General features: G+C 38.1%; 47 protein-coding genes and 1 pseudogene (2 of these 48 running past the window's edge). 39 read left to right on the top strand and 9 right to left on the bottom strand.

From position 1 onward, the window contains the following. Positions 1-538: the 3' portion of a DUF554 domain-containing protein gene (locus tag D9780_RS18230; protein WP_121641113.1), read on the top strand. It extends 170 nt beyond the left edge of the window; 538 of the gene's 708 nt are visible here — the last part of the coding sequence; the start codon falls outside the window, past its left edge; the stop codon is at positions 536-538. A 219-nt stretch (positions 539-757) separates the two neighbouring features. On the opposite strand, the gene yyaC is transcribed toward D9780_RS18230, so the two are convergent. Then, positions 758-1,378 (bottom strand): spore protease YyaC, encoded by a 621-nt coding sequence (gene yyaC / locus D9780_RS18225; RefSeq protein WP_121641112.1) that lies wholly within the window; start codon positions 1,376-1,378, stop codon positions 758-760. Between the two features lie 88 nt (positions 1,379-1,466). On the opposite strand from yyaC, the gene D9780_RS18220 reads away from it, so the two are divergent. The 7 genes from D9780_RS18220 to rpsR all read left to right on the top strand — a co-directional run bounded on the left by D9780_RS18220 (position 1,467) and on the right by rpsR (position 6,549). Continuing rightward, entirely contained in the window at positions 1,467-2,492 is a 1,026-nt protein-coding gene (locus D9780_RS18220; protein WP_121641111.1) for a YkvI family membrane protein, read from the top strand. Positions 2,493-2,519: 27 nt separating this feature from the next. After that, a complete protein-coding gene (locus D9780_RS18215) occupies positions 2,520-3,548 on the top strand; it encodes a mechanosensitive ion channel family protein (RefSeq protein ID WP_121641110.1) in 1,029 nt (342 codons plus the stop codon). 241 nt (positions 3,549-3,789) lie between these two features. After that, positions 3,790-3,987, top strand: a complete 198-nt coding sequence (locus D9780_RS18210; RefSeq protein WP_121641109.1) for a DUF951 domain-containing protein — start codon at positions 3,790-3,792, stop codon at positions 3,985-3,987. A 243-nt stretch (positions 3,988-4,230) separates the two neighbouring features. Beyond that, on the top strand, positions 4,231-5,331 hold the full coding sequence (ychF, locus tag D9780_RS18205) for a redox-regulated ATPase YchF (protein ID WP_073010526.1): 1,101 nt from the start codon (positions 4,231-4,233) through the stop codon (positions 5,329-5,331). A 161-nt stretch (positions 5,332-5,492) separates the two neighbouring features. After that, positions 5,493-5,783 (top strand): 30S ribosomal protein S6, encoded by a 291-nt coding sequence (rpsF, locus tag D9780_RS18200; protein ID WP_121641108.1) that lies wholly within the window; start codon positions 5,493-5,495, stop codon positions 5,781-5,783. Positions 5,784-5,798: 15 nt separating this feature from the next. Continuing rightward, positions 5,799-6,299 (top strand): single-stranded DNA-binding protein, encoded by a 501-nt coding sequence (ssb, locus tag D9780_RS18195; protein WP_073010520.1) that lies wholly within the window; start codon positions 5,799-5,801, stop codon positions 6,297-6,299. Positions 6,300-6,318: 19 nt separating this feature from the next. Then, the gene (gene rpsR / locus D9780_RS18190) at positions 6,319-6,549 is read left to right on the top strand and encodes a 30S ribosomal protein S18 (protein ID WP_050350602.1); all 231 of its coding nucleotides are present in this window, start codon (positions 6,319-6,321) and stop codon (positions 6,547-6,549) included. Between the two features lie 314 nt (positions 6,550-6,863). Here the strand turns inward: rpsR and modA are convergent, their stop codons facing one another. Both modA and D9780_RS18180 read right to left on the bottom strand, forming a co-directional pair. Then, complete coding sequence (gene modA / locus D9780_RS18185; RefSeq protein WP_162985934.1) at positions 6,864-7,652, bottom strand: molybdate ABC transporter substrate-binding protein; 789 nt, start codon at positions 7,650-7,652, stop codon at positions 6,864-6,866. 76 nt (positions 7,653-7,728) lie between these two features. Beyond that, complete coding sequence (locus D9780_RS18180) at positions 7,729-8,118, bottom strand: DUF1189 family protein (protein ID WP_240458840.1); 390 nt, start codon at positions 8,116-8,118, stop codon at positions 7,729-7,731. 876 nt (positions 8,119-8,994) lie between these two features. On the opposite strand from D9780_RS18180, the gene D9780_RS18175 reads away from it, so the two are divergent. From D9780_RS18175 to D9780_RS18120, 12 genes are all read left to right on the top strand, one after another. Continuing rightward, entirely contained in the window at positions 8,995-9,936 is a 942-nt protein-coding gene (locus D9780_RS18175; RefSeq protein ID WP_162985933.1) for a YybS family protein, read from the top strand. 334 nt (positions 9,937-10,270) lie between these two features. Further along, positions 10,271-12,241, top strand: a complete 1,971-nt coding sequence (locus D9780_RS18170; protein WP_116278071.1) for a DHH family phosphoesterase — start codon at positions 10,271-10,273, stop codon at positions 12,239-12,241. Next, positions 12,238-12,684 carry a 50S ribosomal protein L9 gene (rplI, locus tag D9780_RS18165; protein WP_073010506.1) on the top strand — a complete coding sequence of 149 codons (447 nt, stop codon included), beginning with the start codon at positions 12,238-12,240 and terminating at the stop codon, positions 12,682-12,684. Before D9780_RS18170 ends, rplI begins: the two co-directional genes overlap by 4 nt. A gap of 344 nt (positions 12,685-13,028) precedes the next feature. Further along, entirely contained in the window at positions 13,029-14,387 is a 1,359-nt protein-coding gene (gene dnaB / locus D9780_RS18160) for a replicative DNA helicase (RefSeq protein WP_121641105.1), read from the top strand. A gap of 578 nt (positions 14,388-14,965) precedes the next feature. After that, the gene (gene ltrA / locus D9780_RS18155) at positions 14,966-16,228 is read left to right on the top strand and encodes a group II intron reverse transcriptase/maturase (protein ID WP_121638889.1); all 1,263 of its coding nucleotides are present in this window, start codon (positions 14,966-14,968) and stop codon (positions 16,226-16,228) included. A gap of 502 nt (positions 16,229-16,730) precedes the next feature. Next, complete coding sequence (locus D9780_RS18150; protein WP_121641104.1) at positions 16,731-18,017, top strand: adenylosuccinate synthase; 1,287 nt, start codon at positions 16,731-16,733, stop codon at positions 18,015-18,017. Positions 18,018-18,648: 631 nt separating this feature from the next. Continuing rightward, positions 18,649-19,353: a response regulator YycF gene (gene yycF, locus D9780_RS18145; RefSeq protein WP_073010498.1), complete on the top strand. Its 705-nt coding sequence runs from the start codon at positions 18,649-18,651 to the stop codon at positions 19,351-19,353. 9 nt (positions 19,354-19,362) lie between these two features. Next, the gene (walK, locus tag D9780_RS18140) at positions 19,363-21,195 is read left to right on the top strand and encodes a cell wall metabolism sensor histidine kinase WalK (protein WP_073010495.1); all 1,833 of its coding nucleotides are present in this window, start codon (positions 19,363-19,365) and stop codon (positions 21,193-21,195) included. Continuing rightward, positions 21,195-22,511, top strand: a complete 1,317-nt coding sequence (locus D9780_RS18135; RefSeq protein WP_121641103.1) for a YycH family regulatory protein — start codon at positions 21,195-21,197, stop codon at positions 22,509-22,511. Before walK ends, D9780_RS18135 begins: the two co-directional genes overlap by 1 nt. 3 nt (positions 22,512-22,514) lie before the next feature. Next, the gene (locus D9780_RS18130) at positions 22,515-23,459 is read left to right on the top strand and encodes a two-component system regulatory protein YycI (RefSeq protein WP_121641102.1); all 945 of its coding nucleotides are present in this window, start codon (positions 22,515-22,517) and stop codon (positions 23,457-23,459) included. Continuing rightward, positions 23,456-24,238: an MBL fold metallo-hydrolase gene (locus tag D9780_RS18125; protein ID WP_073010487.1), complete on the top strand. Its 783-nt coding sequence runs from the start codon at positions 23,456-23,458 to the stop codon at positions 24,236-24,238. Before D9780_RS18130 ends, D9780_RS18125 begins: the two co-directional genes overlap by 4 nt. Positions 24,239-24,398: 160 nt before the next feature. Next, complete coding sequence (locus tag D9780_RS18120) at positions 24,399-25,616, top strand: S1C family serine protease (RefSeq protein ID WP_121641101.1); 1,218 nt, start codon at positions 24,399-24,401, stop codon at positions 25,614-25,616. A 1,020-nt stretch (positions 25,617-26,636) separates the two neighbouring features. On the opposite strand, the gene D9780_RS18115 is transcribed toward D9780_RS18120, so the two are convergent. Beyond that, positions 26,637-27,008 (bottom strand): DoxX family protein, encoded by a 372-nt coding sequence (locus D9780_RS18115; RefSeq protein ID WP_121641100.1) that lies wholly within the window; start codon positions 27,006-27,008, stop codon positions 26,637-26,639. Between the two features lie 227 nt (positions 27,009-27,235). Between D9780_RS18115 and D9780_RS18110 the strand changes: the two genes are divergently transcribed. The 3 genes from D9780_RS18110 (at position 27,236) to D9780_RS18100 (ending at position 31,419) form a co-directional block, all read left to right on the top strand. Further along, positions 27,236-28,951, top strand: a complete 1,716-nt coding sequence (locus D9780_RS18110) for an ABC transporter ATP-binding protein (RefSeq protein ID WP_121641099.1) — start codon at positions 27,236-27,238, stop codon at positions 28,949-28,951. Positions 28,952-29,229: 278 nt separating this feature from the next. Further along, positions 29,230-29,892 carry a peroxiredoxin gene (locus D9780_RS18105; protein ID WP_162985932.1) on the top strand — a complete coding sequence of 221 codons (663 nt, stop codon included), beginning with the start codon at positions 29,230-29,232 and terminating at the stop codon, positions 29,890-29,892. Between the two features lie 99 nt (positions 29,893-29,991). Next, positions 29,992-31,419 (top strand): MBL fold metallo-hydrolase, encoded by a 1,428-nt coding sequence (locus D9780_RS18100; RefSeq protein WP_116278061.1) that lies wholly within the window; start codon positions 29,992-29,994, stop codon positions 31,417-31,419. 264 nt (positions 31,420-31,683) lie between these two features. On the opposite strand, the gene D9780_RS18095 is transcribed toward D9780_RS18100, so the two are convergent. Together D9780_RS18095 and D9780_RS18090 are read right to left on the bottom strand one after the other, a co-directional pair. Then, the gene (locus tag D9780_RS18095) at positions 31,684-32,115 is read right to left on the bottom strand and encodes a hypothetical protein (RefSeq protein WP_121641098.1); all 432 of its coding nucleotides are present in this window, start codon (positions 32,113-32,115) and stop codon (positions 31,684-31,686) included. Further along, positions 32,112-32,290: pseudogene (locus D9780_RS18090) on the bottom strand (helix-turn-helix transcriptional regulator). Before D9780_RS18090 ends, D9780_RS18095 begins: the two are co-directional and overlap by 4 nt. Before the next feature lie 158 nt (positions 32,291-32,448). Between D9780_RS18090 and D9780_RS18085 the strand changes: the two are divergent. The 13 genes from D9780_RS18085 to cysC all read left to right on the top strand — a co-directional run bounded on the left by D9780_RS18085 (position 32,449) and on the right by cysC (position 45,634). Beyond that, the gene (locus tag D9780_RS18085) at positions 32,449-33,021 is read left to right on the top strand and encodes a TetR family transcriptional regulator (protein WP_121641097.1); all 573 of its coding nucleotides are present in this window, start codon (positions 32,449-32,451) and stop codon (positions 33,019-33,021) included. A 181-nt stretch (positions 33,022-33,202) separates the two neighbouring features. Then, a complete protein-coding gene (locus D9780_RS18080; protein WP_121641546.1) occupies positions 33,203-33,550 on the top strand; it encodes a DMT family transporter in 348 nt (115 codons plus the stop codon). After that, positions 33,550-33,864: a DMT family transporter gene (locus D9780_RS18075; protein ID WP_121641096.1), complete on the top strand. Its 315-nt coding sequence runs from the start codon at positions 33,550-33,552 to the stop codon at positions 33,862-33,864. The genes D9780_RS18080 and D9780_RS18075 overlap by 1 nt, the downstream gene beginning before the upstream one ends. A gap of 389 nt (positions 33,865-34,253) precedes the next feature. Next, entirely contained in the window at positions 34,254-34,994 is a 741-nt protein-coding gene (locus D9780_RS18070; RefSeq protein WP_121641095.1) for a phosphoadenylyl-sulfate reductase, read from the top strand. A gap of 230 nt (positions 34,995-35,224) precedes the next feature. Next, positions 35,225-37,063 (top strand): assimilatory sulfite reductase (NADPH) flavoprotein subunit, encoded by a 1,839-nt coding sequence (locus D9780_RS18065; protein WP_121641094.1) that lies wholly within the window; start codon positions 35,225-35,227, stop codon positions 37,061-37,063. A gap of 70 nt (positions 37,064-37,133) precedes the next feature. Next, positions 37,134-38,849, top strand: a complete 1,716-nt coding sequence (gene cysI, locus D9780_RS18060) for an assimilatory sulfite reductase (NADPH) hemoprotein subunit (RefSeq protein ID WP_205601100.1) — start codon at positions 37,134-37,136, stop codon at positions 38,847-38,849. 39 nt (positions 38,850-38,888) lie between these two features. Continuing rightward, positions 38,889-39,668 (top strand): uroporphyrinogen-III C-methyltransferase, encoded by a 780-nt coding sequence (cobA, locus tag D9780_RS18055; RefSeq protein ID WP_121641544.1) that lies wholly within the window; start codon positions 38,889-38,891, stop codon positions 39,666-39,668. A gap of 18 nt (positions 39,669-39,686) precedes the next feature. After that, the gene (locus D9780_RS18050; protein ID WP_121641093.1) at positions 39,687-40,418 is read left to right on the top strand and encodes a sirohydrochlorin chelatase; all 732 of its coding nucleotides are present in this window, start codon (positions 39,687-39,689) and stop codon (positions 40,416-40,418) included. Between the two features lie 21 nt (positions 40,419-40,439). Beyond that, positions 40,440-41,090, top strand: a complete 651-nt coding sequence (locus D9780_RS18045; RefSeq protein ID WP_240458726.1) for an NAD(P)-binding protein — start codon at positions 40,440-40,442, stop codon at positions 41,088-41,090. Continuing rightward, positions 41,074-41,886: a uroporphyrinogen-III synthase gene (locus tag D9780_RS18040; RefSeq protein WP_121641092.1), complete on the top strand. Its 813-nt coding sequence runs from the start codon at positions 41,074-41,076 to the stop codon at positions 41,884-41,886. Before D9780_RS18045 ends, D9780_RS18040 begins: the two co-directional genes overlap by 17 nt. Positions 41,887-42,078: 192 nt before the next feature. Next, positions 42,079-43,221: a sulfate adenylyltransferase gene (gene sat, locus D9780_RS18035; RefSeq protein ID WP_121641542.1), complete on the top strand. Its 1,143-nt coding sequence runs from the start codon at positions 42,079-42,081 to the stop codon at positions 43,219-43,221. A gap of 18 nt (positions 43,222-43,239) precedes the next feature. Then, the gene (locus D9780_RS18030; RefSeq protein ID WP_121641091.1) at positions 43,240-45,018 is read left to right on the top strand and encodes an SLC13 family permease; all 1,779 of its coding nucleotides are present in this window, start codon (positions 43,240-43,242) and stop codon (positions 45,016-45,018) included. A 10-nt stretch (positions 45,019-45,028) separates the two neighbouring features. Then, positions 45,029-45,634 (top strand): adenylyl-sulfate kinase, encoded by a 606-nt coding sequence (gene cysC, locus D9780_RS18025; protein ID WP_121641090.1) that lies wholly within the window; start codon positions 45,029-45,031, stop codon positions 45,632-45,634. A 229-nt stretch (positions 45,635-45,863) separates the two neighbouring features. On the opposite strand, the gene D9780_RS18020 is transcribed toward cysC, so the two are convergent. Together D9780_RS18020 and D9780_RS18015 are read right to left on the bottom strand one after the other, a co-directional pair. Next, positions 45,864-46,211 (bottom strand): VOC family protein, encoded by a 348-nt coding sequence (locus D9780_RS18020; protein WP_121641089.1) that lies wholly within the window; start codon positions 46,209-46,211, stop codon positions 45,864-45,866. A gap of 154 nt (positions 46,212-46,365) precedes the next feature. Beyond that, the gene (locus tag D9780_RS18015; protein WP_121641088.1) at positions 46,366-46,935 is read right to left on the bottom strand and encodes a histidine phosphatase family protein; all 570 of its coding nucleotides are present in this window, start codon (positions 46,933-46,935) and stop codon (positions 46,366-46,368) included. A gap of 531 nt (positions 46,936-47,466) precedes the next feature. Between D9780_RS18015 and D9780_RS18005 the strand changes: the two genes are divergently transcribed. Together D9780_RS18005 and D9780_RS18000 are read left to right on the top strand one after the other, a co-directional pair. Further along, a complete protein-coding gene (locus D9780_RS18005; RefSeq protein WP_121641086.1) occupies positions 47,467-48,333 on the top strand; it encodes an SDR family oxidoreductase in 867 nt (288 codons plus the stop codon). Between the two features lie 1,647 nt (positions 48,334-49,980). After that, the gene (locus tag D9780_RS18000) at positions 49,981-56,001 is read left to right on the top strand and encodes a SpaA isopeptide-forming pilin-related protein (RefSeq protein WP_121641085.1); all 6,021 of its coding nucleotides are present in this window, start codon (positions 49,981-49,983) and stop codon (positions 55,999-56,001) included. A 275-nt stretch (positions 56,002-56,276) separates the two neighbouring features. Here the strand turns inward: D9780_RS18000 and D9780_RS17995 are convergent, their stop codons facing one another. Further along, positions 56,277-56,636: a Lin0512 family protein gene (locus D9780_RS17995; RefSeq protein ID WP_121641084.1), complete on the bottom strand. Its 360-nt coding sequence runs from the start codon at positions 56,634-56,636 to the stop codon at positions 56,277-56,279. A gap of 409 nt (positions 56,637-57,045) precedes the next feature. Between D9780_RS17995 and dacB the strand changes: the two genes are divergently transcribed. Beyond that, a protein-coding gene (gene dacB, locus D9780_RS17990) for a D-alanyl-D-alanine carboxypeptidase/D-alanyl-D-alanine endopeptidase (protein WP_121641083.1) crosses the window boundary here: on the top strand, positions 57,046-57,671 show its 5' portion. Its footprint extends 904 nt past the window's final position; only the first 626 of its 1,530 coding nucleotides appear in the window; it begins with the start codon at positions 57,046-57,048; the stop codon falls past the right edge of the window.

Here is a 57,671-nt window from a genome sequence, read left to right as displayed (position 1 = left end):
TGTGGTTTTACTAAGCTTACTGATGGGAGCTGTTCTAGGAGAATGGCTTCGCTTAGAAGACCGTTTAAATCAATTAGGAAAATGGGTTGGCAATCAATTAGGTTCTAAAGAAGATGATACACGAGTTTCGCAAGGTTTTGTTACAGCCTCTTTAATATTTGTCATTGGTGCAATGGCCATTATTGGAGCGTTAGATAGTGGATTGCGAGGAGATCATGAAGTTTTAATAACAAAAGGTATATTAGATGGCTTTGTCTCCTTAGTATTGACGACAACGTTAGGATTTGGGGTTATATTATCAGTTATTCCTGTACTATTATATCAAGGTTCTATTGCTCTATTAGCGACACAAATCGAGGGAATCATTCCTAAAGCATATTTGGATGGTTTCATCACGGAAGTAACAGCAGTAGGTGGCTTATTAATTGTAGCAATTGGACTAAATCTATTAAATATTACATCTATAAGAATAGGAAATCTATTACCAGCTGTTATAATGGTAGGCTTCGTTTACTCTGTATATCTACTATTTTTGTAACATAGTTAGATTCCTATAGCTGAAAAAGTCTTGTTTTCTAAATACTATAAACTAAAAAATCTTATACATTCCTATAGTGAACAAAAGGATTAGGTGTGCATAGCCTATCCCTTTTGTTCCATCTATAGTCCATATGTATGGGAGACGAGTACCATCGATTACGAGAAAAATTGCCCAATCAATGAATCTCTGACTCCTGCATCAGCGCTCGTCATGGCTTCATAAAGAAAACGATTTTGATATGGTCGTTGAAACCACAGCTGGCATTCTTTTTCTATATGTTAAACGTTGATCTACTTCATCTAAAAGGTCGGCAATTAATTTGGCCATTGCCATAACAATTTGCAGTCTCGTATTTTGTAAAACAGCGTACTCCATAAATCCACTCACATTAACAACACCAGTAAGATGAGCATCTCCTATAGCAGGAAGCGGTTTATTTAATGCTGCACCAGGTTTAATAGGTCCTTTTCCTGCAATGATTTTTCCTACAGAATGTTGCTTTCCTAAACAAGCATCAATGGCTATTATAAAAGGATGTCGGTATGATGTCTCAATTTGATGTAGATAATCTTGTAAATTGACAGCATGAACGGGGTTATCCAACGTGCCATAGACAGAAATATGCCTCGGTTTCTTCTCAGAAAACAAACTCCCAACAAGTGGTCCTAAAGCATCTCCTGTAGAACGGTCTGTCCCAATAGATACAACTACATATTCCCGTGGTGTCGGAGGGAGAAGTGCTAAAAAACGGTTTAGCATATTCAAATGGAATTCCGGATCTGTATAGTGCATACGGAATTGATCTTGATTATCCAATAATTTGTTTTTAAAAATCATAGCTTATCCTCCAAAGACATATTGGTATAGTATACGGATATTTTCCTGAATCTATACGTAGATGATTAAAATAAATGGAGGAAAAGAGATGATACGAGCAGGGATGCAATGGATGTTTTTAATTATTGGCACAACGATTGGAGCAGGGTATGCTTCAGGAAGAGAATTATGGCAATTTTTTGGGCATGAAAGTGGACTAGCTATTGTGTTATTTGCCTGTTTTTTTACTATTTGCTGTATAGGCATTATGAATGTAAGCTACACACGAAAGTCTACCCACTACTTACCAGTTCTGCGAGATATTGTAGGTGTGAAATTAACCAAAGTGTATGACGTGATGATTTTTATTTATTTGTTTACAACTACTGTTATTATGATTGCTGGTAGTGGTGCAACATCGCAAGCGTTTAATTACCCTTACTGGTGGGGAATAAGTATAATAATTGTTGCGCTTATACTACTATTTTTAAAAGGAGTGAACGGCCTCCTATCTATCAACCAATTTATATTACCAATATTATTAACAGGGCTTGTGTTTGTTCTATTATGGTTTACAGTCGATCAAAAATTGGATCTTTTTTCACATTGGCATGAACAACGAAATTGGATGGCCGCATTCCCTTTTACGGCATTAAATATTCTTCCGCTAATTGCTGTCTTGGGAGCCATCGGACATAAAGTACAATCAAAACAAGAAATATGGATTGCTTCTATTGGCAGTGGGCTTACACTTGGAGTTATTTCGTTTATTTACAATAATAGTTTAATTCAAATTGCTGATGAAGTACTAGTATATGAGATTCCATTATTTGCTATTATGAAGAACTATCCATTACAAATGCTCGTTTTTATGAGTATATTATTATGGTTTGCTATTTTTACCACAGCTGCTTCAGGAATACTTGGCATTGTGAGCCGTATACAAGACTATGTCAAGCAGCCATTATGGTTGATTGTTTGCTTGACCTTGGTTACAATGATTCCATTAACAGCTCTCGGTTTTTCAACTTTAATTCAATATTTATACCCCATTTACGGTATATTAAATTTATACGTATTAACGCGATTATTATTTCTCCCTTTTTGGGATAAATTGGAAAAACTAAAAATATAGATTTTGATAAGGCATGGGAGGCTTAGGATGAATTTAACGCAAAGTACAGTAGAAGAAAATGTAGAAAAAGAAGTAGATAATTTTCATAAACTGATGAATGATGCATGGGATTATTTAACAGGTGCTGATTTATGGTTTTCAGTTGGAAAAGGTATGCTGCAAATTATACTTATTCTCGTATTATCTCTAATGGTCATTCGTATTTCTCGGAAAGTAGTGGACCGGTTATTTAAGAAGCGGGATAAAGGCCCCCTTCGCATTACGGAACGTCGGGAAAACACATTAAAAAAATTAATTAAAAATGTAATTGCATATGTGGTTTATTTTATCGCACTCCTTATGATTTTAGATGGTGTGTTTGGTCTGCAAGTAGGGGCATTAATTGCTGGTGCAGGTGTCGCTGGTTTAGCAATTGGTTTTGGTGCGCAAAATTTAGTCAGAGACATTATCTCAGGATTTTTCATTATTTTTGAAGACCAATTTTCTGTAGGCGATTATGTTGGTGTCGCAGGTATTGAAGGAACGGTGGAAGAAATCGGTTTAAGAACAACGAAAGTATTAAGCTGGACAGGTGAAATGCATATTTTACCAAATGGTAATGTCACCCAAGTTATCAATTATTCCGTTCATAATGGGTTAGCAATCGTAGATATTAATGTACCTTATGAGAGTAGTGTCGATGACGCAGAGCGCTTAATAAATGAAGTTGCTGTTACACTACCAGATAAATATGATTTTGTTGTAGGAACCCCAGAAATTATTGGTGTGCAAAATTTAGAAGCGTCTCATTTTGTAATTCGTGTCATTGCAGAAACATTACCTGGTTTTCAATGGGCTGCAGAAAGAAATATTCGCCGTGATATGCAACATTACCTTTATCGATCAGGAATTGAAATACCTTCTCCAAGAATCGTGATGTATTCTCGGGACCAGAAGCAAGAATTATTGGATTATAGCCAAAGGAAACAGTTTCATGATAGCTCGAGTAATCGAACAGGATATCCGGATCTTGAATCGCATGGCGAACAGTCCCCACAAAGGGAAGGCGATGAATAAGCAAAATAATTATAAATAGAAAAACCGATGGGGAGGCACAGATTTTCTATTAAGGAACGAGCCAATAAGAAATATTGATCTGTTACTGTCGTGTATTCTTATTATCTTCATAAACACTAATTTACCGATTAAAAAGAGTAAAATTTTGAATCGCTAATCCTAGCGTAGCATTTGCTTATTATACATGTTAAGGTTTAGATAGTTCATCTTACAATGATAAATAATGAAGGAGAACAGGGTAATGGAAGGAAAAGAATTTGCACTACATGATGTCGTACAAATGAAAAAGCCACATCCATGTGGCGACAACCGTTGGCGAATTATACGGATGGGAATGGATATCCGTATTAAATGTTTGGGCTGTAATCATAGTGTTATGATCCCGCGTAAACAATTTGAGAAAAAAATGAAAAAAATACTGAAAAAAGCAGAGGAATAAGTACGGATATAAAAGGAAAAAGAAATTTTTTCATGTGTAAAGAAATAGCGATGACCGTGTTAAAATGGTATAATTAAGATTAAAGATAAAGAGAAAATGAAATTTAATAGGGTAAAGTGTAAAAGTAGGCAGCTATTTCTGTCTACTTTTACTTTTAGTTAGCTTGTCATTTGATTGGCTTGTATCTATAATGAAAAGGACAAACGCGTCATATGAATGGAATCCTTAAGGAGTGAAATAGGCATGTCTTTAACAGCAGGAATTGTCGGTCTTCCAAACGTCGGTAAGTCCACGTTATTTAATGCAATTACCCAAGCTGGAGCAGAAGCAGCAAACTATCCGTTTGCGACCATAGATCCAAACGTAGGAATTGTAGAAGTACCAGACAAACGCTTAAATAAATTAACAGAATTAGTAAAACCAAAAAAGACAGTACCGACAACATTTGAGTTTACAGATATTGCAGGTATTGTAAAAGGCGCAAGTAAAGGGGAGGGATTAGGTAACCAGTTTTTATCTCATATTCGTCAAGTAGATGCTATTTGCCAAGTCGTCCGTTGCTTTGATGATGAGAATATTACGCATGTATCTGGAAAAGTCGACCCAGTTGAAGATATGGATATTATTAATTTGGAATTAATTCTTGCAGATTTGGAAACGGTGAACAAACGATTCCAACGTGTGGAGAAATTAGCTAGGCAAAAGGAAAAATCTGCTGTTGCAGAATTTGACGTATTAAGTAAATTGAAGACAGGATTAGAAGAAGAACAACCAGTTAGAGCAATGGAGTTTAATGAAGAACAATGGAAAATTGTTAAAGGGCTACATTTGCTTACAAGTAAGCCAACGCTTTATGTAGCTAATGTAAGTGAAGAAGAAGTAGCAGATACAGATGCCAATGAGCATGTTCAAAAAGTAAAAGCATATGCAGAAAAAGAAAATGCAGAAGTGATTGTCGTTTGTGCAAAAATAGAAGAAGAGATTTCCGAATTAGATGAAGAAGAAAAAGCCATGTTCTTGGACGATTTAGGTATTACAGAATCGGGTCTGGACAAGCTGATTAAAGCCTCTTATCATTTATTAGGATTGGCGACATATTTTACAGCGGGAGAACAAGAAGTTCGTGCTTGGACGTTCCGTAAAGGGATGAAAGCACCGCAAGCTGCTGGAATCATTCATACTGATTTTGAACGTGGTTTTATCCGTGCTGAAACGGTGTCCTACGATGATTTAGTAGCAGCTGGATCTATGACAAAAGCGCGGGAAAATGGAAAGGTACGGTTAGAAGGGAAAGATTACATCGTTCAAGATGGCGATGTTATCCACTTCCGATTTAATGTGTAAACGTAAAACAGGATCTCTCGAAAAACTTGTCATTTGTAAGATGATTTGGTATAATACACTATCGTGAGTAATTAAATTTTATGAATTACTCCTTGCTCTCATGACGACATTATTTACCGTCGAATATTGGGAGCCGCTAAGTCCAAAAGGAGGTGCTACGGATGAGAAAATACGAAATCATGTACATCATCCGCCCAGACATGGAAGAAGAAGCGCAGACATCTTTAATAGAGCGTTTCAATGGTATTCTTACTGATAATGGTGCGGAGATTGAAAAAGTTGATGAAAAAGGCAAAAAACGCCTAGCTTATGAAATCAATGACTATCGTGATGGGTATTATGTAATCATTAACTTCAGCAGTGATGATCAAGCTATTAACGAGTTTGACCGTCTAGCAAAGTTTTCTGATGATATTATTCGTCATATTGTCGTTCGAGAAGATGATCAATAATAAGGAGTGGTTCGGATGTTAAATCGTGTCGTACTTGTCGGCAGGTTAACGAAGGATCCTGATTTACGTTACACCCCAAGTGGCGTAGCAGTTGCCAATTTCACACTTGCGGTAAACCGTCCATTTTCCAATCAACAGGGGAACCGTGAAGCAGATTTTATTAACTGTGTCGTTTGGCGTAGAGCAGCGGAAAACCTGGCGAATTATATGAATAAAGGTAGCATGGTTGGTGTGGATGGACGAGTGCAAACACGCCGATTTGAAGGCCAAGATGGAAAAACAGTATTTGTTACTGAAATAGTGGCAGAAAGTGTTCAATTTTTGGAAACAAAAGGTTCTTCTCAGGGCGGGGGACAAGGTGCATCAGGATTTCAACCAAACAGAAACCAAGGTCAATTCGAACCGCAATCCAACCCATATGAACAAAGTCAAAGTCAAAATCAAAATAACAAGGAAAATCCATTTCAAAATAATGGAGAACCTATTGAAATATCAGATGATGATTTACCATTTTAATTAAAAGGAGGTCATATTGATGGCAGCTCGTCGCGGTCGTGCAAAACGTCGTAAAGTGTGTTATTTTACAGCGAACGGAATTACACACATTGACTATAAAGATGTTGACTTGCTAAGACGTTTTATTTCTGAACGTGGAAAAATTCTTCCTCGTCGTGTAACTGGAACTTCTGCAAAATATCAACGTAAACTAACGAAAGCAATCAAACGTGCTCGTACAATGGCTTTATTGCCATATGTGGCTGAGTAATCATAAAAAACCATCTTTTGCTACTTGCAGAAGATGGTTTTTTTAACAGCCTAAATTGTAAAATTATTATTGATTATAGTATAAGAAAAACGAAGGCTATCGCTAGGAGACTTGGCGGCAAGCCTTCGTTTTTCTACACATTATAAAATGTTTTTAAACCGTAAATTATCGCTCTATTTATTTGCTGATAACTGATTTATTTCTAGGCTTTAATAGTGAGTAGCGTATGCAAGAAAACAATACAGACCACAGTTTTATTTGACTTACATAAAAAAATGGAAGTAAATGAAGTCTTGTTCGTGTATGAGTTTGAACTATTCTCCAAACCCATATGCTGCAAAAGTTTCCGTTGCCTTTTTTGAACTGATAAAATCGGTTAACACCTTCGCATCATGATGATTTGTACTATAGGAAGTAATTCCCGTTTCATAAACGATGGGTGGATGGAGGTGCTCGTCAATTTCATAGATCACGTTTATGTCCTCGTTTTGCAACGCGTTGGAAGCATATACAACGCCAAGTGTTTGCGCATCCTCTTTCACCTTTTCCATAATGTCTGCTACATCTTTAACATAGACAGTTTTATTTTTAATGGTGTCCCATATATTTACTTCATTTGATTGGAAAGCTTTTTGTGCATAATCACCAGCTGTTACATTCACGGTATCACCTAGAACGAGTTCTTTAAAAGGAGCCCGTTTTAAATCACTTAAATTTTCTATTGATAGCTCTTTATCTGTATGTGATATTAATACGAGTTGATTGTGAGCAAATCTTTTTTGCGAACCATTTAGAATTAATCCTTCTTTTTTTAACGTATCCGTCCACTCTTTATTTGCAGATAAGAGCAGGTCGATGGGAGCCCCTTGTTGAATATTACCAGCTAATTGGCCAGAACTTGCAAAATTAACTTCTACTGCTATTGTCGGATGTTCTTTTTCAAATTTCGTGATTAGTTCTGGAAGTACATCTTTCAAACTGGAATCAGCAGCTACAAGTATTTTATTTTGTTCAGCAGGTTGCTCGAATAGTTGTTCTTCCTCAAACAGAGAGCACCCTGTTAGAAAAACGATGCTGATGCAAAGGATAAAAATATGCTTCATGTAAGTCCTCCTAGTGCTCATAATATTCTATCACTGTTCTAATAATCAAATGAACGGGGCTTTAAATAGTTTTTTTCTACTTTTTCCGCCGTTTTGGATATACGGTAATAATCAAAACGAGAAATAGTAATGAATAAGCACAGAATAGGAATAAGAAACTATCTTGCAGAGGAAAAAAGATTCCTACAATTGTGTAGAACAAAAAAGGGATGCTTGTGGTAAAAACAGACATTTTCCATAGTATAGAAAACTTTAATTTTCGATCCATAAATTTGGCTATAAGTGTTCCAATACCAGCTATAATAGATAAAAGAATAAATATTATGATTGATAAAGGCAAATAATGAAAAATAAAAAAGTAAATGATTTTGAAAAAACCATTTAACTGTGCTGCTACTCCATCCCCTGTGGTTAAAGTATATTGGAGAAATGAAGGAATAGATACAAGTAAGATAAGAATTAACATATAAATAACTGCAATATCCATCCCAATACGATTAAGCTGGAATATTGCGTTCTTTTTGGGGAGTTTGATACTATGTATGAACGCATGGAAGAATATCATTATTGTCACCCTTGTCTTTATTTCACTCTAAGAAAGTATAAAATGTACTATAGTATAAGAAAAACTGCAACATTCTTTTAAAACTTAGTGTTACGTTTTTCTAACTACTTCTATTATAGTAGAAATAAAGAATAAATTCCTTGTAAACGAATTGAAAAACAATTGATGAACCGAATTTAATGGATGATTGGCAACAATATCGATATCACTTCCAACTTCGACAAAAGAAAACGACAGTTTCTGCGATCAAGACTTGGTGATAGCCAAGTTTTTCTAATAAGATAAGAAAGTATAAAATTAGTCGCTTTGGGATATGAATTCAACGAAATAACCCCGTCTGGCTCCAGCGCCCAGTAACTAGGCGACTTCACTCCATTGCCCTAAGCTAAGTCATCATCGGTTAGTGATAAATAGCAAGGCTGACTAAAACGGACTTGCCTTAGTGCGTCGGAATAACCCTGTTTTAGTTAAAACTTTCGTTAATTCGTTCCACTCGGCTACGTTGCTAAACGGGCGCCCTGAGCCATTGTTCTACTATAGGAAAGTATACAAGTTTAAAGGTTTATAGTATAAGAAAAACGATGCCATTCGCCATAAGACTTGGCGACATGCCAAATTTTTCTAATCGAATTGCGAAATACTATATTATCAAAAGGTCTTTCTAAATAATATTACCCGGGAAATAATATTTCTATGCTTTTCGACAACTATTAGAGTAAAAAACATGTTATCATATTAGAATGGAATAGTAACAACTTAAGGTAGATGAGGTGCAAAATGAATCAAACTAAAAAACAAGTAGACGGTGCTTTGTTTACCGGTCTATTCATTATCATATTGTTAGCTGGTTTATTTATTCCAGTAATAACACCAATTGCTATCTTTGTATTGCCAATTCCTTTTGTAATGTATACAGCAAGACATAGCTGGAAACCGGCTTTAGTAATGGCTGTTGCAGCGATTATTTTATCTATATTGCTAGGAACAGTTCTTGCATTACCGCTTGCTGTACCTACAATTATTGGTGGTATAATGATTGGTGAGGCAATTCATAAAAAAATAACTGCTTATGAAACGTTAGCAAGAGGAACCTTTGGATATATCGTTGGAATGCTATTTATATTTTTATTTGTACAGCTTGTTTTGCAAGTAAATATGGTTGCAGAGTTCCAATCCCTAATGGACGAATCATTAGCAAGTTCAACACGTATGATGGAGCAGTTTGCAAGCCAAGAGCAAGCTGATGTCGTTAAGGAAACAATGGAGCAAGTAACGGAAGGGTTAATGAACCTACTTCCATTCTATTTTCTGTTCATAGCAATTATTCAAGCACTGATTAGTCAATGGCTCGCTTATAAGCTGATGAATCGGATTGAAAAACGACAATTACGTTTTCCGCCATTCCGTTCATTACGCTTTCCTTCAAGCGTTCTGTTTATTTATCTCTTTGTTCTACTTGCAGCTTTTATGGTAGCGGACGCTGATAGTGGCACAATGTCGATGGCTATTCAAAATTTATTAGTAATTGCACAACTTATTTTAACGATTCAAGGATTTTCGTTTTTATTTTTCTTTGCACATGATAAAAAGATGTCCAAGGCATTTCCAATTATTAGCATCATTTTAGTATTGCTCATGCCAACGTTTATGTTTATTATTCGATTTTTAGGAATCCTAGATATCGGAATGAACTTAAGAGAGCGGATGGGGAAGAAATAAGACGATAGAAGAATGGTATACTATAGGGAAGTATAAAGTTTAAAGGTTTATAGTATAAGAAAACTATGCCATTCGCCATAAGATTTGGCGACAAGCCAAGTTTTTCTAAAAAGGTAAGAAAGTATAAATTTAGTGGCTTGTGTGCATAACAACATAATTGAATAAGCCACGTCTGGCCCCAGCGCCCAGCAACCAGGCAATCACCCTCAGCTAAGTCACCATCGGTTTGCTACGTTGCTAACGGGGCGCCCCGAGCCTTTGTTCATACAATGGTGCCAGAGAAGGTTACCGATTAAGGAATAAAATAAGTGTTGCATAGTAGGAGCTGAATGTGATGCCCGATAAGCAAAAAAAGCCGACACTGAGAAACCATGTATGGTTTATTTACGCAATTTCCATCATTTTATTAGGATTTATTTGGTATTTTCAATGGGTGCTGGGAATGATTATGACAGTATTGTTAGTCGTTTCATTCTATTACAGTATGCGTTCGGAGCAAGCTCTGCAAGATGAAGCTGAAAAATATATAACGACATTGTCGTACCGTGTAAAAAAGGTCGGAGAAGAAGCGTTATTAGAAATGCCGTTTGGAATTATCTTATATAATGATGATTTTAAAATAGAATGGGCAAATCCATATATGAATCGTTTTGATGATGGAAGTTTGGTCGGCGATTCGCTTCATAAATTATCAGAGGATTTAATACCGATGATTAAAGAAAATAAAGAGAAGATCTGGTTTGAGTTGCAAGATTATGTGTTCGAAACGGTTGTAAAGAAAGAAGAACGACTCCTTTATTTATTTGATCGTACAGAACAATCGGAATTACAAATACAGTATCGAAATGAGCAGACGGTTCTTGGTTTTATTTTTCTAGACAACTATGAAGAAATTACGCAGAACATGGACGATACAAATAAAAGTCGATTAAACTCACAAGTGACATCGGTATTAAATAAATGGTCCAAACATCACGGTCTATATTTAAAACGAACTTCTCAGGAACGTTTTTTAGCCGTTGGAACAAAAGAAATCCTCACAAATCTAGAAAAATCGAAATTTGAAATCTTAGATGAAGTACGTGCATTAAGTGGAGAGCGCAATACACCGGTTACATTAAGTATTGGTATCGGCATGGGGGATGTTGACTTGCCTACACTTGGGGAATTAGCCCAATCGAGCTTAGACCTTGCATTAGGTCGAGGTGGCGATCAAGTAGCGATTAAGGACGAGACGGGAAAAGTTCGTTTTTACGGTGGGAAAACAAACCCAATGGAAAAGCGAACGCGCGTAAGAGCAAGGGTAATCTCCCATGCGTTAAAAGAGTTAATTCGAGCTAGTGATAATGTGATCATTATGGGGCATAAATCACCTGACATGGATTCAATCGGTGCTGCTATCGGCATCTTAAATATTGCGCTTGCCAATGACGTAGAAGGATATGTCGTGTTTGATCCAAATGATATTGATACAGGTGTTTATCGGTTAGTAGATAAAATTAAGGAAGATGAGGTGCTTTGGCAATACTTTGTAGATCCTGATGAAGCAAATTCACTTATCAACAACCGTAGTCTAGTCGTCGTCGTAGATACACATCGACCAGCAATGGTAGCAAGTGAAGCACTCTTACAAAAGTCCGATTACAAAGTAGTCATTGATCATCATCGTCGAGGGGAAGATTTTATTGACAACCCAACTTTAGTATATATGGAACCATATGCATCTTCTACGGCAGAATTGGTAACAGAACTCTTAGAGTACCAACCGAAAAAATTAAAATTACGTATGTTGGAGGCAACTGCTTTATTAGCAGGGATTATTGTCGATACGAAAAGTTTCACTTTACGAACAGGGTCAAGAACATTTGATGCTGCTTCATACTTACGATCCAAAGGCGCCGACACAGTACTTGTTCAGGAACTGTTAAAAGAGGACATCGATGTATATGTCGAGCGAAGTAAACTAATTGAACGAGCACAAATATACCGTAATAAAATTGCTATCGCAAAAGCGAAAGAAGGACAAATTCATGGTCCTGTATTAATCGCTCAAACGGCCGATATTTTATTAACGATGAGCGGGATAGCTGCTTCTTTTGTTATTTCGGAACGCAAGGACGGAAAGGTTGGCATTAGCGCTCGATCGTTGGGGGCTATTAATGTGCAAGTGATTATGGAAAAAATGAATGGTGGTGGACATTTAACAAATGCCGCCACGCAGATCGAAGATACTACAATTGATGAAGCCGAACAGTTGTTAAAAGATATCTTAGATGAATATTATGAGGGGAGCGAATCAGAATGAAAGTAATATTTCTTAAAGACGTAAAAGGTAAAGGAAAACAAGGTGAAGTAAAAAATGTCTCTGATGGTTATGCACGTAACTATCTATTAAAAAATAACTTAGCCCAAGAAGCAACACCAGGTAATTTAAAAGCATTAGAAGCGAAGAAGAAAAAACAAGACCAGTTAGAACAAAAAGAAAAAGATGAAGCTATTCAATTGAAAAATAAACTTGCAGACATAACTGTAGAATTAACGGCTAAATCAGGAGACAGTGGACGTTTGTTTGGTTCCATTACGAGCAAACAAATCTCTGAAGCGTTAGAAAAGAATTATGGCTATAAAATTGATAAGCGAAAAATAGAGTTAGATGCACCGATTCGATCTTTAGGGTATACAAATGTACCTGTAAAATTGCATCCTGAAGTAGATGGTTCCATTAAAGTGCGTGTAAGTGAAAAGTAAATGAGGCGGTTTAGCAATATTTTTATAAATTAGCAGCAACTTTAAAGATGAATAGTGACTATAATGAGCTCCGGAAAATACGTAGAATCTTTTAAGCTTGAAAGCATGTTGCAACTTCTCTGTTCAGTTAGAAAAATTTGGCTTACCTTCACATTCACGTCTGTAAGGTGTCATTAATTCTAAAAAAGAGGGTTGTCGTTTGCTGAAAAAGTGAAGTATATTTCCGGAGCAAATTATGGGGCTTAGAAGTAGCAATATTTCTTGCAATATGAAAGCATAAATTTTTTTCATCCCATAGTTCCAATTTCTTCATCTATAGTATCTGTTTTAAAGGGGGACTACACATGAATACCCAAATAGATCGCACCCCACCGCATAATATGGAAGCTGAACAGTCGATTATTGGAGCAATATTTATCGACCCAGAAGCCTTTATTACGGCTTCTGAGATATTAGTTGCAGAAGATTTTTATAAAGCAGCACACCAACGTATTTTTTCCAGTATGATGACTTTATCCGATCGCGGGGAACCTATTGATGTCGTAACTGTAACTGCTTATTTACACAATGCGAACCAGTTAAATGAAGTAGGTGGCGTGCAATATTTATCACAAGTAGCAGATAGTGTACCTACATCTGCCAATATAGGCTATTATTGTCGGATTGTTGAAGAAAAAGCGTTATTACGAAGATTGATTCGATCAGCCACAGATATAGTAACATCAAGCTTTGAGAGGCAAGATGAAGTAGAGGATGTTATAAACGAAGCCGAGAAAACCATTCTTGATGTATCTGGGAAAAAGAACTCTGGAGCGTTTAAAAATATTAAAGATGTGTTAATCGACGTCTACGATAATATTGAGCAACTGCATCATCAAAATGGTGATGTAACAGGAATTCCTACTGGTTTTCGTGATTTAGATCGAATCACTTCTGGCTTTCAACGGAATGATTTAATTATTATTGCTGCACGTCCTTCCGTAGGTAAAACAGCTTTTGCATTGAACGTAGCGCAAAATGTGGCTGTAAATACGGATGAGAATGTAGCTATTTTCAGTTTAGAAATGGGAGCAGACCAGTTAGTACAGCGTATGCTCTGTGCAGAAGGAAATATAGATGCTCAGCGTTTACGTAATGGACAATTGCAAGCTGAGGACTGGAGTAAATTAACGATGGCAATGGGTAGTTTATCCAATGCAGGTATTTATATTGATGATACGCCAGGCATACGGGTTGCAGACATAAGATCCAAATGTCGAAGATTAAAGCAAGAACATGGTTTAGGAATGATTCTAATCGATTATTTGCAACTTATTCAAGGAAGTGCCAATTCGAAAGAAAATAGGCAACAAGAGGTATCGGAAATATCCCGTTCTTTAAAAGGTTTAGCACGAGAATTGAATGTACCATTGATTTCCCTTTCTCAGCTATCTCGTGGCGTAGAATCGAGACAGGACAAACGCCCAATGATGTCTGATTTGCGGGAATCGGGGAGTATTGAACAAGATGCGGATATTGTAGGGTTTTTATATCGAGATGATTATTATGATTCGGAATCGGAAAAACAAAACATTATTGAAATTATCATTTCGAAGCAACGTAATGGCCCGGTAGGGACGGTCGATTTAGCGTTTGTAAAAGAATATAATAAATTCGTTGATTTGGATCATCGTTATTCGGATAGCGATATTCCTCCAGCATAAGTCAAGCAGCCTTTAGCGTATGAAGGCTGTTTTTTTTTGTGTGTGCCAGGCATGCACACATTCTCTAGGGTTCGAGTCCCGAACCACGAAGGCAGTAGTAGTGGTTAGCCTAAGACAAGGGTGTCTGGGGTGACCCAGAATCTGAAGGAAGTCGGCGGCAAATCTCCGCCCTTAGGAACACGAACTTCATAGAAGGCTAGGTGTACTTGGATGAGACTGCACAACAAGTCAAAGTCCTTACTGCCAAAGGGTACACAGAGTAAATGAAGTGGGGATATGGAGAGGAAGAATGTGTGCTTACCCCGGGAGATCTGACAGAAAAGCGGTGCGCACGCCGTAACCGAACATGTAAGTGTTCGCTGAACTGTCAGAAGTCAGCCGAAGCCGTAGTACTAGATATTTCTAGGAAGGGCTGAATCATTGAAGAAGAATGGTCGCTTCGGAGTACGCAATACTTGATGAAGCAGAAACAAGAAAACCTTCCTAGTGAAGGAAGCGGTGAATCCCGTGGGGGACACTAGAAGGGCTGAGAGAAATTGCCACACAAGAAGAAAGAGCCATTCACGTAGGAGTTAGATATCATGTTGGAAAGCATTCTATCACGAGAAAACTTAATATGTGCACTGAAACGTGTCGAACGTAACAAAGGAAGCCACGGTGTGGATGAAATGCCCGTACAAAACCTACGAGCGCATCTCATGGAACACTGGGCTTCCGTTCGAGAACAACTCGAATCAGGTACCTACTATCCTCAACCCGTTCGCCGTGTCGAAATCCCGAAACCAAACGGCGGAGTGAGGAAGCTAGGAATTCCTACCGTGCTAGACCGTTTCATCCAACAAGCAATCGCACAAGTTCTAACAACCATCTATGACGCAACATTTTCTGAACATAGTTATGGTTTTCGCCCAAACAGACGAGGACATGACGCGGTTAGGAAAGCGAGAAGCTATATGAAAGATGGCTATCGCTGGGTTATAGACATGGATTTAGAGAAATTCTTTGATAAAGTACATCACGACCGATTAATGAGGAAACTGAGCCAAAAGGTCAAAGATCCGAGAGTACTTAAACTTATACGTAGGTATCTCCAAGCTGGCATTATGGAGGACGGAATCGTTCAACCAAACACAGAAGGAGCCCCTCAAGGCGGACCATTAAGTCCGTTGCTATCCAACATCGTTTTAGATGAGCTAGATAAAGAATTAGAGCGAAGGGGGCTCCATTTCGTCCGTTATGCGGACGACTGTAACATATATGTTCAATCGAGGAGAGCGGGATCGCGAGTGATGAAAAGTATCACTACATTTATCGAAGGAAAACTCAAATTAAAAGTAAATGAACAGAAAAGTGCAGTAGACCGCCCATGGAAGCGTAAATTCCTAGGATTTTCTTTCACATTCCATAAAGAGAACCCAAAGATTCGGGTTTCTAAAGAAAGTATCAAACGCTTTAAACAGCGTGTCAGAGAACTAACCTCAAGAAAGAAGTCTATGAATATGCAGGATAGAATCGCAAAGCTAAATCGATACTTAGTAGGTTGGCTAGGCTACTATCAGCTAGCAGAGACGCCCTCTATATTTGAAGTTTTGGATAGCTGGATTCGAAGAAGGATGCGAATGATACGCTGGAAAGAATGGAAGAAAGTCAAAACAAAATACAAGAATTTAATAAAACTTGGAATTAGTAAAGGAAAAGCATGGGAGTGGGCAAACACGAGAAAGGCTTATTGGCGTATAGCTAAAAGTCCGATCTTACATAGAGCATTAGGTGATCGATACTGGTCAAACCTAGGCTTAAAGAGTCTACATAAACGATATCAAACGATGCGTTGGACTTAAATGAAACCGCCGTATACGGAACCGTACGTACGGTGGTGTGAGAGGTCGGGGGTTAGTCGCCCCCTCCTACTCGATGGTCTAGGAAATTATAAAATTAGCTGTGGAACAACTTACTAAGTTATTTAGCCACGTCCGGCTTCATCGTCCTGCAAATAGGCGTCTTTACGGAATCACTTTACGATAAGTCATCATCGGTTCGTTCCTCACCGTGGTTCCTAAAACTTCAGGTTCCACTCTCTACGTTGCTAAACGGGAGGCTCGAGCCTTTGTTCTACTATAGGAAAGTATTTCTGCAACGAACAAGGTATAAAATGTTACCTTATGGAGCAATTTTTAAATAGCCATATGTAATAGTAAGATCGTAGTTTAAACGAACAAACAATAAAAAAATAAAATGAACGTTCGCATTTAGCGTTGACTAAGTAAAAAATAATTGATAAAATAAGCAAGTAATTATGAAAAAGCAAATGAATAGAGCTTATAACTTAAGTGGAGGTGCATTATGTCCTCAGTAGTCGTAGTTGGAACGCAGTGGGGCGATGAAGGAAAAGGAAAAATTACCGATTTCTTATCGCAAAACGCTGAAGTTGTTGCACGTTATCAAGGTGGTAACAATGCGGGACACACAATAAAATTTGACAACATTACGTATAAATTACATTTAATTCCATCAGGCATATTTTTTAATGAGAAAACGTGTGTATTAGGAAATGGAATGGTAATTGACCCAAAAGCTTTCGTGGAGGAAATAGCTTATTTACATGAGCGTCATGTTTCGACTGATAATCTACGTATTAGCAATCGTGCACATGTCATTCTTCCCTATCATTTAAAGCTGGATATTTTACAAGAAGAAGAAAAAGGCGCTAACAAGATTGGCACAACTAAAAAGGGAATTGGGCCAGCTTATATGGACAAAGCTGCTCGTTGCGGTATTCGGATTGCCGATTTGATGAATAAAGATATATTTCGTAAAAAGTTAGAACAAAATTTACTAGAAAAAAATCGTTTGTTTGAAAAACTTTATGGCGTAGAGCCGATGAAGCTGGAAGACATTGTTGATGTCTATTATGATTATGGTCAGCAAATGGCTCCATATGTGTGCGATACATCTGTCGTATTGAATGATGCATTGGATCAAGGTCGTCGTGTGTTATTTGAAGGGGCGCAAGGGGTTATGCTCGATATCGACCAAGGTACCTATCCATTTGTGACCTCTTCCAATCCGACTGCTGGTGGTGTTACTATTGGATCAGGAGTTGGGCCAACCAAAATTGACCATGTTGTCGGTGTTTCTAAAGCATATACAACTCGTGTTGGTGATGGACCTTTTCCTACAGAACTACATGATGAGATAGGTGAGCAAATTCGAGAAGTAGGCCGGGAATATGGCACCACAACAGGTCGTCCTCGCCGTGTCGGCTGGTTTGATAGTGTTGTTGTTCGTCATGCTCGTCGAGTGAGTGGGATTACCGATTTATCTTTGAATTCGATTGATGTATTAACAGGCATTAAAACGTTGAAAATTTGTGTGGCATACCGATATCAAGGTGAAATCATACATGAGTTCCCTGCAACACTAGCAGAACTTGCTGCATGTGAACCCGTGTATGAGGAAATGCCAGGATGGACAGAAGATATTACAGGGGTAACAAGTTTGGGCGATTTGCCTGCAAATGCAAGGCACTACTTAGAGCGTGTGTCTCAACTAACAGGTATTCCACTTTCTATATTCTCTGTAGGACCAGATCGCTCGCAAACAAATGTAGTTCGAAGTGTTTACAGCTAAGCAATTTGTAATCTGTAGTGTATGGGAATTGCTTTTAGAGGATCTGATATCTCGTTACTACAGCGGCTAAACTTTTTCATAGAAACTGTGCGGTTTAAGATTTAATTGTCCCATGTCACAACACATGGTAGAGAAGAAAAAGGACTGATAAAAGAGGAAGTCTCTTGAATCAGTCCTTTTTCTAGTATAGAATTGAAGTGTTAGGCAGCACATCACTTTAAATACGAATTAATCATACCTCCTATCACTGCAGTAATGATTCTCCACGAAATACGAAAAGTTCCATTTCATTTATTTATAGAAAAGGCATTTGATCCACAGATAAGATAATGCCTTCCACTGTAAGCACGGTGGAAGACATGATTTTACACATATATAGATCGATTTGATGGGATAAAAATGCTTGATGTAGTAATAGGGATGTTATTTTTATTAACCGGTTTTTATTCATTTTCTTAGGAAACTAGACCAAAAATATAGTTTTAACTATAGGAAAGTATAGATTATTTAAACGTTATCCCTTCGAATGAAAAAACACAAGCTGTTGATAAATAGCCAATGAAGTTTTGAAAGTTTCACTGCATACAAAAGTACGATAAAATAAATATTAGAGTAGAAGGATGTGGCGAAAATGAGTCAAAAAATATTAGTTGTTGATGATGAACAGCCAATTGCAGATATATTGAAGTTTAATTTAGAAAAAGAAGGCTATGAAGTCGTTGTAGCGTATGATGGGGATGAAGCGATTAAGTTAGCAACAGAGGAAACCCCGGATTTAGTTCTATTGGATATTATGTTACCGAATAAAGATGGGAATGAAGTCTGTCGGGAAATACGAAAAACACAAACAATGCCAATTATTATGTTGACGGCAAAAGATTCGGAAATTGACAAAGTACTCGGATTGGAATTGGGAGCAGATGATTACGTGACGAAACCGTTCAGCAATCGGGAATTAATTGCTCGTGTAAAGGCGAACTTACGTAGGCAACAAGTGGTGCCTGAGGATACAACAAAAGCCTCTAAAGATATTCAAATTGGTTCGCTCGTTATTCACCCTGATGCTTATGTTGTCTCACGAGATGGCGAGCAAATTGAATTAACACATCGTGAATTTGAATTATTGCACTACCTCGCTCGACACATGGGACAAGTAATGACACGAGAACATTTATTAGAAACCGTATGGGGTTATGATTATTTTGGTGATGTTCGTACGGTAGATGTGACCGTGCGTAGGTTGCGAGAGAAAATTGAAGAGACTCCTAGTAACCCTATGTGGATCGTGACACGTAGAGGAGTAGGCTATTATTTACGAAATCCTGATCAGGAGTAGGTTTATTACATGAAAAAAGTGGGTTTTTTTCGTTCTATTCAATTAAAGTTTATCATTATATATATTCTTTTATTGCTGGTAGCTATTCAAGTTATCGGCTCCTTTTTTACTACGGAATTAGAAAATAATTTAGTAACTACCTTTGAAGATTCCATTGCTTCACGAGTAGAGCTGTTAAGTTACAATTTGGAGCAGGCATTTAACCGTGAACGTGATGAGGAAAACCCAGATCAACCCTCATTAAAAGAAGAAGTTCAAAGTATTGTTTCCGAAGTAGACACGCAAGATATTTCAAGTCTACAAGTTGTTGATAATCAGAGCCGAGTCATGGCAACAAATGATTACAATTCGCGTGATGAAATTAATAAAAAAACGACGAGAGGGATTATTCAGCGTACACTAACGACGAATTCAACAGAACATAGTAATAATGTAAGAGATAATGACCGTTTTTATGTACTAGCTCATCCTATTGTAGATGAAAAAAATAGAGATATTGTCTTAGGTGTTATTTATTTAGAGGCGTCTTTAGAACCCGTGTACGATCAATTAATGAGTATTAATGAAATATTCTTTCAAGGTTCTGTCTTAGCTATTACTGTATCTGCCTTTATCGGTATTTTAGTTGCACGAACGATTACGAAACCGATTATTGAAATGCGTCGTCAGGCTCAAAAAATGGCCAGGGGTGATTTCACCCAAAAAGTAAATGTATACGGTTGGGATGAAATTGGTCATTTGGCTGAAACATTTAACGATTTAAATAATCAGCTAAAACATTCTTATGCAACAATTGAAGAAGAACGAAGAAAGTTAAGCTCCGTTTTATCGAATATGTCGGATGGTGTTATTGCAACAGATAATTCGGGAGCAATAACTTTAATGAATGAGCCTGCTGGAAGATTAATTGGCCATAATCCAGATGATGTGATGGGATCCTACTTACTCGATATATTACATCTGGAAGATAAAATGGTGGATATTACCGAATTGCACAATAGTGGCTCGATGATTATTGATTTTGGAGAAAATGATGAGGATTTTATTATTCGGTCTAATTTTTCTACGGTTCTAGATGAAGAAGGGGAAATTACTGGATTTATTACGGTGATTAGTGATGTAACAGAGCAGGAAAAAGTAGAAGCAGAACGAAGAGAGTTTGTATCCAACGTTTCTCATGAACTTAGAACACCGCTTACTACGATGAGAAGCTATGTAGAAGCTTTAAATGATGGCGCATGGGAAGATAAAGAAATTGCCCCTAAGTTTCTCGGTGTCGTGCATAATGAGACGGAGCGGATGATTCGTATGGTCAATGATTTACTGCAACTCTCGAAAATGGATGCAAAAGAATATCCATTGCATAAGGAACGCGTTGAATTTGTAAGTTATTATCATCAAATTATTGACCGTTTTGAGATGCAGACGCCAAAAGGTATTCATTTACAACGGGAGTTACCTAACGGAAGCTACTATGTTTGGATGGATAAGGATAAGATGACACAGGTGCTTGATAACATTATTACAAATGCTATTAAATATTCCCCTGAAGGTGGCACGATTAAGCTAAAAACGGAGTATAAACGACATCAATTATTAATTAGTATCCAAGACGAAGGTATGGGGATTGCATATGATAAATTAGAAAAGATCTTTGAACGCTTTTATCGTGCAGATAAAGCACGAACAAGAAAGCTTGGTGGCACAGGGCTTGGTTTAGCCATTGCTAAGGAACTTGTAGAGGCTCATCATGGTCAAATTTGGGCGACAAGCAAAGAAGGTAAAGGAACAACCGTTTACTTTACGCTTCCGCTTATGAATCAGAAGCGGAGAGGTGCATAATGAAACTAGAGACGTTTAAATCCATTTTATTAGTATTGTTAATTGGACTTAGTTTATTATTAACGTTTGGATTATGGAATTATCAATCTGAATTTGAAGAACTGGATGATAAGGAAAACGTAAGTGACACTAGTGTTGGTGGTAACAAAATGGAAGCGGAGAGTAATGTCATCCTACCTAGTTCCATTATTTTTCATGCAGGGCAGCAGCATTTAGGATATAAAGATCCACAAAAGCAGCAACAGCTATTTGAAGACATGCAAACATGGGTGTATTCAAACTTTAGTATTAAAGATGCGAATTGGAACGCAGATGACTTTGATATAGAAATCAGATTTCCAGATGCGTTGCCAATTCAGGTTGTAACGAGTCTATTTCAGTTTACAAACACAGATAAAGTGGACGCAAATTGGTCCTTTGATCATATATATTTACGCCTGAAAGAAGATACATCAACAATAACCGTGCTGTTTCCTTCCGTTGATGGTAGAAGACAAGCGACTGCTTCGGTAAGTAATTCCGCCAATTATAATCAGTTTAAGCAATTATTTGCTTCTCGAGAAGACTTAACCGAGTTTTTACTATTTAACGAAGGGGAAAGAGACATTTTCATTCCTAGCAAAACAAAAGATTTAAAAAAGCGTTCGCTTATTGTAAATAAGATACCGTCAGACCGATTTGTGAGAGCTTTATTTCCAAATACGACTAGAGTGAATCGATCTGATGAAGGGGAAAGAGGCATTGGAGAATTCTATTTTGCTGATAGTGAGCGCGAGATGCGAATACAATATCATGAGACAAAATTAGAGTACTATTATCCATATGCTACGGATAATGATGCAGGTCAAAATGATCCAGTAGAATTAATCGATCGGAGTATTTCAACGATAGATTCACACGATGGTTGGTTTGGCAATTATCAATTGTATGATTTAGATACTTCATCGAATCGAGTGATTTACCGAATGAGTTATAATGGTTATCCTGTTTATAATGAATACGGCTTATCCTTGATGGAAGTCCAGTACCAAGGGCTTGATATTTATCGCTATAATCGTTCATTATTAAAGCTTAGCAATGAAGTGCGGACAGAAGATATCGATGTCCCTTCTGGAGCAGAAGTAATTCGTTATGTAAACGATGAGTTAACCGATAAGGGTGATCAAATCCAAGATATTCAATTAATGTATGATTTTCAGTACCAAACGGATAACTCGGTTATTTTAAATCCGGTTTGGTTTATGCAAATCAATGGAACATGGAAAAAACTGTTTCCAGACTTAGAAACTCCCACTTCACAACAGGGAGGAGTTTAAGATATGCAGTGGAGTCAGATTAAAACCTTATTTATATTATGTTTTTTAATCCTTAATATTTATTTGTTTGTAGAGTTTATGGATAAACAAAGTAGCATCGATTCTTATGATCGTACAAATCCAAACGAACCAACCTTGGAAGAAGAGTTGAAGCAGGAAGATATTAAGATTCGTGATTATCATATAGATGTAAAGAAAGATACGTATATGAATATAGCACCAAAAACCTATACAGAAACAGATTACAGCAAAATAAAAGCATTGAAAAACCAAGAAACGGAATTGATTAATGGGTCTTTACTTGTCTCTAAATTTGATGAGCCAATCCCATTGCCAAAGCAACCAAATAACGCCAGTGTTAGTCAATTGCTAAAAAAGTATATTGCTTCTTCAGATGAGTACAAGTATTATGGTTGGGATAAAGATGCTAATGTATTGTTATTGTTTCAGAAAGAAAAGGATCGAACGATTTATTATAATCGCTACGGTTTAATACTCGTTTTTCTGAATAAAGATAATGAAATGATTTATTATACGCAAACGATGTTAGGAGATGCACAAAAGCAAGGAGAGCCAAGTACGCTGTATGAGCCAATGAGTGCAATCGGTACTTTATTCGACCAAAGTGAATTATATTCGAAAGACACAATTACAAATGTAGAGTACGGGTATTATACTCGGATTGCTTCTGAGACAGGAGCGTCTCAGGTTTTTGCACCAACGTATAAAATAACGGTAAATGAAGAACGGAATTACTTTGTAGGTGCGGTAGAACCATATGTAAGCATGGGCGATAATACAAAGTTCATTTCAGATACGTTACAGAATTATGAAAGTGTAATGCAACAAATGAGTAATGAAATAGAGTGGAAGAAGGAATTTCTAATTATGGTGAATCAAATTATTGCGGAAGATAGTATAGAGAATAATCGGAGTGACTTTGAATGACTTTACGTTTTAGCGTACTAGCTTCAGGTAGTACTGGAAATGCTTTTTACATTGAAACGGAACAAGAGAAATTACTCGTTGATGCCGGGTTAAGTGGAAAGCAGATGGATCGTTTATTTGCAGAAATAGATGCGGATCCCCGAAAGTTATCGGGAATATTAGTAACGCATGAGCATAGTGATCATATAAAAGGATTAGGTATTATTGCTCGCAAGTACCAGTTGCCTATCTATGCGAATGAAAAGACTTGGAAAGCGATGGAAAAATCGATTGGAAACATATCGGTGGATCAAAAATTTTATTTTCATCGGGATGAAGTAAAAACGTTTGGTGATATGGATGTTGCTTCATTTGGTGTATCCCATGACGCAGCAGAACCTATGTTTTATACATTTCATCATGAAGATAAGAAGGTAGCATTAGTAACGGATTTAGGGTATGTTTCCGACCGCATTAAGAAAACCGTGGAAGGTGCAGATGCGTATATATTTGAAGCAAACCATGATGTAGGCATGCTTCGGATGGGGAAGTATCCTTGGAATGTTAAACGGAGAATATTGGGCGATTCTGGACATATTTCCAATGAAGATTGTGGTCTAGCTCTAGCAGATATTATTGATAATAATACGAAACGCATTTACTTAGCACATTTAAGCTTAGATAATAATATGCGTGATTTAGCTAGAATGTCTGTAGATCAAGTTCTACAAGAGAGAGGGATCGCGATAGATTTGCTAGATACGTACCATGATAAGTCTACACCTCTTTTTGCAGTATGACGAAGTATAAATTTGGCGAATTTAACTATGATGATAAGCTGGAGATTTTTAAATGTTAGCTAGTAAATGTGGTTATTTTCATACTTTTTCGGGGAATAATAAGAGCAATTATTTATCATTCAGGAAGGAGTAAACCTCTTTCCCAAAAAGGGGTAGGTATATGGGGTATTATGATGAGCATTATCCACCGAAACGAAGAAAGAAAAAGAGCGGCTGGCTTGTGCCATTGCTACTTGGTGCAATCCTAGGTGTTTTGCTTGTAACAGTCGCACTTCCTGTACTTGTAGATACAGGTATCTTAAATAATGCCGAGCAACAAAAGAATGAGCAGAGTCATGCAAATGATTCTGGGAATGAGCGTAGCGGTCCAAAAGAAGTGGTGAATGTAGATGTGTCATCACAAATTACGGAAGTCATCAACCAGGTAGCACCAGCAGTTGTTGGGGTCATTAATATTCAAAGTCAAATGGATTTTTGGCAACAACAGGAGGAAAATAGTCAAGCTGGTGAAGGTTCTGGTGTCATTTATAAAAAGGCAGATGGAAATGCATTTGTAGTCACGAATCATCATGTTGTAGAGGGTGCGGATACAGTTGAGGTTGTCCTATCTGATGATACACATGTAGAAGCAGATTTAGTGGGAACAGATCTTTTTTCTGATTTAGCCGTTTTAAAAATGGATGGAGACCAAGTAGAACAAGTTATTGAAATGGGCTCTTCGGCAAATGTAAAAACGGGTGAACCTGCTATTGCAATTGGCAATCCACTTGGGCTTATGTTTTCAGGGTCGGTTACCCAAGGAGTTATTAGCGGCACCGAACGAACCATTCCACAAGATTTTAACCAGGATGGACGAGCGGACTGGCAAGCAGAAGTAATTCAAACCGATGCAGCCATTAACCCAGGTAATAGTGGTGGGGCGCTTATTAATATTCGTGGGCAACTCATCGGGATAAACTCGATGAAGATTAACCAAACAGCAGTAGAAGGGTTAGGCTTTGCCATACCAATTGATTACGCACTGCCAATTATAGAAGAACTGGAAACAGAAGGAAAGGTTACGAGACCTTATTTAGGCGTAGAAATTTACTCCTTAGAGGAAGTACCACAAACAGAATGGGATAGTACTTTAGGTCTCCCAGATAATATTAAGGGTGGCGTATATGTATGGAGTGTAGAGCCGCTATCACCTGCTGATCGAGCTGGGCTAAAACGGTTAGATGTAATTACAGAACTAGATGGCAAGAACGTGATGAATATGATTGATCTTCGAAAGGTTCTTTATCAAGAAAAAGAAGTAGGAGACGAAATAGCTGTCACTTATTATCGAGATGGAAAAAAACGAGAGACAACGATTCAACTAGGAGAGCAAAATTAACCAAAAGCAAGGTTTGCCCACATTGTGGACAACCTTGCTTTTGGTGTTTTATGAGCGAAAAACAGTTATCCACAAGGTGGATAACTGAAAAAAGGAGCACCCACCATTCGTGCTCTTTTTTACACGATAAGAAAGTATTAAAGGGAGAGTCTTACTGCATTTTTATATTGAAGAACAATCTACGGTATATCGTATAACTAAGCTTTTCTAATATAGTGATCCGTAAAAAGGCAGGTGAACAGGGTTGACGATGTTCAGCAGCTATGGATAAACTAACTAAGTTATTTAGCCACGTCTGGATCCAGCGCCCAGCAACTAGGCGACTTCACTTCATTGCCCTAAGCTAAGTCATCATCGGTTCGTTCCAAATAGGAAGTCCGGCTAAAGACGGGCTTGCCGGAGGGCGCCGGCATACTCCTGTTGCAGGAGCATGATTCGTAAAACTTTCGTTGATTCGTTCCAGTTGTTACGTTGCTAACCGGGCGGCGCCCCGAGCCTTTGTTCCTTCCCAGGTTCAGGGTTTTTTCAAATGCTTTATGATTCAACTAAAGACCAAGGAACAGAACTTATCCACAGATATGTCCTTATTATGCACAATTTGTGAATAACTTTTAAGAGAAAAATCAATATATAGTATGTGAAAAAAACAACAAATCAAAATAGCTGCGAACATTTGTGCATATGTGGATAATTTTGTGGATGAACACAGCTTTTCAACAGCGTATGCCGCATTTATACACTAGTTATCAACAGTTGAGAAGAAAGAGCACTACATTTTTTTTAAAAGATAAGGAAGCATAAAATTTGTTGCTTTGGCATACGGATTCAACGAAATAGCCACGTGGCTTCGGCCCCAGCAACTAGGAATCAACCTACGATAAGTCATCATCGGTTCGTCCGAAATAGGAAGGCTGACTAAAGAAGGGCTTGCCGGGGGCGCCGGCATACTCCTGATGCAGGAGCATGATTCGTAAAACTTTCGTTGATTCGTTCCAGTCGCTACATTATTATACGGGCGCCCTAGCCTTTGTTCTTCCAAATAACCAGTAATAAAACGAATATAACAATATCTAGTCTTGCTTCGAATAGAAAGGAGAGCACCCCTTGATGGAGTAAAGTGGGTAGTTTGGTTAAATATAAAGCGACAAGCATAATTAAAATTAGCGGTGGTACGGCTAAATGGAGATAGAACCTTTTAGCAATCAACATTCCGCATGCAACTTCTACAATGGCAACGATAAACAAGGCTAACTCCGGAAAAGGAAGCCCTAATTCAGCAAAACGTACTTTAAAATCGCTAGCGACGAGTTTCATGATCCCAGATGTTAAAAAAACAAACGCTAGGCAATAGCATACCCACGTAAATAGCGGTTGGCTTAACTGTTTTTCCATCGATATTCCCCCCTTCTTATTAAAGGTAGAGACGCTTATATGTAGATCAATTCATTATATGCAAGAAGAAGGACAAACTTGCCAAGCATTATGCTTCAACGTATAATTCCTTTATACTTATTAGGAAAGCACAAAATGATAGTATAAGAGAAACGATTGCTTACGTCAGCAGACTTTTCAATAAGCACCGTTTTTCTACTATAAAGAAAGGGATGGGCAAAAAGGATATGTTACGACGATTTTTCTCTTATTACAAGCCACATAAACGTTTATTTGCAGTAGATTTCACCTCTGCAGTTATTGTAGCGTTATTAGAGTTAGCATTTCCTGTTGCTGTGCAGTATTTCATTGATGACTTACTACCAGGTAATGATTGGGATGTCATTATCGTAGTTAGTGTGCTACTTCTACTCGTCTACTTGCTGAGTACTGTATTGCAATATGTAGTTACTTACTATGGGCATAAGCTAGGAATTAATATAGAAACGGATATGCGTCAGGAATTGTTTCATCATGTTCAACGGCAATCATTTCGTTTTTTTGATAATACGAAAACCGGCCATATTATGAGTCGCATCACAAACGATCTATTTGATATTGGAGAACTGGCACATCACGGTCCGGAAGATTTCTTTATTTCGTTCATGACCTTTATCGGTGCGTTTATCATCATGTTTACCATTAATGTAAAACTTGCTTTCATTATTTTATTTGCCGTACCAATATTGATTTTTCTCATTGCATTTAGCAATATCCAAATGAATAAAGCATGGACAAAGATGTACGAAGACATTGCAGGTGTCAACGCACGCGTAGAGGACGCAGTTTCAGGTGCTCGTGTTGTTCAATCATTTACGAATGAAGCACATGAAATGGAGCGATTTACGAAAGATAATCATAGCTTCCGCAAAGCAAAGGTAAAAGCATATCAAGTGATGGCAATTGTACATTCTAATATATACATGCTCATGCGTCTTATTACGCTTTTGGTGTTAGTCGTTGGCGCTTGGCTAACCTTTCAAAATGAATTGTTGATTGGTGAACTCGTTAGCTTTGTTTTATTCGTCAATGTACTCTTTACACCTATTCAAAAAATTACCGCATTATTGGAGTTGTATCCAAAAGGGATGGCAGGCTTTAAACGTTTTATCGAGCTGTTGGATATAGATCCAGATGTGCAAAATAAACACGATGCACAATCTGTAGCTTATTTACATGGGAATATTTCGTTTCACCATGTTACTTTTACATATGAAAAAACGCAAAAACCGGTTTTAAATGATTTGAGTTTTCACATTCAAGCAGGCGAGACAGTGGCTTTCGTTGGTCCGTCTGGAGCAGGGAAAACAACGATCTGTTCTTTAATTCCAAGGTTTTATGATGTGAATGCGGGAAAAATTACGATTGACGGTATGGATATACGTGATATGACGAAGGAGAGTTTGCGGCAGCAGATTGGAATTGTACAGCAAGACGTCTTTTTATTCACAGGGACACTAAGAGAAAATATTGCTTATGGAAAGCTTGATGCGTCCAATGAGGACATTGAATTAGCTGCACGTCGCGCCCATATGGAAGCGTTTATTCAAGAGTTGCCACAAGGGTTTGAAACGCAAGTTGGTGAAAGGGGATTGAAGCTATCAGGCGGGCAAAAACAACGTATTGCAATCGCAAGGATGTTTTTAAAAAACCCACCTATTTTAATTTTAGATGAAGCTACGTCTGCACTAGACACGGAAACAGAGATGATCATTCAAAAGGCGTTAACAGAGCTGGCCAAAGATCGTACAACACTCGTAATTGCGCACCGATTAGCTACGATAAAAAATGCTGATCGTATTATGGTAGTTACGAAGGAAGGAATAGAAGAAGAGGGAAGTCATGAGCAATTGTTGGAGCGTGATGGTATTTTTGCACACTTACATCGGGTACAAATGCGTTAATAAATTGCCTTTTGGATAAGAGCATTGCTACTCCCTGTTCTTCTTTAGACGATAGGCTGTAAGGGGTTTGTATAAGCAAAATTTGGCTTTGGTCGTAAAGAATTGGAGTTTTCTAAAAAGATACATGCACACGTTATAATTGCTGTTCAACATAAGTTTGCTTGTTTCAATTGTTAATAATCGATGACAATTTCTATTTTTATGCTATATACAGTTTTATTCTAGTAGGCTAGAGGTATAGGCATTATGTAAGAATAAAAGTAGAGAGGGGATTTACGATGGAGCAAATGGATCAAGCGACACAGGCATACAGTTTGCCAAGAATTGGTGAAAAAGCACCTGACTTTACTGCAAAAACGACCCATGGTGACATTTCTTTAACAGATTATAAGGGAAGATGGGTCGTATTGTTTTCGCATCCAGCTGATTTCACACCCGTATGTACCTCTGAGTTTGTAGCTTTTCAAGAAGTCTATGACCAACTACGTGAGATGAATACAGAATTAATTGGCTTAAGTATTGATAGTGTGAGTTCGCACATTGCTTGGGCGAGAAATATTGAAGAAAACTTTAATACAACCATTGAATTTCCGATTATTGCGGATTTGAATCAAAAAGTTGCTACGAAATATGGCATGATTATGCCCGAATCCGATGGCACAGAAACGTCACGAGCGGTATTTGTCATTGATGATCATCAAACGATTCGTGCCTTAATTTATTATCCATTATCAACAGGGCGAAACATGGAAGAAATTGTCCGACTTGTGAAAGCATTGCGGACAACGGATGAGCATGGAGTTTCCACTCCTGCAAATTGGCAACCTGGCGATAAAGGAATTGTTAAACCACCGCAAACAAAAGAAGAAGCCAATGAGCGCATGAATAATCAGGAGTATGATTGCGTAGATTGGTACTATTGTAAGAAAGAAATTAATTAATTAGGCAGTGGATAGCTCCCTAGCTGCATAGCTAGGGACACTTTTCAGGAATATATATTTGAATATTCTGAATATATTTAATTAGAAAGGGGTTTATGTATGTATCTAACCTATTTTTATGAAACTTCTTTAGCTCAAGCCTCTTACATGGTAGCTTGCCAAGCTACTGGTGAAGCAGCTGTTATTGATCCGGCTAGAAATATAGAGGGGTATTTAAAAACAGCTAGAGAGCAAGGTTTTCAAATTGTTGCAGCAGTGGAAACACATATTCATGCTGATTTCGTATCGGGAGTTACAGAACTTGCACGAAGAACGGGGGCAACAATTTACCATTCTATAGAAGGTGTAGATAATGGGGGCTATGAATGGAGTAGCGACTTACCTGTAAAAGGTTTACGTGATCAAGATACCATCCAATTAGGGAAAGTACAGCTGCGAGCAGTCCACACCCCTGGACATACACCGGAGCATATGGCTTATGAATTAATCGATGGTGCTGTTGCTGATCGGCCAATGGGTATATTTACAGGTGATTTTGTATTTGTAGGTGATGTTGGCCGTCCTGACCTGTTAGAGAAGGCAGTAGGCGTAGTAGGATCTGCCGAAGAGGGGGCAAGACAGATGTTTAGCTCTATTCAGCGGTTTAAAAAGTATGCGGATTATGTACAAATATGGCCTGGGCACGGATCAGGAAGTGCTTGTGGCAAGGCTCTTGGGGCAGTACCTACAAGCACAGTGGGTTATGAACGATTGTTTAATCCAGCTTTTCAACCAACCGAAGAAACAGCTTTTATCAACTTCTTATTGGATGGACAGCCAGAACCACCTGCTTACTTTGCAAAGATGAAGGAAGTAAACAAAACAGGTATGACACCACTTCAAAAAGTACCATCGCCGGTAGAAATGCAACTTACTGGTGACGAAATAGCCGAATTAGCACAAGATAACCAGACGATGGTTATTGATACACGGAGTATCCAAACATTTGCTACTGGAAGTATCCCAGGAACAATTAATCTTCCTTATCCTGATATGTTTACCGAATGGCTCGGTCGTTTAGCCGATTATGAAAAAACGATCTACCTTATTGCAGAGCCACATCAATTTACCCCTTTACGTAAAATAATGCTTGGTATGGGGATGGATAACTTAAAAGGATTTTTTGCTACGTCTGTCATAGATAGTGCATCTGAGAAGCTAACCTATGATACGCAATCCCCATCTGTAGTTGACAAGAAAAGAGAGCGTGATGATGTTCAAGTGTTGGATGTCAGGTATATAGATGAATGGGATGAAGCACATATTCCAAACGCCAAGCATATTCCGCTTCCAAAATTAGCAGAACGTGCGGATGAATTAAATCCAAAGAAGCCTGTTGCTGTCCATTGTCGCTCAGGAAAGCGTTCAGCGATTGCGTCAAGCATGTTAATAAATCAAGGATTTGACGTTATTAACGTGGAAGGCGGATTTATAAACTGGGAGCAACAAAATCTGGAGACAACGAAAGATAAAATAAAAGAGGGTTAAGCTCCCTCTTTTGACTAGTCTAGGAAATTATAAAATTTTGCAGCTGTGAATAAACTTACTAAATTATTTAGCCACGTCTGGTGCAAGCGCCCAGCAACTAGGCGACTTCACGAATCGCCCTACGATAAGTCATCATTGGTTCGTGCGACACCGCCTCAACATGATTCCTAAAACTTTCGTTGATTTGTTCCACTCGCTACGTTGCTAACCGGGCGCTTGCGCCTTTGTTCTATAGAAAAACATAAAAATTCTAGGTTTTGTCATTTATTCCTTATGTTCATCGTATCGCTTCTTTTTTAAATAATAACCGTAAGAAAATACAGCAAGAAAACAAATAAACCCAACACTTCCTACAATCAACCCACCCCTAATACTGCCACCAGGTAGAAACTTTCCTGCTAATCCAAATAGTAACCCAATACAAACAGCGAGCAACACAATGCGGTAATAAGGCCCTGGTCTTCTCATGATATTCTCGTACGTATCAATGGTAATGCTTAGGTTAAGAAGGCTTAGCACAACCATTGAAATGCTAAATACAAACCAAACGGGGCTTGATAATGCCGCGTCAATTCCTTTTGTAACTCCATCATAAATAATAATCGCTAATATACCTACTGTTTGTATAAAAAATACCATTGAAATATGCTTCAAGTTTCTGTGTTTCAACCGTTCATCTTGCATTTTTTTAATCACTCTTCTCCCTCTCTTGGAATCCAGAATATTTCGTCTAATGAGCGACCTGTCGCATAGCAGATTTCTAAGCATAAATTTAAAGTCGGATTGTACTTTCCTTTTTCAACGTTTTTTCAGCTAATTGCTGTTGGGTTAGTTCTGCTTGCACGCGAGCAAATTTTACTTTATTTTTCACGTGTTTAATGCCCCCTTGCCCTTATTGTAACATATACATTACATTATTCAATATATATATTACATGGCGCAAAAAAGAGTATAGCTTGACAAAGTAAGTGAGCAACTTGTAAAATGACTGATAATCAGTCATGAATTTCGGTGTGTGGAGGTGAGGGGATGGATAATAAAAAACAGAAGATTGTTCAGTCTGCCATTCATGTTTTTCAAGAGAAGGGCATTGAAAAAACAAAGATATCCGATATTGTGAAAGGTGCAGGTGTGGCTCAAGGAACCTTTTATTTATATTTCCCATCCAAATTAGCAGTCATGCCTTCCATCGCTGAAGTGATGGTGCAAAAGATTGTAGAGGCGATGAAGGAAGAGGTAAACGTGGAGCAAGCATTTATTACACAATTGGAACAGGTCGTTCATGTTGCCTTTAAAATAACGAACGATTATCGGGAAATTTATGCGCTTATGTTTGCTGGTTTGGCTTCCAGTCAATATTTAAGTGAGTGGGAGAAAATTTATGAACCATATTATGCTTGGATGCAGGAGTTTTTAAATCAACCTAAAGCTACCGCTATGTTGCGTGATCCCATCGATGTAGAGGCAACAGCAAAATTATTAATTGGATTAATTGAAGCAGCAGCTGAACAATCTTACTTGTTTGATAAACATGATGAAAAAAAAGCAAATCAGAAAAAGAAAGAAGTATTGGACTTTGCTAAACATGCATTATGTAAATAGGTTGGCAAAATAGGTATAGAAAGAACTTTCTGTACTTTAGAATGACGTATAAGCAAAACAGGCTTTTCGTCATATAAAATTGGTGGTAAATCCCAGTTTTGAATATACAGCTTGGTGTTAGCCAAGTTTTTCTTACACTATAATGACTGATAGTCAGTCACGAGGGAGAAGGAGTATGGAAATGAATAAATCATGGATCTATGTTGTATTAACAAGTGTGTTCGAATTAATTTGGATTTATGGCTTTAACACGGCATCTACGTGGTGGCATTGGGTATTAATTATAGGTGCTATATTACTAGACTTACATTTCTTATCCAAAGCGTGTGAAGGGATTCCAACTGGAACGGTATACGCTATTTTTGCGGCAGTTGGAACAGTAGGAACGGCGTTAATGGATGTTTATATATTTGAAGGAAGCTTAAATATGGGGAAAATTTTCTTTATGTTCTTGTTAGTTTTAGGTGTCATTGGTTTGAAGTTATTTGATGCACCAGAGCAAACAACGAAGCAGGAGGTGCGTTCATAATGGGTTGGCTTCTAGTAGCATGTGCTTCTGTGTTTGAAATCATCGGCGTTTTAGGCTTGCGGTTATATAGTCAAAATAAGACCGTCGCAAATGGGTTGTTGTATCTTGGCGGATTAGGCGCATCGTTTGCTTTTCTCTATGCCTCTTTCTCTTATTTGCTTGTCAGTGTTGCTTATTCCGTATTTATGGGAGTTGGGACAGCTGGAGCTGTATTGATGAATATGATTTTCTTTGGGGAATCAACAAACAAGCTACGTGTGTTTAGCTTAGGCTTAATCATCATTGGCGTCGTTGGGTTAAAAGCAATATCGTAAAGTGAAACATCACAATGCGATATACGCTTTTTCTACGATTCTTCCAAATTATAGTCACACTTAATTTATTCTAGAATATAAAAATAATATCAAATTATTCATATGTAAAAAAAAGCGTTGACTTTTATTGGAAAAAGATATAATATATCAAGCAATATATGCAAAGATTATTTTCAGCATTAATTGGTAATTATGCATTATCTTAGAAACAGATTTTTAGAATGCTTTGTCTAACTAGTCATCTGATAGGTAAGAGGGGCATAAGATAAAAATGGAACATTGCTCTTCTTACCATTTGAAAAAAGAGCGTAATTCTTTTTCATTTCAGTGCAACATGAAGGTGATTTAACCTTCAGTATCGTTAAGAATACATGTAGGAGGGATAGTTTTTGACACGACAAATACTTTCGTATCAAAATTTTACTGTCGACCCTTTTCAAGATTTCAGCCCTACTGATGATACAAAGGGTGCTTTCACGATTTTACGTTGGGCGTATGATCTGTATGGAGATTCCATTGTATATGCATGCAGCTTTGGTGCAGAAAGTATGGTACTCATTGATTTACTATCTAAGGTGAAGTCAAATGCGAAGATTGTCTTTCTAGATACAGGGTTACATTTTCAAGAAACGTACGATCTTATTGATGAAGTAAAGAACAGATACCCTGATTTGCGAATGCATCTAAAGCAACCTGATTTGACCGTTGACGAACAGGCCGCAAAGTATGGCTCAGCGTTATGGAAGCGGAAGCCAGATCAATGTTGTTTTATTCGTAAGATCAAACCGCTTAAAGAGGTGCTTGACAATGTGCCTGCTTGGATTTCTGGACTTCGCAGAGAGCAGTCATTAAGTCGGAGTAAAACAGACTTTGTGAATAAAGATGAAAGATTTAAAAGTATTAAAGTATGTCCATTGATACATTGGACTTGGGATGATGTCTGGAATTACATTTTACAACGAGAATTGCCGTATAATGAACTGCATGATAATTATTTTCCAAGTATTGGGTGTATCCCTTGTACATCACAAGTAACAGAATCCGATGATTTACGTGCAGGAAGATGGACGGGGCAAACGAAAACAGAATGTGGTCTGCATACAAATAATGACGACAGGAATTTGAGATGATTTGATAAAACATCTTTTTTATTTCACTTAATTCCTAGTATTTTAATTGGTATACTTTGTATTTGGATGACATATAAAGGTTTTCTTTTATCCCGTACAGATTGTTTAGATAAGCAAATCAGGGATTTAGGTGCTATTGTCTTATGCAGCTTACGTCTTCCAGTTCTTGAAGTGAGAGTCTGATAGCTCCTTATATTCTAGATAAAATGAGTAGTAGTGAGGTGAGCATGTTGTCGTTGAATGTGATAAATAGTCCATTTAATCAAGAACAAGTTGAGCAATTAAGTCGTTTATTACCAACATTAACGGTTAGCCAAAAGGTTTGGCTAAGCGGCTACCTTTCAGGAGTGATGTCTAAAGAAGTACAGCATACTAGTAGTTCACCCCCGCAAGTAGATAGTAAGCCAATGCCTGCTAGTACATCCACAAGAAAAGTAACGGTACTATACGGTTCAGAAACAGGAACAGCTCGCTTATTAAGTGAAATGATGGCTGAAAAGCTAGATGCAGCTAATTTTATGGTGACCTTGTTAGCTCTTGATGACTTCAAAACAAGTAAATTAAAAAAGACGGGGGATTTATTAATTATAACGGCAACCCATGGGGAAGGTGATCCGCCAAATAATGCGATATCTTTTTATGAATTTCTTCATAGTAGAAAAGCACCTACATTGGAACAATTGCGTTTTTCGGTGCTGTCACTTGGTGATACGTCGTATGAATTCTTCTGTCAAACTGGAAAGGATTTGGATAAACGTCTAGAGGAATTAGGTGGAGAGAGATTATATGAGCGAGTAGATTGTGATTTAGACTTTGATGAACAAGCAAACTTGTGGATGGATGGTGTTCTAGATGTTTTAACGCATTCATCGGATGCTGTTGACCATCACGCGCGTTTAGATCAGAAACAGGACGGCATGGTCGCTTCCGAGCAAGCTGTTTTTTCAAGAACAAATCCATTTATGGCAGAGGTTATAGAGAATATAACGTTAAGTGGGCGTGGCTCTCAAAAACAAACGCACCATTTAGAACTATCTCTTGACGGCTCAGATTTCACCTTCAAACCAGGAGATAGTATAGGAATTTATCCAAAAAATGACCCGGAATTAGTAGAGCAACTTTTAACGGAGCTCAGATGGGACGCGGACCAAAGCCTAGCTGCTGTGAATAAGCAAGGAGAAATAAGATCATTACGTGAAGCATTGCTATCTCTTTTTGAAATAACCGTTTTAACAATACCAATGTTAGAAAAGGCAGAGAGACTGTTTGCAAACAGCGCTTTAAGCGATTTTATAAAAGCAGGCAATAAAGAAACATTACTTGCTTATATAAAGGGAAGAGATGTTCTAGATTTAGTGACTGATTTTCCACCGGAGAAGCTGGAGCCAGAGGAGTTTGTGAGCATGTTGCGGAAGCTTCCAGCCCGGCTTTATTCTATCGCCAGTAGTTACAAAGCAAATCCAGATGAAGTTCATTTAACGATTGGAAAGGTCCATTATGTTACCCATGGACGTGAGCGGTTTGGAGTTTGTTCGGGGCAAGTTTCCACAAGATTGGAAATAGGCGATAAGTTGCCCATATATATACAAAAAAATCCTAATTTTCAATTTCCTAATGATCCGCAAACGCCAGTCATTATGATTGGGCCTGGTACGGGAGTAGCGCCCTTTCGTTCTTATTTGGAAGAGCTGGAGGAAACGAAAGAGAAGCAAAGAACATGGCTTTTCTTTGGTGAACAGCATTTTTTATATGATTTTCTCTATCAAGTAGATTGGCAAAAGTGGCTAAAAACAGGCGTACTTTCGAGGATGGATGTCGCATTCTCAAGAGATACTGACCAAAAAGTATATGTCCAACACAAGATGCTTGAAAAAAGCAACGAATTTTATAATTGGTTAAAAGCTGGTGCAGCTGTTTATGTATGTGGCGATGAGAAGCATATGGCGAAGGATGTGCATCAAACGCTGGTGACTATATTAAAGCAAGAGGGTGACATGAGCGAAGAAAAAGCCGAATCCTACTTGCAGCAAATGCGTCTAGAAAAACGTTATCAGCGAGATGTGTATTAATTGATTCGTTGCGCTTCAGAGTGATGTGTTGGTTAAAAAAGGTATGAGTGAATGGAGGGAGTTCAACGCAATGTCAAAAGAAAAAGATGATCTGCATGAGAGATCTTTAGATGATATGGAGCAAATAAAGCAGCGCAGTAATTTTCTACGGGGAACGATAACGGAAGGACTTGTAGATCCAATTACGGGGGCAATTTCGGATGATGATAATAAATTATTGAAGTTTCACGGCAGTTACCAGCAAGATGACCGTGATTTACGAGATGAACGAAGACGCCAAAAATTAGAGCCTGCCTATCAATTTATGATTCGGGTACGTGTGCCGGGAGGGATTGCTACACCGGAACAATGGCTGGTGATGGATGAACTTGCTGATAAATATGCAAACGGGTCCATTCGTTTAACGACAAGGCAAGCATTTCAATTGCATGGCATTTTGAAATGGGATTTAAAAAACACAATAAAAGAGATTAATCAGACACTTATGGATACATTAGCCGCTTGTGGCGATGTCAATCGAAATGTGATGTGCAGTACCAATTCGTATCCATCAGCAATCCATCAGGAAGTGCAGAAATGGGCGCAAGCAATCAGTGACCATCTCTCACCAAGAACGGGAGCATATCATGAGATTTGGCTAGATAAAGAAAAAGTGGTTGACTCACGAGACGAAATGGAAATAGAACCCATTTATGGATCAACTTATTTACCGAGGAAATTCAAAATTGGCATTGCAATCCCCCCATCAAATGATATTGATGTATTCTCGCAAGATCTTGGCTTTATTGCCCTTCAAGAAGCCAATAAGCTCATTGGTTTTAATGTTTCCGTTGGTGGTGGTATGGGCATGACACACGGAAATACCAATACGTATCCCCAATTAGGGCGGGTGATAGGCTTCTGTTCTCCTGATCAAGTGATTGCTGTAGCAGAACAAATTGTTACGATTCAGCGGGATTATGGAAACCGCTCTGACCGAAAGAATGCTAGATTTAAATACACCATTGATGCAAGGGGAATAGATTGGCTACAACAGACGCTACACGAACGCTTAGGTTGGGAATTGGAAGAGCCAAAAGATTATCAGTTTAAAAGTAATGGCGATAGCTATGGGTGGAAGGAAGCAAATGATATGTGGCATTTTACATTATTCATTGAAAATGGGCGTGTCAAAGATACAAGGGATTATCAACTCCGAACAGGGCTAAGAGAAATTGCTAAGATTCATACGGGAGACTTGCGTTTAACGCCTAATCAAAATTTAATTATTGCTAATGTTACGAAACAGAAGAAGGGTCAGATGGAGCAACTTATTCAAACGTATCAACTAACAAATGGTGGTCAACTTAGTGGTTTGCGGCGTAATTCGATGGCTTGTGTAGCTTTACCGACATGTGCTTTGGCAATGGCAGAGTCAGAAAGATATCTACCTTCCTTCATTGACAAAGTAGAAGCAATTCTTCAAGAAGCAGGTCTCCATCAAGAAGAAATTGTGATCCGTATGTCAGGCTGCCCAAACGGTTGTTCACGGCCAGTTTTAGCTGAGATAGCGTTTATAGGTAAGGGACCTGGCAAGTACAATCTATATCTGGGCGGAAGTTTTACCGGGGAACGATTAAGCAAGCTCTACAAGGAAAATATAGGAGAAAAAGAGATGTTAGATACACTAAAACCAATTATAATGCAGTATGCAAAGGAAAGGTTAGACGGGGAGCATTTTGGCGACTTTGTTATTCGAACAAATTATGTAGAAGCCGTATATTCTGGATTGGATTTTCATAAATAATGGAGGTTGTAGGTGATGATGAAAGAGGTGGAGGGAGTTATCGGAAAGGTATATTTGGTAGGGGCAGGGCCAGGGGATCCTGATTTAATTACGATCAAGGGTGTCAAAATCATCAGTCAATCAGATGTTATTTTATATGATCGTTTGGTAAATGAACAATTATTAGCTTACGCACCAGAACAGACAATACGTATTTATTGTGGGAAACGTCCAGATCATCATGCATTAAAACAGGAACAAATTAACCAACTACTTTGTTATTATGCAAGTCAAGGAAAGGTAGTTACGAGATTAAAAGGTGGAGATCCTTTTATATTTGGCAGAGGAGGAGAGGAAGTTCTAGCGTTAAGAAAATATCGAATTCCGTTTGAAATTGTACCAGGAATCACGTCTGGATCAGCTGCGCCAGCTTATGCGGGAATTCCTTTAACCCACCGTCAAATTAGTTCCTCTGTGGCTTTTGTATCGGGAGTAACTAGGGCGGAAGAGGATAGTGAAGCATATTGGGAACATCTTGCAAAGGGCCCAGATACTTTATGTATCTATATGGGGGTAAAAAACCTCTCCGACATTTGTAAGTATTTAATTCGCTATGGTAGAGATGCGATGACACCAATTGCCGCTATTTATTATGGAACAACACAAGTACAACAAACGGTCACGGGTACGTTAGAAACAATTGCATTGAAAGCAAAGCAGATCAAAAACCCTGCGATGCTTATTATTGGCGAGGTTGTTCGGTTGCGTGAGCACATACAGTGGTTTGAAGAAATGGCAAGTGAAGAAAGCGAGCCGCTCGGTGCTGTAATCAGTTCGTGAAAAAAGGGGGGATATCTTATGCAAGGCGTACTTTATGTAAGTCATGGAAGTCGTTATGCTGATGCTTTGGAAGAGGCAGTGACATTTCTAGAAGTAGTAAAAGAACAAATAAATGTCCCTTTACAAGAAGTCTGTTTTCTCGAATTGGCTTCTCCTAATATGAAGCAAGGAATAGCTAATTTGGTAGCTCAAGGGGCGACCAGCATCGCTATTATACCTGTCCTATTATTACAGGCAGGTCATTATTATCAGGATATTCCACAGGCGATTGCACAACAAAGGAGATTATATCCAGCTATTGCATTTTCTTATGGTCAGCCTCTCGGTGTACAGGATCGAATCATTCACCTATTAGCTGAGCGCATGGAGCAAGCAATTGCAGAACAGAGACCAGATATGAAGGTACTGCTAGTAGGCAGAGGTAGTAGCAATCCACAAACGGTCATAGATATCGAAACGATTGCACGAAAACTGAAAAGAATAACAAAACTAAACCACGTCGAAGCCTGTTATTTAGCGGCATGTGAACCGTCTTTTGATAAAAAACTGCACGCTGTTGTTACAGAGAAAAATTCGCAAATCGTCATTATCCCATATATCTGGTTTACCGGATTTCTAATGCGACATATTCATCAAAAGGTTGCAGATATGGAGCTTAATGACAATGAAATCGTTGTTTGTCAGCAGCTAGGCCAGCATCCTGTGATGCAAGAAGCATTGAAGGATCGTGTTATAGAGGCAATATCGTAAAACGAATAGCACAAAAAGGATGTGATACAAATCGCGCGTATTCCCTTAATGGTGGATTTAAAAGAGAAGCAAGTAGTCATTGTTGGTGGAGGCACCATAGCGGCAAGACGAATAAATACAATTAAGGAAAGTAATGCTCCAATTACAGTTATTAGTCCTACGATTCATCAAGCAATTCGAACGGATTGGGAAGCAGGCCTTCTTATATGGCGACAAAAGACATTCGAGGCTACGGATATTTCGCAGGCTATGCTCGTTATTGCAGCTACAAATGATCCATCTGTGAACCAACTCGTATGTGAGTCGGCACCGACGGGTTGTCTCGTAAATAATGCTTCGGATGCAGTAGGAAGCCCTGTTCATTTCCCTGCTCATTTCAGGCAAGGCAGATTATCTATTAGCATTTCAACGAATGAAGCGAGTCCAATGCTAGCAGCCAAAATGAAGCAAGAGCTTGAATCTATCTATAACAAAGACTATGAAGACTATGTAGAATTTTTATACCAAAGTAGACAGCTACTGAAACAATCCACATTGGAGAAGCAACAACAGAAAAAACAATTACAAAAGCTTGTTTCTGATGAATTTCTTTGTAAAGATAAACAGCTTCAAGCACTCCAGTCGCTGAAGCAGATCGTAGAGGGAGTGGATACTAGTGAAAGGGTTATGTAATAAAAAAATAGGTATAGCTGCTACACGAAGAGCAGAACAGATAGCTACATTAGTACAAAAAAATAACGCTATCCCTGCGATTTTTTCTATCCAAGGCGAACAAGTATTGGATGAGGCTATATGCGCGGAAAATATTTCCTGTTTATTATCAGAGCCGTTTGATCTGATTATTTTGACAACTGGGATAGGCGTAGAAAGCTTAGAAAGGGTTGCCCAAAGTCAAAATTGCGATGCCGATTTTATTCAGAAGCTAGGGCGCACAACACTAGCCGTTCGCGGTAGTAAAACACTTCATTGGTTAAAAAAGCATGCGATTTCCCCTACGTTTATATCACAAGATGGTACCATGGAAGACTTAATATCGACACTTGCTCATGCTGACGAGCAGGGGAAACGTGTATATATCCAAGCGTATAATCAAGACGATGCGTGGTTACAAGCCGCATTAGAGCATTTAGGCTACAGCGTTTATTTGGCAAAACCTTATTATTATCGGCAACCAGAAGCAGAGATCTTAACTGCTTTACAAGCTGCAATTATAGATCAATCACTTGATGCAGTCATTTTTACGAGTAAAAAACAGGTGCAGAATTTGTTCCAATCTCTTTCTAATGAAGAACAAAAGCAGGTGGTAGCTGCATTTCATAAGTCTGTCTTAGCTGCCGCAGTTGGGAAGGTAACCGCACAGGAATTAAAAAATTATCATATTCAAAACGTTTTTTATCCAACAAAACCAAAAATGGGTCGAATGGTTGTAGAAATGAACCGTTATTACGAACAGCACGTTGTTTCGTAAAAACCGTCTTTTTTCATAGGGTTTTCTGTCTTTCCCATTAAACAAGGGGTTGAGCGAAGTATTTGGGTGATTGGGCTTTTAGGTATTGGTTCTTTGTTGTCATGAATGGTCTAGCTCGCTTACAGATCTTAATCTAATAAATAGGAATAGGAGGGAGTTTTATTGCGATCAACAATAGAAGGTGGAAGTAACATGCCACATGGGGGAAAATTAATTCAAAGGCAAGTGAATTGTGAAGAACGGGATATGTTTTTACAAATCATAGGGAACTTAAAAACAATCACATTAAATCGTTGGCATGTATCTGATTTGGAATTAATAGCAAATGGAGGATTTAGTCCTTTGACTGGTTTCATGGGCAAGTCTGATTATACGAGGGTGGTAGAAGAAATGCGTCTGGAGGATGGAACGATTTGGAGCATCCCTATCACGCTAGATGTAGAACAAACGCAAGCAGAAACATTAGAGATAGGTGAGCAAATTGCTCTTGTAGGGGAAGACAATGAGGTTTATGCTGTCTTAGATCTTACTGAAAAATTTCACTACGAAAAGGAAAAGGAAGCAAAATTAGTGTATGGAACCACCGATTCTAAACATCCAGGCGTAAGAAAAGTTTATGAAAAAGGGGAAGTATATGTAGCTGGACCTATTCGGCTCCTACAAAAGAAATCAAATAATCCATTTGCTAATTATCAGCTCGATCCTGTGGAAACAAGGCAATTATTTAAAGATTTAGGCTGGAAAACGATTGTTGGCTTCCAAACGAGAAATCCAGTCCATCGTGCCCATGAATATATTCAAAAATGCGCATTAGAATCGGTTGACGGTCTATTACTTAATCCCTTAGTAGGAGAAACAAAATCGGATGATATTTCACCTGCGATTCGAATGAAAAGCTATGAGGTGATTTTAGATAAATATTTTCCCCCAGATCGAACAAGACTAGTTATCTATCCCGCAGCGATGCGTTATGCTGGTCCAAGGGAAGCAATATTACATGCGATTGTCCGAAAAAATTATGGTTGCACACATTTTATAGTTGGGCGAGACCATGCAGGTGTTGGCGATTTTTATGGCACTTATGAAGCACAGGAGTTGATTCGTCAATACGAAGCAGAGCTGGGAATACAAATACTCGCTTTTGAACATGCCTTTTACTGCACGACATGCGAAAATATGGCAACAGAAAAAACATGTCCGCATGATAAAACTTACCACGTGCATTTAAGTGGAACGAAAGTACGTGAAAAGCTACGTAATGGTGAGCATTTGCCAAAGGAGTTCTCGCGACCAGAAGTAGCAAAAGTTTTAATAGAAGGCTTAAGACAACGTTAAATAAAGGAAAGATTACGTATGTCGTATGAAATGATCGTTGTTGCTGTTGTAGTATGTGGCATGATTGGTACGCTTATTATGGATATTGCTCGTCCAGTCATTATTGTGTTTACTGCGTTAACCATCTTGTTAGTAACAGGTATTTTGAAGCCAGAGGATGCATTGGCTGGTTTTTCAAATGAAGGAATGCTTACCATTGCTCTTTTATTTGTAATAGCGGGTGCGATGCAGAAAAGCGGTATGATTGAGGTTATCATGAAAGGTTGGCTCAATAAAAGTAACCGTTTCATAGGTGCTATGATTCGTGTGCTTATACCGACATCTGCCCTTTCTGCCTTTTTTAATAACACACCGATTGTTGTTACCTTCACACCGATGCTTAAAAATTGGTGTGAGGAGCATCAAATTGCACCATCTAAATTCTTAATTCCCCTTTCCTATGCAACTATTTTAGGCGGAACGATTACATTGATGGGAACATCGACGAATCTCGTTGTGCATGGCATGCTAATAGATTACGGCTATGACGGTTTTTCTCTCTTTCAGTTAGCAGTTATTGGTATTCCCATTACCGTTGTCGGGCTTATTTATTTGATTGTCATAGGAAGACATTTGTTGCCTGATCAGAAAGGGTTTCAACAGCAGGTAAGAATAGGTGCTAAGGAGTATATGGCAGAATTAATTGTAGACCATTCATTTCCTGGGATAAATCAGACGGTCAAAGAGGCTCGATTAAAAGAGGTAAAAGGGATTTATTTATTAGGGATTATCCGTGATAAAGAACGCATATTTCCGGTTCGCTCGACAACTAGAATTCAAGCAGGAGATCGTCTTATTTTTACCGGTTTGATTACGGCATTAACCGGGGTGCAAGTAACGAAAGGGCTAACATTAAACATGGGGCATCCTATGAATCTTGCTGAATTAAAAAAGGCTAACTCAACCATTGTAGAAGCTGTAGTGTCGCATCAATCTTCTTTAGTTTATCAATCCATTAAGCAAGTGAAGTTTCGCTCTTTATATGATGCTGGAGTTATCGCAATTCATCGAAATAATGAACAGCTCCAATCCAAGATAGGCGATATCTTGTTAAAGCCAGGGGATCATTTATTATTGCTGGCGGGAGCTGATTTCATTGACAAGTATCAGCAGTCGGAAGATTTTTATGTCATGATGCCATTTCATTGGATGCATATGGTTTATCGACCTTCCTTTAAAGGCTGGCTAACCATCCTTATATTTTTAATCATGATTATACTCATTACCATTGGCGTGCTAAGTATGTTTAAAGCAATGGCCATCGTCGTTGCTGTTATGCTAGCAATGAAGGTAGTTACGATGGAAGAAATAAAAAAATATATTCATTTTGATGTCCTGGTGCTTATTGCCTGTTCCTTTGGTATTGGGATAGCGACGATGAAGTCAGGTCTTGCCCCTTGGATTGCTGATGGGATAGTAACTGTAGGAAAGCCGCTAGGTTTATTTACCTTACTGTTACTTATTTATATCGTAACGAATATATTTACAGAAATCATTACGAACAGTGCGGCGGCTATTTTGATGATCCCAATTGCCTTTGAGATGGCAGAAACACTGGGTTTAGATCCAATGGGTTTTGCGGTAACGGTGACGATTGCCGCATCTGCTAGTTTTATTACCCCAATTGGTTATCAAACAAATCTCATTGTATATGGTCCTGGTGGTTACACATTTAAAGACTATATGAAAATAGGGACACCACTAAGTATCCTCGTTATGTTCATTACGGTAATTATTGTATACTTTTGGTGGTTTTAGGAGGGAGAAAATGAGTAAATCAAAGCATATTTCTTGGCATGGTTCTCTAGTAACAAAGGAAATGAGACAAAAGCGAAACAAGCATAAAAGTGCTGTACTTTGGTTTACAGGGTTATCTGGATCTGGAAAATCAACGATCACCGTAGAGCTAGAAAGAAAACTTTATCAACTAGGTATTTACACGTATCGGTTAGATGGCGATAATATTCGCCATGGGTTAAATAAGAATCTTGGGTTTACTGCAGAGGAACGATCAGAAAATATACGAAGAATTGGCGAAGTATCAAAACTGTTTATTGATGCAGGGGTGCTTGCATTAACTGCTTTTATTTCTCCGTATCGAGATGATCGAAATTTGGTAAGAGCGCTGTTACCAAGTAATGAATTTATTGAAATATACGTGAAATGCCGTTTAGAAGTATGTGAAGAACGCGATCCAAAGGGGTTGTATAAAAAAGCACGAGCTGGTGAAATTGCAGGCTTTACTGGTATTGATGCACCTTACGAGGCGCCGATTTCTCCTGAGTTAACCATTGATACAGAGAAATTATCTGTGGAAGAAGCAGCGCAACGGGTTATTCACTACTTGTTGGAAAAGGAATATTTAACAGTATAAGTCTATTGTGAAAATAATGACCGTGTGATGAGAAGACGCGAGTACGACGTATACACGAAAACTACTTGAAAAAGCGTTGGAGATTGATTCTCGGTCTGGCTCCAACGCTTCATGTATAGGGCTTCCTATTTGTAAAACATGGCATTTCAGCGGAATTCGATACTTGGAGGGTAATTGTACTTTGGTCTTACAGTGAATTTATCATACCCCCAAGAATAGTTTTTTGTTACTAAAACGAACAGACTTCCAGTTTGTTGCCGAAAGGATCGTAGAAAACAAAAGAGCTCATACTATCATATGTTTCGATTGCTTCTACCGTAACGCCCTTATTTCGCAAATGGCTGTGCGCTGTTTCTATATCTTCTGAGAAAAAGTTAAAATGCGGTGGACGATTGCTTTCATAGGTTGTATCTGCTTTCCATAAAGTAAGCGGTGTCTCTCCTAGCTTTAGGACGATAAGATGGTTTGTAACGTCTTCGAATAGAACTGGTAGATCCAGTACTTTGGTATACCAATCTTTAGCTGTTTCTAAATGAGGAACGAGCACAAAAACCGTGTCGATTCGCTGAAATAGCATAAAAAACCCCCTACGAAATAGAATAGTTTGCCTCTTTTTCACACGATAGGAAAGTATTTGATTTTTACCGTTTATCGTATAAGGAAAAGCAATGGCTTGTCGCCAAATAGATTGCGATAGGCCCCAGATTTTCTCATGCTCAGTAAAAATAGCACTATTGCAAATGACCAACTTGGTTATAATCTTTTATATGCCAAGTTTGTTCTTTCAAATGGATATTGCTTATACAACCATTCATCAGCGATGTTTTCCCTGAGCCAATTTCCCCATTAGAAACTTCAGCTAAAATAGCGTTGATAACAGCGCCATGAGCAACTAATAACACACGCTGCTGCGGATATTGTTCGTTTACCTTCTCAACTCCAGCCATTACGCGTTGATTAAAATCTACCCGTTCTTCCTGGTTAGCGAAATGCCCACTTGGATATCTATGTTTTCTTTCTTCCATCGTTAGTCCTTCTGCATCACCGAAAGAGCGTTCCTTAAAATCATCCATTTTTATGATTGGCAAATGTAAGTGCTGATTTATAATGTCAGCAGTCTCTTTTGCGCGAAGTAAAGGACTACAGATTAGAATATCATAATCATGAGCATGTAAATATTTCCCACATGCCTGTGCTTGCTCTCGCCCAGTGTCATTTAGTGTAATATCTGTTTTCCCTTGCAGCTTGCCTTGTTTATTCCAATTCGTTTGTCCGTGACGAATAAAACAAATCGTTGTAATGGTTCTTCTCTCCCTTATCTATAGCACTTACGCTTATTATAGCAAATAAAGCTTGATACGAACAAAGGCATATGTGATTGGTAGGCGTCAAGTTTTTCTCTACATAGTTATAACCTTTAAATTTCCAGCACTCTATTTATGTACACTTTACTGCGTTTTATAAACAAACAAGTTAAGATAGTGACCGCTGGGAAAAACACTATGCTAACTGGTTATTCTATAATGGATCTCCTTTCTCTTTATGGACTAGAAATTAGCTCTAATACCTTCCGCGAGAGATATTTTCCACATACAAAGCAAAAGTACAAGTTTTGCTGTAAAAAAGATTTCGCAATAAGCCAATGGTTTCTGAAGGCTATCATACAAAAAGAAACATCCCTGCATGGAGTATTTGCTTTCTAAGGTTGAATAATTTCGTATATTTCCTTTGTTGCATGCTAAAAATGGTATAAATGATGTTTGGGTGATGATTTCACGTGGAATGGAACACTATCCGTGATGGTAAAAAGATTTGAAGGAGGTAGACAGAATATGAAACCAGAAAACATGCAAAAAGGTAGCACACCACGTCAACATCAAAATCGGCAGCCAGGGTTAGAATCAGAGATGCATCCATTACCGCATCAGCCGCTAGAGTATAAAGGTTCCGAGAAATTAGCAGGCAAAGTCGCGTTAATAACTGGAGGAGATAGTGGCATTGGGCGTGCAGTTGCCATTCTATATGCAAAAGAAGGTGCTCATGTAGCTATCTCTTATTTGGATGAACACGAGGATGCAGAAAAAACAAAAGAACTCGTTGAAGCTGAGGGAGGTAAGTGTATATTACTTCCTGGTGATATTAAGAGCGCTGTCCATTGCCTGAATCTTGTGGAAAAGACGGTAGAAGCGTTTGGGAAAATTAATATTTTAGTTAACAATGCTGCGATTCAATTTATACACGAGGACGTATTAGATATATCCGATGAACAGATGGAGGATGTATTTCGAGTTAACTTCTTCTCTCAATTTTATTTAACAAAAGCAGCAGTTCGCCATATGCGTGCTGGAGACTCTATTATTAATACGTCGTCCATAAATGCTTATAGAGGAAATCCAATTTTAATGGATTATTCGGCAACGAAGGGAGCTATTACTGCTTTCACACGTAGTATTGCACAAAGCTTAGCTAAAAAAGGAATTCGTGCTAATTCCGTTGCCCCTGGTCCAGTTTGGACACCACTTATACCATCCTCTTTTGATGAAGATGGTGTAGAAAATTTTGGTCAAGATACCCTAATGAATCGACCTGGCCAGCCATCCGAACATGCATGGCCATATGTGATGTTAGCTTCAGATGAGGCATCCTATATGACAGGACAAGCTATTCATATTAATGGTGGAACGTGGACGTCCTCTTAATGAGGCTAGTATATGGACAAAACAAAAACAGTCCATTAAAAACAAATAATAAATGGTTCTTTGGTATACGTTTAGTGAAGTTAAGATTGCGGGGGTAGCACGAGTTGCAGATGTCATAAAAAAATGTTTTCCGGAAGTAGAAGTTGTATTAGTGGAAAGTGAACGATGTTGAGGTAGCGATAAAAGCCGAGCAATTATTATTTGATTGTTCGGCTTTTTGCATAAGGTCCTGATACGTCACGCTAGAAGGTCACCTATCTTTCTTTACAAAAAAAGTATCAAAGTGAAGTTTTAATTTAAGAAAAGCCATCTTTGGGTATGATAGAAGTCAAGTTTTTCTAACAAGCACACGTGTTACGTTCATTTTTGAATAGCTGCCATCGTTTTTATCTGCTTTCTGTTAAAATATGTGCTTATTTTAGTATAAAATTTGTTGCTTTGGCATATGAATCCAACGAAATAGCCCCGTTCGGCGCAAGCGCCCAGCAACTAGGCGACTTCACTCCATTGCCCTAAGCTAAGTCATCATCGGTTTGTTCTAAATAGGAATTCCAACCAAAGACGGGCTTGCCGGAGGGGGCCGGCATACCTGTTGCAGGAGCATGATTCCTAAAGCTTTCGTTGATTCGTTCCAGTCGCTACGTCGCTAAACGGACGCCCCGAGCCTTTGTTCCACTATAGGAAAAGTATAAGAGTTTAAAGGTTGATAGTATAAGAAAAACTACGCCTTTCGCCATAAGGACTTGGCGACAAGCCAAGTTTTTCTAACGAATCAAACATGCAGCTTTTCTCCAAATCCCTCGTTGTAAATGAAGCGTGTAGTATTATCATTCCGCCCTATTCTGCAAAATATCCTCTTTGTTCGTTCTTTGAAAAGAATCTTTCTCCATATGAAACGGATATGGCTTGTATGAAGTTCTACCATCTATTAAGAATCGCTTACCGCATGTTTTTATACATAATTCAAAAGAGATATATCCACTAAGAGAATTGCCCATATGTTGTATATTAAGAACGAAGCTGATTTGATTCTATATTTCAAGTGTATTTAAACGAAAGCGCTATAATTTTTTATATTCGTCTTTCACTTGTTGTTAACGACTTATTTTGTATAGTTTTTGTATAGTTTGATTTAGTATAATTTAGCGGAAAAGTTATAGACATAGAGAGAATAACTTGTGTGACACAGACTATATGTGTGACATGTAAAAGGCATAAATCATATGGGGGTACGGGTGAAATGAAGATTTGTGTCTAATTTGGTAATACGGAAGCAAATGAAAAGATACAAAACCTCATGAACTAGTATTACTTCAGTAAATGCACAGAACAAGGAAGAAAAATAAGGAGGGATTGAGAACAAAAAACAAATCTCGCGTTCTATATTTGTGTATCAGTTTTACAAAGGTTCTTTCAACAAACAAGAAAGCAATCATCGATGAAATATAGACGCCGTAAAAAAGTAGTCTTGTCTGAACCTATTTAATGTAAAGAGTAGGTTCTATTTAAGTATGACAAGGATTTTCATACCTATATGGGTATATAGGTATGGGAGTGAGTTTAGCGAAAGTAAGATGTTAAAGGAATGATCGCTCGTTTTAACACTTGTGGAAAACGACGAACGAAGATACGGAAAGGGGTAGCATTTTGAAGAAACAGTTAAGTGTGCTTTTTATTGTATTTCTTTTATTACAAACAATTTCCAGTAGCTTAGCCTTTCCCATGCGAATTAACGCGCAAGGCATAAGCAATGACGGAATAATTAATAATATGGAATTAATCGATACATCAGGGGAAATTGTTCCATTAAATGATATACAACAAGCAACACATGTAAAGGTAGATTGGTCCGTTCAAGGTATAGCTGCCGAATCAAATAAGGATTATACCGAGCAACTCCCTACTGCTATAAAAATTGATGAAAAGCAGGAAGAGAAGCTATTGGTAGCAGAAACGGAAGTGGGTAGTTATGTTGTAGATAAAGATAATACGTTAACCATTCGTTTTAATAAGGAAATTCATCAACTCCCTGAAGCGAGCGGGACGTTTACTGTTAAAGTAGCGAAGACGGCAGAAGATACAGAAGCTGATGAACAACAGCAGGCAGGCGATTCGGCAGTGAATCAAGATGAAACAGGTTCTGACGAAGAACAAACAGAGAAAAATGCTGTAGATGCCAAGGAAAAAGAAAACAGTGATGAAAAGGTAAATTCGGAAGCAGAAGCAGAGGAGCCTGTTAAAGAAGAACAGCAGAAAACAGCAGAACAAGCTTCAGAAAAAGTTGCTCCGTTAAAGGCGATTGAAGAAAATATATTAACTCGCTATGAGGTAACCTATGAAACTGCTGAAACAGGTGAGCCCATAGAAAAACCAGGTCTAGGATCGGTTATTGCTATAAAATATTGGTGGGAACTACCGAATCGACATGGATATAAAGAGGGCGATACGTACAGTTTTCAAGTACCCCCAGAGTTAGACGTTTATAGTGAGATTGATCATGCAGAAATGAAATTCGATGGACAAACAATTGGCTATCTATCTGTTACAAAAGATGGAACAGCGACGATAGAGTTTACCAAGTTCATTGAAGAGTATTCCAAAATTAGTGGAAACTTTGAGATTTGGACAGAGTTAAGCGAAGAAACCGTTATGAACGAAGACAAAGAACTTGTTATTACACCAATTGAAGGCAAAGAATCCATGACCATTCCAATCGATTTTAACCCGGGCGGTTCAGCTGTGGAGAAAAAAGGGAATCCGAATCGTTCCTATAATGCGGAAGAAATTGAATGGACGGTTGATTTCAACAAAACGCTAGAGACGATTCAAAATGCGAAGTTAATCGATCCAATTCAGGATGGGCAAGCGCTTAAAGAAGGATTGATCAAACTATATCATTTAGAGACGAAGCTTAATGGCGAAGTGACTCAAGGCGAAGAAGTTGATCCTAACTCTTATACAATAGGAAAAACAGCTGGTGGGAAAGACTTTGCGATTTACTTTAAGGATGATATTCGTTCCGCTTATCGCCTCGTATATGTAACAGACATTACAAATGAAGATGATGATACCTTCAAAAACAAAGCCACGTTAACAGGGGAAAGTTTTGATGATGTAAGTGCCGATGCAACTGTAAAGGTTGGCAGAGGTAAAGCTTTAGAAAAAAAAGCTGCACATTATGATCGTGAGAACCAAGAAATCACTTGGGAAATTCGCTATAACTACAATCAGAAAAACATTGCCCAAAAAGCTGCACTGTTAAAAGACTTTTTTAATGGCAGTCAAGAGTTGGTGAAAGACTCGTTTGAAGTGAGAGAGATCACGCTGAACGAGAATGGAAAAGAAGTAGGTAAAGGGGAAGTTGTTACTAACTATACAGTAATCCCGAGGCAACAAAATGGAAAAAATGGTTTCCATTTACAGTTTAACGAAGATATTTCTTCTGCCTATAAAATTGTTTACAAAACGAAAGCTTCTGAGCGCGTGTTTGATGGCGAGGAAATTATTAATACGGTAAATAGTGGAGAGCATACGGATGAAGGGAAGCAACAAATTGGTCAGATGATCTTATTCAAAAACTATAAAGATCCAAATTATAAGGATAAAACGGTGGAGTGGCAAATTTCCTTTAATCATGATAGGCAAAAGATGAGCAACGTTGTTCTAGAAGATGTCTTTACCAATAAAGGTCTAACTTTATTAAAGGATGAAGAATCTGGTAACTTTTTCAGGATTCAAAAAGAAGGCGGGGCATTAGAAGAAGGAACAGATTATATTATTTCTAAAAATGAAGCGGATCAATTTGTAATTCAATTTAAGCATCCAATAACGGAACCACATTGGATCAACTATACGACAACATTTGATTATGACCAACTTGCAAATAAGAGTGAGGACTTTATTAACCAAGCTCATCTGTCTTGGGATGATGCGAATGGAGAATCTAAAGATAAAAGTGCTAAGAATAAATTTACACCGGATGAGTACACAAAGCAGAACGGCTTTAAAAATGGTTCCTATAATGCAGTAACAAAGGAAATCACTTGGAACATAGGTGTCAATTATAATTTAAAAACGCTAGATAATGCGGTTGTTAAAGACTTTATTCAAGGTAATCAGCAACTATTGCAAGACTCCATAACCGTACATTTAATGGAGCTTACTGGTGGGAAAAATGGAACAAAGAAAAAAGAAGCCGTACCAGGTGAGGATTACTCCATAGAATTTATGGAAAATGAACAAGGTGAGCCAGGATTTCAGATTCATTTTGTAAAAGAGATCAACCAACCGTATTTGATAGAGTACAAAACAAGTCTAAAAGATTTAGATTTAGTTGCAAAAAACTACCATAATACAGCGAACCTTTACAATGGAAATCAACAAGAAACGGAACTAGATGCTTCTGTATCCATTCCGTATGGCGGAAAGTATACGGAAAAATCAGGAAATCAGAACGGAAAAATGATTGATTGGAAAATTAATATAAACTTTGGCCAGTCTCAAGTAAGCAATGCTACCATTGACGATAAACCAAGTAATAATCAAGCGTTACTGGAAGATTCTTTTCGTCTATACGCCACATCTGTAGATGAAGCAGGTAAAGTTACCAAGGGAGAGTTATTAGAGCTTAATAAGGATTACACCTTGGATTTAGAGCAAAATCCTGAAACGTTTACATTAAAGTTCACAGAAGAAATTAATGAGCCGTATATATTAGAATATCAATCCATGATTTTAGAGAAACCAGGAAAGACGGTAAGTAACAATATATCTTTTAATGGAGAAAACATTGATGAGGTTATCAATGAGTCTCAAGATACAGTAAAAGTGGAGCGAACGAATGGTATGGGCGAAGGTACTGGAGAAATCGGCAGACTAACTGTTCATAAAACCAATCGTGATACTGACGACTCACTCCCTGGAGCGACGTTTACGCTGAAAGATCAAGAAAGTGGCATTACGGTTGGTACGAAAACGACCGATGAAGATGGTAAAGTTGTTTTTGATCGATTGCTTTATGGAACGTACACATTGATTGAAGAAAGCGCCCCAGATGGTTATCTCATTGAGCAGAAGCAACGTGGAATTGTGATTGATGAATCCTATGTAGAGGGTAGTGAAGTAGAAGTAGGAAATCAGCTCACGGTAACGAATGCTAAAATCATTCGCGATGTACAGTTAAACAAAATTGATAAAGAAACAGGAGCGAGTTTATCAGGAGCGACGTTTGCTCTACAGCAAAAAGTAGGTGACGCTTATAAAGTCATTGATCGTCTAACAACAAATCCAGCGGGAATAATTTACAAAGGTGATTTAGAACCTGGTGAATATCAATTTGTCGAAACGAAAGCACCGAATGGGTATGAGCTAAATACGGAACCAATTCCCTTTACTATTGGTGAAAAACAAACGGAAATTATTACGTTAACAGCGAAGAATAAAAAACTTGCTTCTGTGGAATTAACGAAGCTTGCAAAAGAAGATGGAAATCGTTTAGCAGGTGCTGCGTTTAAATTAGAGCGCGAAGGTGGTTCTGTTGTCGAGCCGTTGTTACGAACAGACGAAGACGGGAGAATTTTTGTTACGAATTTACAACCAGGTACGTACCAATTTGTGGAAACCAAAGCGCCAACATATTATCAGCTTAATGAAGAACCAATATCATTTACTATAAAAGCTGGCGATTCGAGTACAGTAACAGTCACGGCGAATAATGAGCTTATTCGTGGTAAAGCGGAGCTGACAAAGGTTGATAAGGATGACGAAGCAACGAAACTGGATGGTGCTGTATTTGAACTACAAAATGAAGCAGGCAAGGCGTTACAAGAAGATCTCACAACGGATAAAGCAGGAAAAATTGTTGTAGAGAATTTGAAGCCAGGTAAGTATCAATTTGTAGAAACCAAAGCGCCAGAGCACTACAAGCTAGATACGACACCAATTCCGTTTACCATTGAAAAAAGTAAAACGGAAGCTGATGTCAGGGTAGTTGCGGTAAAAGCAACAAATGAGCTTATCCGAGGATCTGTTGAACTTGTCAAAGTAGATGAAGATGATGAGGATAAAACCTTGGCAGGAGCGGTATTCGAACTACAAAATGAAGCAGGAGAAACGGTTAAAAAAGACATAACAACGGATGAAAATGGAAAAATCGTTGTAGAAAATTTGCGTCCAGGTAAGTATCAATTTGTAGAAACAAAAGCTCCAGCTTATTACGAGTTAGATGCTGATCCAATTGCATTTGAGATTGAAAAGAGTCAGAAGGAACAACTAGACATTATCGCAAAGAATAAGCTAATTACTGGTAAGGTTGAGCTTACGAAGGCGGATCAAGATAACAATTATGCACCGTTAGCAGGAGCAGTATTTGAACTACAAAATGAAGCCGGCGAGACGCTACAAGAAGATCTGACAACAGATAAAGCAGGAAAAATTGTTGTAGAGAATTTGAAGCCGGGCAAGTATCAATTTGTAGAAACAAAAGCTCCAGAGCACTACAAGCTAGATACGACACCAATTCCGTTTACCATTGAAAAGAGTAAAACGAAAGAGAATGTCGAAGTAGTTGTGGTAAAAGCAGAGAATGAGCTTATCCGAGGATCTGTTGAACTTGTCAAAGTAGATGAAGATGACGAGGATAAAACCTTGGCAGGAGCGGTATTCGAGCTACAAAATGAAGCTGGCGAGATGCTACAAGAAGATCTGACAACAGATAAAGCAGGAAAAATTGTTGTAGAGAACTTGAAGCCAGGCAAGTATCAATTTGTAGAAACAAAAGCTCCAGCTTATTACGAGTTAGATGCTGATCCAATTGCTTTTGAGATTGAAAAGAGTCAGAAAGAACAACTACGCATTACCGCAAAGAATAAGCTAATTACTGGTAAGGTAGAGCTTACGAAGGCCAATCAAGATAACAATTATGCACCGTTAGCAGGAGCAGTATTCGAGCTACAAAATGAAGCCGGCGAGACGCTACAAGAAGATCTGACAACAGATAAAGCAGGAAATATTGTTGTAGAAAACTTGAAGCCAGGTAAGTATCAGTTTGTGGAAATAAAAGCTCCAGAGCACTACAAGCTAGATACGACACCAATTCCGTTTACCATTGAAAAAAGTAAAACGGAAGCCGATGTCAAAGTAGCTGCGGTAAAAGCAACAAATGAGCTTATCCGAGGATCTGTTGAACTTGTCAAAGTAGATGAAGATGATGAGGATAAAACCTTGGCAGGAGCAGTATTCGAGCTACAAAATGAAGCCGGCGAGACGCTACAAGAAGATCTGACAACAGATAAAGCAGGAAAAATTGTTGTAGAGAACTTGAAGCCAGGTAACTATCAGTTTGTGGAAACCAAAGCGCCAGAGCATTATGAGCTAGATGCGATGCCAATTCCGTTTACCATTACATTTAGCCAAGAAAATTCTGTACAACTGAAAGTAGAAAATACAATCATTTCAGAAGGACCAGTAACGGATCCAGAAAATAATGATAATGAGCCAACACAGAAAAATCCTGATAGTAGTAAGGATGATCCGAGTAAAGCAGGAGAGGAAATAGGAGGAACACTTCCTCAAACTGGAGAAGAATGGCTACGTTACATGATGATTTTAGGGGTTTCGCTATTTATCGTTGGTGGGTTTCTAATCATTTCAAGACGTCGAAATGCATAAATATATAGATGCTCCCGATGATGTATTAGAATAAGGATGAACGTCATTCTATGTATCTACTAAATTAGAAAATCCGAACTTATTCAAATTCTTCCTATAGAACTTGAAAGTAAGTTCGGATTTTTTGTACCAATTTGCCGCATAAATACAAGCTAGAATAAAATGTTAATTATGGTGGTAAAAACTTAGTGTTAGCCGGATTGGATATGCTGAGGTTACTTGCAAGTGCATCTCATTGTAGAAGGTGAATCAGCAAATTGTTTCACATATTCTTTTTAATACCCTACCTCAACAGCAGCATTTACCATATACATTAAGTCATTTTCGTCATTTTTATCTTTCAAAATAACCCCACTTGAGGTGGCCATACCGCCATCAGTTACATCCACCGTAACGGATCCATAAGGAACGACAGCTTTTACTTTTTCTGTATCAAGCAAGTTACGATCTAATGGAACAGCTAATCTTACGTTTACTTTCATATTTTCAAGCTTTTGTTCAGGAAGGCTTTGTTCAATGCCAGGCATAGAATTGAACCAGATAGCATTTTCTACGGCTCTTACAGCAGCTTTTGTAATATTTTGCCCATGCACATCAATCCCCATGCCAGTTTGAATAAATAGAATTTGATTCATGATAAAACTCCTTTTTGATTAAATTATTTCCGCATCATGTAATATTCTTTTATTCAACCGTTCCCAGTGTAAACGCGTCTTAAACATTACCCTCATACTAATTGTCGTTGATGCATATCTTCATATGATGGTACACAACATAATAGCACTTTTTAAGGTATAGCATTAACTCGATTTTGCAAAGCCGACCAAGCATGACACATCGATGACTTGATTTGGTTTGATTAAAATGTATTAAAAAGGTTTAAATAACATATGCTGTATGTCCAAGCTTTTACCTCAAATCTTTACTAGTAATATGTAATCGGCTAGTTGTAAATACGAAATGAATCGGTGCACAAGAATAAAATTAAAACGGCGTCGTCTTATCGCCTAAAGTGATATTTTTCTAAAAAGGAGATGGTCTTTTATGGAATGGAAATTTTGTAAAAAAAGCACGCTACTGATCCTAGCTATTATCGTACTAGCTATTATTCCAATTGCTATTCAACAAGATTTTACTTTTGTAAAAGTTTCTAACGCAACAGAGAATGCAGAAGTACAAGCAAACTCCTTGGAAGAGAAACTCTCCAAAATATTAACAAATAAACGGTTAGATGGTACAACAACATCTGTAAGCGTCATGCATGCTAATACAGGAGATATTCTATTTTCCGAAAACAGCGACAGACGTTTGCACCCTGCATCAAACATGAAACTAATAACATCGATTGCCGCATTAGAAATATTGGGAGAAAATTACCAATTCACCACACAAGTGCGAACGAACGGGAAAGTGAAAGGAAAAGTATTGCACGGTGATTTATTTTTACAAGGAAAAGGTGATCCCACGTTATTAAAAAGTGATTTGAAGCAGATGGCGGTAGATATGAAGGAACAAGGAATACGTAAAGTGAAAGGAAATATTATTGCAGATGATACTTGGTTTGATGATGAACGGCTTTCCCAAGATTTAAATTGGTCTGACGAGTCATTTTATACAGGTGCGCAAGTGTCTGCTTTAACGCTTTCTCCGAATCAAGATTATGATGCAGG

This window comes from Virgibacillus sp. Bac330 (genome assembly GCF_003667845.1).
GTDB classification, from domain to species: domain Bacteria; phylum Bacillota; class Bacilli; order Bacillales; family Amphibacillaceae; genus Virgibacillus; species Virgibacillus chiguensis.
The sequence above is the reverse complement of the archived record's forward strand: the minus strand, read 5'-3'. Positions and strand labels throughout refer to the sequence as shown.

Excerpts from the sequence above, each read along its gene's own strand:
- D9780_RS18170 (WP_116278071.1), top strand. The coding sequence starts at position 10,271 with ATGCCCGATAAGCAAAAAAAGCCGACACTGAGAAACCATGTATGGTTT.
- D9780_RS18030 (WP_121641091.1), top strand. The coding sequence starts at position 43,240 with ATGTCGTATGAAATGATCGTTGTTGCTGTTGTAGTATGTGGCATGATT.
- D9780_RS18110 (WP_121641099.1), top strand. The coding sequence starts at position 27,236 with ATGTTACGACGATTTTTCTCTTATTACAAGCCACATAAACGTTTATTT.
- D9780_RS18005 (WP_121641086.1), top strand. The coding sequence starts at position 47,467 with ATGAAACCAGAAAACATGCAAAAAGGTAGCACACCACGTCAACATCAA.
- D9780_RS17995 (WP_121641084.1), bottom strand. The coding sequence starts at position 56,636 with ATGAATCAAATTCTATTTATTCAAACTGGCATGGGGATTGATGTGCAT.
- D9780_RS18085 (WP_121641097.1), top strand. The coding sequence starts at position 32,449 with ATGGATAATAAAAAACAGAAGATTGTTCAGTCTGCCATTCATGTTTTT.
- D9780_RS18050 (WP_121641093.1), top strand. The coding sequence starts at position 39,687 with ATGCAAGGCGTACTTTATGTAAGTCATGGAAGTCGTTATGCTGATGCT.
- cysI (WP_205601100.1), top strand. The coding sequence starts at position 37,134 with ATGTCAAAAGAAAAAGATGATCTGCATGAGAGATCTTTAGATGATATG.
- D9780_RS18080 (WP_121641546.1), top strand. The coding sequence starts at position 33,203 with ATGAATAAATCATGGATCTATGTTGTATTAACAAGTGTGTTCGAATTA.
- D9780_RS18130 (WP_121641102.1), top strand. The coding sequence starts at position 22,515 with ATGCAGTGGAGTCAGATTAAAACCTTATTTATATTATGTTTTTTAATC.
- D9780_RS18135 (WP_121641103.1), top strand. The coding sequence starts at position 21,195 with ATGAAACTAGAGACGTTTAAATCCATTTTATTAGTATTGTTAATTGGA.
- D9780_RS18100 (WP_116278061.1), top strand. The coding sequence starts at position 29,992 with ATGTATCTAACCTATTTTTATGAAACTTCTTTAGCTCAAGCCTCTTAC.
- ssb (WP_073010520.1), top strand. The coding sequence starts at position 5,799 with ATGTTAAATCGTGTCGTACTTGTCGGCAGGTTAACGAAGGATCCTGAT.
- rpsR (WP_050350602.1), top strand. The coding sequence starts at position 6,319 with ATGGCAGCTCGTCGCGGTCGTGCAAAACGTCGTAAAGTGTGTTATTTT.
- D9780_RS18125 (WP_073010487.1), top strand. The coding sequence starts at position 23,456 with ATGACTTTACGTTTTAGCGTACTAGCTTCAGGTAGTACTGGAAATGCT.
- D9780_RS18105 (WP_162985932.1), top strand. The coding sequence starts at position 29,230 with ATGGAGCAAATGGATCAAGCGACACAGGCATACAGTTTGCCAAGAATT.
- dnaB (WP_121641105.1), top strand. The coding sequence starts at position 13,029 with ATGAATACCCAAATAGATCGCACCCCACCGCATAATATGGAAGCTGAA.
- D9780_RS18220 (WP_121641111.1), top strand. The coding sequence starts at position 1,467 with ATGATACGAGCAGGGATGCAATGGATGTTTTTAATTATTGGCACAACG.
- sat (WP_121641542.1), top strand. The coding sequence starts at position 42,079 with ATGCCACATGGGGGAAAATTAATTCAAAGGCAAGTGAATTGTGAAGAA.
- yycF (WP_073010498.1), top strand. The coding sequence starts at position 18,649 with ATGAGTCAAAAAATATTAGTTGTTGATGATGAACAGCCAATTGCAGAT.
- rpsF (WP_121641108.1), top strand. The coding sequence starts at position 5,493 with ATGAGAAAATACGAAATCATGTACATCATCCGCCCAGACATGGAAGAA.
- D9780_RS18120 (WP_121641101.1), top strand. The coding sequence starts at position 24,399 with ATGGGGTATTATGATGAGCATTATCCACCGAAACGAAGAAAGAAAAAG.
- ychF (WP_073010526.1), top strand. The coding sequence starts at position 4,231 with ATGTCTTTAACAGCAGGAATTGTCGGTCTTCCAAACGTCGGTAAGTCC.
- D9780_RS18180 (WP_240458840.1), bottom strand. The coding sequence starts at position 8,118 with ATGTTAATTCTTATCTTACTTGTATCTATTCCTTCATTTCTCCAATAT.
- D9780_RS18115 (WP_121641100.1), bottom strand. The coding sequence starts at position 27,008 with ATGGAAAAACAGTTAAGCCAACCGCTATTTACGTGGGTATGCTATTGC.
- cysC (WP_121641090.1), top strand. The coding sequence starts at position 45,029 with ATGAGTAAATCAAAGCATATTTCTTGGCATGGTTCTCTAGTAACAAAG.
- walK (WP_073010495.1), top strand. The coding sequence starts at position 19,363 with ATGAAAAAAGTGGGTTTTTTTCGTTCTATTCAATTAAAGTTTATCATT.
- D9780_RS18175 (WP_162985933.1), top strand. The coding sequence starts at position 8,995 with ATGAATCAAACTAAAAAACAAGTAGACGGTGCTTTGTTTACCGGTCTA.
- D9780_RS18215 (WP_121641110.1), top strand. The coding sequence starts at position 2,520 with ATGAATTTAACGCAAAGTACAGTAGAAGAAAATGTAGAAAAAGAAGTA.
- D9780_RS18020 (WP_121641089.1), bottom strand. The coding sequence starts at position 46,211 with ATGCTATTTCAGCGAATCGACACGGTTTTTGTGCTCGTTCCTCATTTA.
- D9780_RS18075 (WP_121641096.1), top strand. The coding sequence starts at position 33,550 with ATGGGTTGGCTTCTAGTAGCATGTGCTTCTGTGTTTGAAATCATCGGC.
- D9780_RS18210 (WP_121641109.1), top strand. The coding sequence starts at position 3,790 with ATGGAAGGAAAAGAATTTGCACTACATGATGTCGTACAAATGAAAAAG.
- D9780_RS18150 (WP_121641104.1), top strand. The coding sequence starts at position 16,731 with ATGTCCTCAGTAGTCGTAGTTGGAACGCAGTGGGGCGATGAAGGAAAA.
- yyaC (WP_121641112.1), bottom strand. The coding sequence starts at position 1,378 with ATGATTTTTAAAAACAAATTATTGGATAATCAAGATCAATTCCGTATG.
- rplI (WP_073010506.1), top strand. The coding sequence starts at position 12,238 with ATGAAAGTAATATTTCTTAAAGACGTAAAAGGTAAAGGAAAACAAGGT.
- modA (WP_162985934.1), bottom strand. The coding sequence starts at position 7,652 with ATGAAGCATATTTTTATCCTTTGCATCAGCATCGTTTTTCTAACAGGG.